Origin of the sequence: Burkholderia sp. MSh2 (assembly GCF_000731655.1) — a bacterium.
Lineage (GTDB): Bacteria > Pseudomonadota > Gammaproteobacteria > Burkholderiales > Burkholderiaceae > Burkholderia > Burkholderia paludis.
The window spans coordinates 1-50,559 of record NZ_JPGM01000074.1 but is presented as its reverse complement, the minus strand read 5'-3'; the positions used below and the strand labels follow the sequence as shown (position 1 = coordinate 50,559).

Below are 50,559 nucleotides of genomic sequence, written 5' to 3'. Positions count from 1 at the left end.
CGGGCGAGTTCGCGGGAAACCGTCGAGGCACTTCGCTCGAGCCGTCGTGCGATGGCTCTCGTGCTGCTACCGTTTCGATGTTCAATCATGATGACCGCGCGTTCTTCCGCGCTCAGATGCTTGTACTTCCTCATCGCAACACCTTACTCGATTCAAGGCGTTGCACTTGAAGCTAGAGACTATAGACTGCAGCCAACTCTTCCAATTCCGGAGAGTCTGATGTGATTGAAAAGATGGCGGGATCGGTTTTGGTTGCTGAAATCTCGACACAAGGGGCGTTGCTTTCCCTGTCACGTATGTACAAGCGCGTCCAGAGTCTGCTGTTGACCGGATACGAGTTCCCATCCGTGTCTACATTTCGATCGCGACCGTACAGGAGATCGATGAAACATCGAAAATCCGGGCGATTTCGGACAATATTGACGGTATGCATCAGGCCTTGGTTTTCCCGCTTCACGGTAGATGGTTGGACGCGGTGATTCTGAAATCACGATATCACGAATGCATCGTCGGATGCGCCTACGGCAACGATGCAAATCGTCGACGATCCAGGCGATCGAGTCGATTGGCCGACTGCCGCCCGATGTGGTGGACCGCAGTCGACCCGAAGCGGTCTGTCAGTGTTCCGAGCCGACGCCGACTCATGCTGGGTCCGATGAGACATTCGTGAGAGTACTGAAGTGCCGGAAAATTCAACGCAGGTGGCTGTAATCACTTAGCCAATTCGCCAGCCTCCATTGACGGAAATCACAGCACCGGTCACGAAACTCGCAGCTTCCGATGCTAGCCAGAGCACCGCAGCGGCAACATCGTCCGGCGTGCCGGGCCGGCCAACAGGCGTCTCAGCGACGATGGCAGCGACGCGCTCTTCGGGCCACGACCCGGTGAATCCGGTCCCCGCGATGAAGCCAGGAGCGATCGCGTTGGCCGTGCAGCCGTGCGGTGCCAATTCTCGCGCGAGCGCAAACGTCAGGCCGTGCAAACCGGCCTTCGCTGCAGCGTAGGCTAGCCCCCCCGGGCGGCTACCGCCTGTTTGCGCGCCGATCGAACTGATGTTGACGATCCGCCCACCCGGACGAGGCAGCCGTCGCGCGACACTGTGCGCCATTAAAAAACTACCCTTGAGGTTAGTCTCGATCACGGCGTCCCACTCCACTTCTGCTTGGTCGAGCGCGCTGTCTAGGCTTACGGGACGTATAAACCCTGCTGCATTAACCAGCAGATCTACGCAGCCAACGCCAGCAAGCGCGGTCTCGACATCCGAGCGCTTTGCAATGTCGGCACGTTGGTAGGTCGCAGTGGGCCCCAGCGTCGCGATGGCTTCTTGAAGCCGTTGGACGTTTCGCCCGATGATCGTCACACGATAGCCAGCGCTGACGCATGCGCGCGCGATGCCCAAGCCTATGCCACTCGCACCGCCTGTCACGATTGCATGTTTTTGCTCCGCCATTTTTTGCCTCCGTTCGATTCCGTACAAATTAAAGCTGGAAGCGCGATACGTCCAATACGATTGAATGTGTCCTCTGATACTCTTGTCGTATGGCTATCCTCACCCTTCGACAACTCGAACAGTTCCTGGCAGTCGCGGAGACTATGAATTATCGGCTCGCCGCCGAGCGACTCAACATGGCCCAGCCACCACTGACGGCGGCAATCAGGCAAATGGAATCACTATTGGGCGCACGTTTGCTGGAACGCGGCAATCGTGTAACGTCGTTGACTGCGGCAGGCGAGGTTTTCCGTGACGAGGCGCGCAGAACGCTGGAGCAGGCACAGCGAACCGTCGAGCTCACGCGGCGGGCGGCGCATGGGCTTATCGGTTCCATCAGGATCGGTTTCGTGGCGAGCGCTACGCGGCACGTGCTGCCGCCCTTGATTTCGCGCTTTCGACAGACGCATCCCAGTGTGGCACTTGATCTGACTGAGGCGACTACCAGACAGCAGTTGACTGCGCTCGACGAAGATCGCCTCGACGCCGGGATCGTGGTGCTACCTCTTGGCTCGGAGTTTGGACTGCGGATTGCACAGCGCAAGCTGTTGAAGAGTCGCATGGTTGCCGTCATATCTACGGAACACTCTCTGGCCAAGCCGTCTGGACGCCCCATATCACTCGCGTCGCTTGCACGCGAGCCATGGATACTTTTTCCTCCCACGGAGGGGCCTGGCTTGTACGCAACGATCCTCAACGCGTGCGCTATAGCCGGATTCACTCCGCGCGTTGTACAACGTGCGATGCAAATGGACACGATTATCGGGCTCGCGGCGGCGAAGCTCGGTGTTGGGCTTGTGCCGGAGCCGCTCGCGACAGCGGAGGCGGGTGGCGTGAGTTTCAGGCGACTCGTCGGCAGCGGGACGCCGGTGCCATACGACGTCTCATTGGTGTGGCGGAAGGCAGACCACAATCCTACTGTGGCTGCGCTAGTCAATTCATGCTTAGGTTAAGACCCCTGGTCGATCATTGCGACTGCAATGGAACGAGATGATGTTCCTGTCATATAGCGGGTACGCGTTGCTTATCTATTGTCCGCTATGGGTCCCGGAGGTGACATGCAACTGCCGATTCAACAGAAGGTGCGAGTGACGCTTCCTGGCCGATCTCTGCCGGTCGCGGCATTGCTTGCGACCCACAAAGGATGGTCGTGTTTTCGCAAAACGGACGTTCAAAGCATTCGCCACGAACGTTGCACTGTATAGCGGGCCTATCCCAGTGTTAGCGCGTTAAAGCTTCCATGGTTTGAACAATACGGCCGAATTTGTCATTGCCCTCAAAGGCCGCACAGGTTTGGGCGTATACCTGTTCCTTCCCGTTACTCTTGGAAAAAAATGCCTCCGCGCAATCACAGCGTAAGGTTGCCACCTTTGTGTGAGTCCGAGTATCGCGTAACGTCGCGACCCAGCAACTATCGGCACATCCACAGCTACCGTAGGAAAGTACTTGATGGCTTCGGTGCCAAGGCAACGTCTCGGTCCTCACGCCTTGCGCTCCAACCTTTGGCAAGAATAAGAGCGCGAGCAAACACACGGCCGTGCGCGTTCTATTGCAGTTTATGTTTATAACCGTCGAAATTTGGTTTTACCAGTAGCTTGGAGTGCCGGAGCCAGCTTTTAACGACACCGAACTCCAGTGTATTTTCGACTTCGGCGTCAACCTAACAATACCCGAACAGCCTTCAAATCGCTTACGCAGAACACCAATCAATGTGAGTACCCCGGTGGAAACTTGCCGTTCCAATTGAAGGGGTCAAAGCTGTTTTTCGTCCCGCAGGTGTTGCTCATGCGCGTGGCAAAACTCTCGCTGCCAAACTGACTATATGTGCGGTCGGCGTACGCAAGATGAATCAGCCGCTTAAGCCGGCCCCAATCAACTTCATCCTCGTCTTCGCCGCCCTGCCACGTTGGAGAAAGTTGCTCGAATGCCTGGTCGGGCGTCATTCCGTTCCCATGGTCGATATTCGCAAGAAACAGAACGGTCACGTCCCCTTTGCAATCCCGGCCCGCATCCGCAGCGTAGCTGGACGTCACAAACCGAAACATCGCAAAGCCCGTAATCAGTACGCGAACAAGCAGCTTCAATTTTCCATCAATAATCATGGTCAATTCTTTTGTCAGTTGGGCGGTGCAAGGCAACAGCGATTGCGGCGGTTTCGGAGCGCTCCTAGATCTTACGCGACTACCTCAAAGCGATTGTCAAATCTGGTGTGCGCGGACTGGTTCGCATGATCAGGCGGCCAGCGGTTGAGGAGCTGGCGTGCTCTCGATCACAGGGATTCCGTCTTTGAAGGGCGCGCCCTTCAGGAGCAGCTCGATCCTGTCGGCACTGAGAATTTTCCGCCACGACTGTTCAGTTGCTTCGATCAGCATGATCGGCACGCCAAGGAACGTCGCGCGCGACAGGCAGTTGCGCGTGCGCGACGTGCTGTGACGTACCGTCGCGAACGTCGACTCGATCGGGTTCGTGGTCCGCACGTGCTGCCAATGCTCGGCCCGGAAGTCGTAGAACGCGAGCAGTGAGGCACGACCCTTTGCCAGCTTCTCGATGGCCCTCGGATATTTGGCCGCATAGGTGTCGACGACCTGGTTAAATGCGATGATCGCGTCCGCGCGCGTCGCCGCGTTCCAGATCTCTGCGAGCGCTGCCTTGGCATGCTGCGATTTCGGCATGACGTTGAGCACGTTGCCGATCTTGTGGAACCAGCAACGCTGATGACGGACCTGCGGGAACACCTTGTCGAGCGCCACCCACAAATCCATCGCGCCGTCGCCAACAGGGGCGGTGCCAGTGTCTGTGTCGAACGGCCGCATCTGGCCGAACCCGGAAGTTCGGCCGACGCCCATTAGCCGCCTGCCCGATCTCGACGCGAACTTCCCTTGTCGACCCGATTGCGTCATTGACGGTCCCGCAAAACAGCCGTTCAAATACGCAACTCTGCCGTGAATGCAGTCACAAATAATGTGAGTCAGTCTGCACGACTTGCGCCACACGCGGCACAAAAGCTCGCGATAGGCGTGCGAAGCGGTTTACCGCAAGCAGTGCATGCAGGACCGTATAGCTTAAGGCGGTGATGCATCAATGCGTTTGCATTGCTCTCACGGAATCCTGTAATGTGTTCGTAGGCCACCAGAGCCGGAAGACCCGTGTTGTTCCGATAGGCCTCCGCTAAAGATGCCCCCGTCTCTCTTCGATATTGCTTTATCTGCTCAAGCAACGCTTCCGGATTAGCCAACTGCCACTCGTCTTCGGTGAGCATCGGTACATCCATTTTGCAGCGCCAACAGTAGATCGTTTGTGGCATCTTTTTATCGTCGCTCCTCGAACCAAGGTTGGTTGCCGATACGATCAAAACGTGCCAGATATTGTCGACGATTTTGCTCAACGTGTCGAAGGGCCGATATTGGCCGATCGCAGCCGGCCGCCACTCTGAGACGCGCGTCGCGTCTGAGGCGGACAAGCTGTGAACCCGCACGATCGCCACTGATATCGAGCCGAGCGACTGGGACTGCTCGATCGTCGAGACGCAGTTGAACCGGAAAGCAGGAGCAACCAATGAAGCTACCGGAACAGTCGCTCACTTCCACCGGCGGCTCACGCAGCAATGGCTCGTACCCGGATGCGGCCCGAATTTTGTGGCGCACTTTCAATGCCGCTAACTCCCATTAGCGGCATTGCACTTCTACCAGGTGCTGCGGCGCTGGGGCGACGACCAATACGGCTTTTGAGTGCGTCGTCACCGAATCTCTACATGCAAGCAGAGAGACCTATGACGAATCCGACCTACGAACAAATCACGAAACGTGCCGAGCGCGAAATCCACCACGTTTCTCCTCAGCGCGGAGCGGACCATACATTTTTGATGCAACGTCCTGCAAGATGGCCTTGTCCAAGCTCAGTTCGGCGACCAGCCTCTTCAGCCGCGCGTTCTCTTCCTGCAACTGCTTAAGTTCGCGCACTTGATCAGACTGCATCCCGGCGTATTGCTTCTTCCACCGATAGAACGTCTGTTCCGAAATACCGACCTGCCGAATCACATCCGCCACCGGCATGCCCAGTTCGGCTTGCTTCAGTACCGCCACAATCTGTTTGATCGAAAAGCGTTTCCGTTTCATGACAAACCACCTCCTGGTTCAGGGTCAAGTTTGCCGCAAAACTCGCGCTCGGATCGGTCCAGAATTCCTAAAGCGGATCACGTCGACTCCGCCGTGCCGGAATGTGCCAAGTGCAAAAAAGCCCGATGTTCAATCATGACGGAGTTCGGCTCGAGTGAGCCGGGTGCGGATTGGCGAGCGTCAAAGACCGCGTCCACCGCACCCGGGCCACACTCAGATCTGCTGCTGGCCGCCATCGACAAACAATTCGATGCCGTTCACGAAGCTCGCGTCGTCCGAGGCCAGGAACAGCGCCGCGCTTGCGATCTCGCCGGGCTCGCCGAGGCGTCCCATCGGGATCTGAGCTGCCAGGTAATCGGCAAGCCCCTGGCGCTGGGCAGCATCGTCACCGGCAAGATCGAGCAGGCCGGGCGTGCGGGTCGCGCCCGGGCTGATCGTGTTCACGCGGATCTGGCGATCCTTGAGGTCGAGAATCCAGTTGCGTGCGAACGAGCGCACCGCAGCCTTGGACGCCGAGTACACGCTGAACGCCGCCGTGCCCGCGCTGCCTGCCGTCGAACCCGTGAGAATCACCGACGCGCCCTTGGCCAGCAGCGGCAGTGCCTTTTGCACCGTGAACAGCACGCCCTTCACGTTGCGGTTGAAGGTGTCGTCGAAGTGTTCTTCGGTGATGTTGCCGAACGGCAGCATCGAACCGCCGCCTGCGTTGGCGAACAGCACATCGAGGCGCCCCTGTTCTTCCTTGATCTGCGCATACAGCGCGTCGAGCTCGTTCAGCTTCGTCGAATCGACGCGTACGCCGGTCGCCTCGCCGCCCGCTTCGCGGATGCTCTTCACGGCGGCGTCGAGTTCGGCCTGACGACGGCCCGTGAGGTAGACGTGCGCGCCTTCGGCGGCGAAGCGCTGGGCGGTGGCGAGGCCGATGCCGCTGGTTGCGCCGGTAACGAGTGCGATCTTGTTGTCGAGTTTGCGTGTCATGGTAGTGCTCCTTTCGTTTCGTTCGGTAGAAGTGGGCGTTGGCTGGTTCGGTGTTGCGTGCTGCGATGTGAGAAGAATATCGACGGCCCAATCCTTTCGAAATAGAATTGATTGCAATCCAACGTTGCATAAATGAAAAGATGAGGGGACATGCCGAGACTGCCGGATTTCGAAGGACTCGCGATGTTCGCGAAGGTCGCCGAGGAGGGATCGTTCGCGGCGGCGGCGCGTGCGATGGGGGTGTCGGTGGCGACGGTCTCGCGCGGCGTGGCCCGTCTGGAGGACCGGCTGGGCGCGCGGCTGTTCAACCGCACGTCGCGGCAGCTTTCGCTGACCGAGTTCGGCCGCTCGATCTGCGAGAAGGCCGGCGAGATCTACCGCCAGGCGGAAGAAACGGAGAACTCGGCGCGCGAAATGTCGGTGCAGCCGCGCGGGCTGGTGCGCCTGGCGGTGCCGATGTCGTTCGGGCTGCGCTGGGTCGCGCCGCTGCTGCCGGGGTTCTTTCGCGCGTATCCGGAGGTGTCGATCGACCTGCATCTATCGGATGCATCGGTCGATCTGGTCGCCGATGGCTTCGACGCCGCGCTGCGCATTGCCGCATTGCCCGATTCGTCGCTGGTGGCGCGGCGGCTGTGCCCGGTGACGCAATATGTGGTGGCGTCGCCGGAATATCTGGAGCGCGAGGGGCGGCCCGCTCACCCGCGCGAACTGGCGGACCGGCCCTGCCTTTCGTACGCGTATCGGGCGCGTAGCGATGTCTGGCGCTTCACGAACGACGCGGGCGAGGAGGAACCGGTGATGCCGACCGGCCCACTGCGCGTGACGAATTCCGATGCGTTGGTGCCCACGTTGCTGGAGGGCCTGGCGATCGCCGAACTGCCCGAATTCATCGCGGGCGAGTATCTGGCCGATGGCCGCCTCGAAGCGATCCTCACGGACTGGTCGCTGACAAAGGGCGGTCTGTACTTCGTCACGCCGTCGGCGCGTGCACGGCCTGCGAAGGTGGCGGCGCTATCCGATTACTTCGCCGAGCATCTTTCCGATCCCGCGTGGCGATGGTCAAAGCCGCAATGAAGCGGCCACCCATCATTGCAATTGTGCAATGGTGGGTTTCGAACACTTCCAATTCGTAAATATCTCCCTGTTCGTATTCTCCTTTCCATCGGCTGCACGACATCACGTCGCAAGCCGCTCAACCACCCGGAAAGGAGAAGCACGGCGACCATGCAAGCCCACCTGAACACGCCCGCCCGCAGTCCGTCCGCATCGACATCGAGTGAGACATGAACAAAGGCACCACTGCGTCCTCGTGCCTGATTTATGCGACAGCGCCGTGCAAAAGACACGATGTAAACACGTTTCATCGAATGTAGGCAGGCCTTGGGAATAGGCGATTTGGCATGGTGACGGAGATTCGATAGCCGGGAGTAGAAGATTTTATGCAAAATAGAACGTGCGATAATTAACAAAACCAAATGCAACCATCGATCATCGATTTGGATAATTGTTCGATTATTGGAAATGACATCGAGCATTGCATCTCGTCTTTCTCGAATGTTGCCTTATGTCCCTACGTAAATCACTGATTCTGCCCCAATCTATCGGGCGGATTTGATGGTGAGCAAGTAGGTCCCACGGCCGCGCCGGAATGCTGCCAATGGTGGCAGCAAAATTGCTCGCCTTCGAAACTTCGCGTACGCAGTGGTTTTGTGCATACCCGCTCCGCAGCCTGGTGTTGTCAGGCTTGTGCGAGAGCGCACGCCAACTTCCAGTCCGTGACACTCAATTGCTGCCGGTAACTCTATAGAAGCTTTGAGAGCGCAAACCGCGTCGATCAGCCCCTAAAATAGTGGTTCACCGGTTTAATCAAAAATCACTGGATTTCATCAGTGTCACGCTTGACTATCTGGATTCAAAATCACACAGTGTGAGTGCTTTTAGTGTCATCGCGTCACAAAAACGTATCAGATTGTCCGGGCAACATTTCCTGTAAATAATGAAGTCGATACCATATCAATGGTAAACAATAAGGATGACGAATCATGAGGAAATATTTATCCAGTCTGTCGGGGCGTAAGGAGTCGAGCGTATGAGGCACGAAGCGCTAGCACGTCATTTGCAGTTGCCCGCGGGCCTTCATAAAGCGTCCGGAGCCATTCTGACTCTTGCCGAATGCCGGCGGGATCCGAGCGCCGTACTGCCCCCTGCGCAGTTGTCAGTCGCCCAGAAGATTTCCCTCGTAAAAGCCCGTTGGCTTGCGGGGGAATGGAGCGACATCGTTTACGGAACCGAGGGCACCGTCGATCGCGACAAAGCGATTCGAGAGCTGGAAGCCCAAAGCGATATTGGCCGGCATCTCATGGAAGTTGAGTTGCGCGCCATTGAGATGACTCACGAAGAAGCCGCACAGCAAGGGAACCCATAACATGTATCGTGCACACCTCGTGGCCGGCGCCTCTCTTCAGACTGCGCCGAGCGAAGCTTTCAATTTTGGAACCGGTGACTTCACCGTCATGACCATGATCAGCTCGGTCAAAGGCGGAACGGCTGTCGCGCGGAAGGGCGCCGCGGGTGGTTCGGGCAACGGCGGGTTCCTGCTTGTCGTCAATCCGGACGGCTCGGTGAAGTTTGCGACCGACAACGGCTTCGGCTATTACCAGGTCGTTTCCGCTCCGTCGTCGATTCTGGATGGAGACTGCCATACGATCGCAGGGATCCGAACCGGTGCGCAGCTTTCCATATTCATCGATGGAGTCGCCGTTTCGGTGACGGCCTCCGGCAATGCAGCGCCGCCGTTGAACGTCAACAACAACCTGCCGCTCACAATCGGTTGTACTCAGCAGTATCAGGAGCCGCACAATCAGTTCCTGGGGAATTTGATGAACGTGAGCGTTTGGAATACCGCGCTAAGGGGCGACCTGCTTGTTAGCGCCGCATTTGCCCGGATTACCGGCTCGGAGGCAAATCTTCAGGGTTACTGGACACTCGATGACACGACGGCCGACCTGTCACCCCATCGGAATCCGGCTCGCAGTGTGGGTGCTGTCACCTATGAGTATTGCCTGCACTGCATGTGGGTAGCGGGGGACAATGCCTATACGTTCTGCTCCATCGCAAATATGCCGGACCAGAACACGCCGGACATGACGGTGACGCTTGCTCGTGATGTATCAGTGCCAACGGGCTCGCGTTCCTTCGGCATGTCGATTCTGGCAAACCAGGACGTTCCCGCCTTTCCCGTTGGGGCGCAGGTGGTCCTCACCGATCCGCTCGGGAATGCCTACAACCAGGACGCGAACACGGACGGCCTGTTTGTCCTGACCCGCAACGGCCAACCTTGGGCCGTCATGGTTACGAACCCTATAGCCGGAAAATGGACTGTGCGGGTAACCGCTCCGTCCAAGACGGCATTTCATCTTTTCACGCAAACGGTCCCGACCTCCCGTGTGGTGCAAACGTGTGAGCAGACGCTTGCGCCGTTGTTCCAGGGCGTGAGTGGACATGGGTACGCGGTAACGGATGGGATGACTGCGCGGGCGCAACTTTCGTGGAGTTTGTGGGATACGATCGCTGCGGTCGCCGTGGGCGTTATCACTGGTGCCGTCGTGGCCGGTGTGATCGTAGCCTCCGGTGGTGCTGCCATACCTGCCGTATTAGCCGGCCTCGTGGCCTTTACGGGCGTTGAGGCCAGTCTTGCAAATCAGGCTCTCACCGTGTTCGATACAGGCAATCTTCCTGTTGCCACTGCACAGACCGCCGGGATGGCCGGCTTCGTGGTCGCCGCGGGCAAGTTGCTGCTGATGGACGCCAACGTTGAAGCCGATCGGGCAACGCAACTCATATACAAGCAACGCAAGAAGAAGCTTTACCCGGTGGTTACCGCGAGCACCTTCAACAAGGTTCAGCAGCAGTTGGTGGGCGAACAGATGAAACGCGCCAAAGTCGCCGACGCGATGTCGGGCTTTGCCCAGGGGTACGTAAGTGGCGCCGGGCACGGCAAGCCGACCTACCTGATGGGCTGGTATGTGAGCGGGAACGATGGTCCGCTTGAGGAGGTACTTGCGACGTTCGGTGCGGCGAAATTCTCCGCACAGGAAGTCAGCGGGAGAATCATCCACTTCTTCGCCTGCAATACCGGCGCTGCGGGAACAGATTCGTCTCCCGGCCTGGGAAGGGCAATGGTGACTGCAGGTGCCGTGGCATTTTTTGGGTACAACTTGCCGTTTATCATCAACGTAGAGGAATCACCGGCGTTCTGTAGCTGCGACATCGCGATTGACCTGGCCATGATCGCCGGAAAGACCTGCGAGTTAGCCTATAACGAGTCCATCGCGCTTTACGACTCCACGATCAAAAGGCTGAAGGCTGATGGGAACACGCAGGCTGCCGCACAATTGGAAAGCAATCGCAATGCGTTGGTGTCACCGGTGACGAGTTCCATGTACGGGAACAAAGACGCGTATCTCACGATCAGTGGATGACGCTGTACCGGTGATGCGACGGACGGGCCACGGCAAGTGGCCCGTCACCGAAGTCATCGCCAGGGATCAGCCGAGCCGGTGGCAACTTCCGACCATGTATGACTATTCGACGTTCTCGTCAGTGGACATACACGGCAGGCTTGGTCCGATCCGAGTCATTTGCAATGTGAGCGCCCTAGTCATATTTCTCCAGGCAATGGAACTCCTCCGTCCGGATCTCGAAGCACGCTCGACTCTGAATCTGCGAAGTCAGGCGAAATCCACATTTTTCGGCTACGCGAACAGAGGCTTGATTCTCGACCGAGCACCAGGCTGTCATCCTCGTGATTCCACCTGCACCAAACGCAAGCATGAGTAGCTCACGAACTGCCTGCACCGCATGGCCTTTTCCCCAATAGGCCGGTAACAAGAACCATCCACAATCAGCCGCATCCGAACCGCGAAGCGTATGCCCAACACTTCCAATCATCTCGTTCTCGTACGGACATTCAACGGCGTAGAAGAACCTTGCACGCTTCACGGATTGTTGCTGCGCTATTGCGTCGGCCAGAGCCTTCTTGCATTCCTATCTTGCTCGCGGAAGCCATGACACATAGCGTGCTACCAGAAAATTCATCTGAAATTCGCAAAACCGGTCAACATCAGTCTGTAAGTGCTCACGAAGTCGAAGGCAGCATGAATTCATGTCGATATGCTAGTCGCTCAAGAAACCACATTGTTCACGCTTCGAGTCCTGTCGCCTAATTACGGCTGCGGGTGTGCGGCGAGAATCCGCGACTTCTGAATAGACGCTCCGAAGCTACATTGCCGTTGGTAATCATTGCACTGCATTCCGAATGGCCGAGCGCGGATAGTTTTGCCAATGCGGCGTCAAGCAACGCTCCGGCTGCGCCCAACCTCTGGCTGCCGGGGGCGCTGGCTATGACAGCGATAACCGGACATCCATAAGCCTGATAGTCGCAGACAAGGCATGCCGACTGAAGGCCACCCGTCTGCTCAACGGTCCACGATGCCTCGGAGATCCATTGGCCGTACTGTCCCGCAAGGATCGCCGTGGCCTTTGACGCATACTGAGCTTCCGTCTGCCCGATATCGTCGATCGTGCCGTGAAACGCCGTAAAGAAAAGCAGCCCAAGCGCCGATGCGTCACCATGCTGTATGTGGCGCAAATCGGCCGACTGGGCGATAGCCCGGTGGGCGCAGTCGGACAGCGCGAGCTTCCAAAGCTGCGCACTACGTTCGCGGGTCGCGCTTGACATCCCTGGATCCTTTCGTCTGAGCGGTTGCGTTGACGACTCCCGGATTGTCGACGATGTGGCAGATGTCGTCGATTGTCTCTTCATGGCCGGGCTGCGTCCGTGCGCCGTTAGCAGCTCTGGTCGATGGACTTCATGCACGACCAACCGCCGACGGACGCCGTATCCGGCTGTTCAACATGATCGACGACTTCAACCGCGAGGTGCTCGGCATCGAGATGGACCTCATTGCCACCGGGACGCGTGATCGGTGCGCTGCGGCAGATCGTTGGATGGCGCGGCTGACCAAAAGCGATTCGGTGCGGTAACGGGCCTGAGTACCTGAGCGCGGCGATCATCGAATGGGTCCGGCAGTACTGCATCAGGTTCGAATACATCCAGTCGGGCAAGCCCCAGCAGAACGCGTATGTCGAGTGAGCTAACCGGACCGTGCGGTACAAATCGCTATCGCAGCCCCACCGGGAAGAGTTGAACCACGTCCTGCGCTTCGCGACGGATTGGATGCGGACTTACTCACGAGCGCCCGGACATGGTCTTGGGCGGATGTACGCCAACGCAGCGGTTGGCCATGGCCGTTTGGTTTCTACTTCCGAACCTCGCGGAAAACCGGCGGGACACCGTCAAGCATGGCCGACCGGTTACCCATCAGGCCTGGCGGATGGGGAATGTTGTTTCAAAACAAAACGACTCAAAGTGCTGGTCAATTATCAACAAATAAAACATAAAAATCTTATTTTCATAAAATTATTTTATTTTGATATTCGGGTATTACGATACTTTTTCGAAGTAATACAAATAACCTTCATTAATCTTTCGCTCCGAAAGACAAATTGTTAAATTGTGTTAGATGTGAATTAATTCATGTTTACATCAATGATCTGCGGTTACATTCTGAAACATATGCGCTTGGGTCGATTTGCTGGTTTGATAGTTTAAATAGAAAGAAATTACTCGGTGGTGTATTTGTAGTACGAAATGTAGAGATTGGGTTGTAATAAAAAATCTCACATACATCGAATTGGGGGCTTGGGTGAATCCGGATATCGCTTTACATATGCTCGGGGAAACTTTCTGGACCGGGTTGCTGGTTTGCGCGCCGGTGTTGGGGAGCGTATTGCTGGTTGGGCTGATCGTCAGTGTTTTTCAGGTCGTCACACAAATCCAAGACATGTCTTTGACATTCATTCCGAAACTCGTCACGGCGATGCTGGTCCTTACGACGATTGGGGCATGGATGTTGCGGGAGATGGCCCAGTTTTCGTCGCGCCTTTGGATAAGTATTCCCAGTCTCTTCTGAGCGCGGACGATAATCATGTCGAATACCCTGTCCGCCTGGGGGCTGAGTAGCGATTGGCTCGTCACAGTGACGTTACTGTCGATTCGCATCGGCGCCGCATTTCTGTTTACGCCTTTGTTGACCGTAGTCAACGTGCCGGGGCCGGCACGTCTGCTGATTGTGATCGGTCTGGCCACGGGATTGACTTCTGCCTCACCGGGTGTGGGTGCGCTCACGCCAAGCGGTTCCTCGGCAGCCGACGCTATTCGTGGCGATATTGTATTCGGCTGGATTCTTTCGGAAATGGCATTTGGGGCGACATTGGCCGTTGCCGTCCACCTGGCGTTCGCCGTATTTTCTCTTGCCGGCCGGATTCTGGACATTCAGATCGGCTTCGGTCTTGCACAAGTCTTTGATCCAAGCACCAATGCAGTCGTGCCGGTGCTGACGACGATATTCAATCAGGCTGCAGTCATCGTTTTTTTTCTCGTAGACGGTCATCACATGCTGTTGAGGGGTATTGCCTACAGCGTGCGTCGATTTCCACTCGGGGCGCCGTGGCCGCTGGATGCGGCTGTGACTCCCATTCTGGCCCAGGCGGCCGAAATACTGGGTCTTGCCTTTTCGCTGGTCTCTCCGATCGTTTTTTGCATGCTGATTATCGAGTTCGCGCTTGCGTTGTTGTCGCGCAGCGTTCCGCAGATGCACATGCTGTCGATGGGGTTGCCCGTGAAGATCCTGATCGGGCTGGCTGTCCTGTCGTTCTGGATCGTGGGAAACGGCGCAGCGATGTTGCGTATTTACGGGACGCTTTATCACACGTGGGACGAATGGTTTGGCGCCGTAAGCGTTGATGGGGGCTTACATGGCCGACGCTGAACAAAATCGCAGCGAAGCCGCGACGCCTCATAAGCTGAAGAAGGCGCGTGAGCAAGGACAGGTTGCGAAGAGTCGCGACCTGTCGCTGGCAATCGTGCTGATTGCGACAATGCTGTATGCATCGTCGCAGGCTTGGCCAGTTTGGCGCCAGGTGTTCGCATTTGCCCGGGGACTGATGGTCGAGGCCGGTTCCGGCGGGCTGGATCCGGCATTGCTCGTGACACTCCTGGAGCGGATGATTCGCATGTGTATGGTTGCCGCGACCCCGTTTCTGGCTGTCGTGGTGATTGCCGCGATCATCGGCAACCTGTTGCAGGTTGGGCCGCTGGTTGCGCCAGCGACCATCGAACCGAATTTCGAACGGTTGAATCCGGTCGAGGGCATCAAGCGCTTGTTCTCCCTCCAGTCGATCTACCAGGCACTCAGACTGCTGCTGAAGCTCGTGTTGTTGGCGATCGCGGTTTATTTCGCTATCAAGAAACTGTTGCCGCAGTTTTATCTGCTGATGGGCCAGGGCGCCATGCGCCAAACGAAGACACTGCTCGACGACATTTCTTCGCTTGGTCTGAAGGTCGGTGCGGTGTTTTTCCTGCTTGCGATGTTCGACTGGCTGTTGGCGCGCCGGCGTTTCGCGAAGCGGATGAGAATGAGCCGCCGTGAGGTCAAGGACGAAGTGAAGCAACGCGAAGGCGATCCGCGTATCCGCGGACGCTTGCGCGAACTTCGACGTGACGTGCTGAAGCGCAGTCTCGCCGTCAGTCATACACGCAGTGCCGACGTGGTCATCACTAATCCTGTCCACCTGGCCGTTGCGTTGCGTTATGTCGAGGGTGAAATGTCGGCCCCGCAATTGGTCGCGAAGGGACGCGGTTTGATGGCGGCGGTGATGCGAAGCATCGCGTCCCGTCATGGTATCCCGATTGTCCCGAATCCCCCGCTTGCTCGCGCGCTATATCGTGAAACGGAGATCGATCAACACATTCCTCCGGCGATGTACGCAACCGTAGCCCGGATCATCGTCTGGGTATTCGCGCGGCGGCGAGCCGCGCACGAAACCGGCGTCATGCAGGCGCCACTGCGGAGCAGCCGATGAACGCGTTGAAGCGCATCCTCGGCGGACATGCCGACGTCGTGATGGTCCTGCTTGTCCTCGGCGTGCTGGTGGTGTTGTTCGCCCCGATTCCAGCGGGCGTGCTGGATTTCCTGATCCTCACGAATGTCAGCTTTGCTCTACTGGTCTTGCTTCTGACCTTTTACATGGAGCGGCCGGTCGAGTTTTCGACGTTCCCGTCGTTGTTGCTGATAGCAACGCTGTTCCGCTTGTCGCTCAACGTGGCGGCGACGCGTCTGATTCTGTCGTCGGGAAACGCGGGCAAGGTGATATCGGCGATCGGCGCGTTTGTCGTTGGCGGCAACTATGTCATCGGGTTGATCGTCTTCCTGATCCTTATTGTTGTGCAGTACGTGGTCGTGACCAACGGTGCGCAGCGCGTTTCCGAAGTTGCCGCACGTTTCACGCTGGACAGCATGCCCGGGCAGCAGATGAGCATCGACGCGGACCTGAACATGGGGTTTATCGATCAGGCGGAAGCACAGCGCCGGCGCAAGAACCTCGAGAAGGAAGCGGCCTTCTACGGCGCGATGGACGGGGCGAGCAAGTTCGTGAAGGGCGACGCGATTGCCGGTATTCTCATCATGCTGATCAACATCGTCGGCGGGCTCGTGATCGGCGTGATGCAGCAGGGCATGCCGTGGGGCGAGGCCCTGCAGACATATACGCTGCTCACGATCGGGGACGGGATTGTCACGCAGGTTCCGGCGCTCGTGATCGCAGTGGGGACCGGCATTATCGTGACGCGCTCCGCAAGCGATGCGAACCTGAGCGCCGAAGTCGCGCGACAGATCACGTCGTTTCCGAAGACGCTGTTACTCGTGGCGGGCGCGTTGGGCGGGCTGATTCTGTTGCCCGGCATCCCGCCGCTTCCGGCTGCGGTGCTCTCCGGCCTTGCGTTGACCGTAGCGGTGCTGCTCTATCGAGCGGCGCGCCGGCGTGAAGCGTCATTGCCGCCCGAATCCGCGGACCAGCCGGGCGACATGCGCGATGCTCGCGGTACCGAGACCGATCCCTATGCCCAGCTCGCGGTCGAACCGATCGAAGTTCATCTCGGCGCGTATTGGGCCAGGCAGGCCGATCAGGCGGACAGCTTTCTGAACGAGCGAATTGCGGCATTCCGCAATCAACATGCATTCGAATTGGGTCAGGTGTTGCCGCCCGTTCGATTCAAGGCGAATGGCAAGCTCGCTCCCGATCGTTACGAGATTCTGGTGGACGGCGTCCCTCGCGCGAGGGGAGAGGCGCGTGTCGAGCGCTTGCTCGCCATTCATCCGTCGGGCGACGTGCGATCGGTACCCGGTGAGCCGACGCGGGACCCCACATATGGCCTGCCTGCGATCTGGATCGAGGAAAGGCAGCGCGAGGTCGCGCTTGCCGCGAAGTTCACACTCGTGGACGGCGGCACGGTTCTGATTACCCACCTGTGCGAAATACTGCGCCGCGAATCCGCGACCTTGCTTACCCGCGGCGAGACCGAGCGTTTGCTGTCACGTGTCCGAAGTGCGCAGCCCGGCCTTGTCGAAGAACTGGTGCCGACGGTCCTGGCGCTGAGCGACATTCAGAAAGTACTGCAGAGCTTGTTGCGCGAGAAGGTACCGATTCGAAATATCGAAGCGATCGTCGAGACGCTCGCCGATGCGGCGCGTTACAGCAAGGACGTGGGTCAACTGACAGAACTGGTGCGACGCAGGTTAAGTCACGCGATTTGTCATGGACTGGTCGGTGACACCAACGCACTTCATGTGCTGACACTCGATCCCGCGATCGAGGGCGAGATTCTGAGTGGCTTTCAGGCAGTGCGTGAGGCGCCGGATGGGACGCCGCAGCCGTTTGCGATCGATCCGCGCCTCTCGGAGCAACTCATGACGCGTCTTGTGCAGCAGGCCGAACGCATGATGAAAGGAAACCTGCAGCCGGTGCTGCTTTGCGCTCCCGATCTACGACGCCATCTCCGTGCTCTGTCCGAACGCGTCGTGCCGCATTTGCGTGTGCTGTCGATGGCCGAGATTCCGCAGTCCGTCGAGCTGAAATCGTGGGGAATCGTGAAGCTGTAGTGCTGTAGCGACAAAGACTTGACTGAAAAGCGTCGCAGTACCCCTTGTTTTGAAAAAAAGGCCAAACACGGACATGGACGACATATTTGCGATTGGATTGATTGGCATGCAGCAGGATCTGGCCAAGGTGGATCGAGTCGCGGCGAATATCGCGAACGTATCGACACCCGGCTATCGACGCGAAGTGCTTGGCGCAGCGCCGTTCGCTGACGTCGCGCGGCTGGCAGCCGGCGACCGCCCGGGCCCGGCGTCTTCCGCGGTGGGAGCGGGGTTCGAGCAGGCAAACATGCGTGTTCTGCTCGATACGCGTCCCGGCACACTCAAGGTGACGGGCGAGCCGCTGGACGTGGCCCTTACTTCCGATGGATTTTTCGAAGTAGAAACGGCCAATGGAACGGCTTATACGCGGCAAGGCAACTTCAGTGTGGATAGCCGCGGCAGGCTCGTCACCGCTCAGGGCGATCCGGTGATGGGGCGTGGCGGGGAGATCCATCTGAACACGACGACACCTGTGATCGATCGGCAGGGGAATGTCACAGAGCCGGCGTCGTCCAGCGCGTCCGCAGCGGCATCGCGTTCGCCGGTGGCACAGTTGAAGATCGTCACGTTTGACGATCCGCAGTCGTTGACGAAGATCGGCGACGGCCTGTACGCCGCCGGGAACGGTATGAAAGTGATAACGGACGGAACGGAGGTGCGGCAGGGCGCACTCGAGAATTCGAACGTAAACGCGATGCGGGAAATGATGCAGCTCATGCAGACGACGCGCCATTTCGAGTCGATGCAGAAAATCGTTCAGAACTACGACGGGTTACTGGACACGGCCATTCACAAGCTCGGCGATCTGTCGTAACGCCATGACCGGAACAGGGAACAGCAAATCATGCTAGACGCTCTTTATGTCGCGGCAACCGGCATGCAGGCCCAGCAGCTTGATGTCGACACCATTGCGAACAACCTCGCCAATCTCAACACGACGGCATTCAAGAAATCGAGGATCAGCTTTACCGACCTCGTCACGCTGGAGCGCGTCCGGCAAACGCACGTGGTGGGAAACGGACGAGGTGGCGGCATTGACGAAGCCGGGCCGCTCGCCGCCGTGCCGCGCATGGGAGCGGGTGTCGGTATCGCCAGCGTGGCCAAGCTGTTCGATGCAGGGGTGATTTCGCAGACCAACTCGCAGTGGGACGTCGCGATCAACGGTGATGGCTTCCTGTCCGTGTCGATGCCGGACGGGTCGACTGCATATACCCGGGGCGGCACGCTGATCGTCAATGGTGACGGACTGCTTGCGACTCAAAGCGGGCAACCGCTCAAGCCCGGTCTTGCCGTACCGGCGAATTCGACCGGGATGACGATCGGCAGCGACGGCAGCGTGTCGGTCACGGTTCCTGGCCAGAGCGGACCGGTGAAACTCGGTCAATTGCAACTCGTGAGGTTTTCCAACCCGGCTGCCTTGCTCGCACAAGGCGACGGACTCTACAGCGAAAGCGACGGTTCGGGCGAGCCGATCTCGGGCGATGCGGGACAGGACGGCATCGGAACCCTGCAGCAGGGCGCACTGGAGGGATCGAATGTGCAGATGGTCGACGAGATGGTCAACCTGATGGTCGCGCAGCGAGCCTACGAGGCGAGCGTGAAGGTCGCTCAGGCATCCGACGAACTGCTTGGCCTGGTCAATAACCTGCGCAAGTGAACCGACATGATGCTTGACAGCGTTCGAGTGGGTCCGCATACGTCGAAGTCCGTGCACCGGAGTGCGCTGACGCTCCTGGCTGTGCTGTCGTTCAATGCTCACGCAGGACAGGACGATGTGGTCCGGATCGACTTGCGCGGCGACGTTGAAGTGACTCACCGCAATGTCTCGCTGGGCGACATAGCCGTCGTTCGCGACAGCGATGACACGAGAAGTCGTCGCCTTGCCGCATTGCCTATCGGGTCGGTACCGCAGTCAGGCGTGTCCGTCGTCGTGCCTCGTGTCGTACTGGGCGCGTGGATCGAGAAGCGCCTGGGGCTTCGAGCCGGACAGATCGAATGGAGCGGAGAGGCGTCGAGCCGTGTGCATCTTGCCGTGTCGAGGGTGCGAGGCGACCTGATTGGTCAACGGGCCGAGGCCGCGCTGCGGGCCGAGCTCGAGACGCGCGGGATGCATTGCATGATTTCGCTCGCACGTACGCCGGTCGACGTCGACGTTCCGGCAGGCGCGCTGACGATGGACGTACGTCAGATCGCGCCCCCGGCGATCCAGGATACGGCGGGAGACCGCTTCGTTTCGAAACATCAGTCAGCATGGGTGGATCTTCGCGTCGACGGGATTTTCGTGCGAACGGTACCGGTGGATTTCGACGTGAGTGTTTTTGCGCCGACCTATGTTGCTGCACGGGATCTGCGCGTCGGTCAGATCCTCGATCCGATGCGGCCCGATCCGGCCCAGGTGAAGATCGAGGAACGAGAGTGGAGCGGTCGACCGACGCCGCCGCTCCGTGTGGCGACGGCGCTCGATCCGGCACGGAAAGTCGAGCCGGTTGATGCCGGGGACGATTCGATGATGCGCGTGCGTCGCCCGGTCCAGGCGGGGCGCGTCCTGTCGAAGGCCGATGTCGAGCCGCTGCCCAAGGTGGTGCGTGGTGACTATGCGACTTTGCGCGAAGTTGACGGTCCGATCGCGCTGGAAAGCCGCGTAGAGGTGATGGAGGACGGTCAGGTAGGCGATGCCGTGCGCGTCAGGCAGACCGGTGCGTCGGATACGGTCGTGGCGCGCGTGACCGGGCCGCATGCGGTGGAGGTACAGCGATGAACCTGCTCCGCCTGCCCGCTTCCGCCGTGCTCGGCATGCTGATCGCCGTCGCTTCGCAATGCGCTTCGGCCGAAAGCCTGTATCGCGAAGAGACCTATCGCGCCCTGACGAGCGATCAAAAGGCCTATCGAGCCGGTGACCTGCTCACCGTCAAGGTTTACGAGCAATCGTCGGCGACGACGAGCACCGACACGTCGACGCAGCGGACGAACGGCCTCAACGGTTCGATTTCCATCTTGCCGAGCGGCCGGCAACTCGGCGGATCGCTTGCTCAGGGTGGTACGTTCGACGGAGGTGGTACGACCCAGCGTGCGAACAAGCTGCTTGCGACGCTTAGCGTGAACGTCAAGGATGTGCTGCCCAACGGCGATCTCGTTGTGGCGGGAGAGCAGACCTTGACCGTCAACAACGAACAGCACAAGGTCAATCTGACCGGTCGGGTCAGACCGCAGGACATATCGAGCGACAACGTCGTCTTATCGACGCGCCTTGCCGATGCGCATATCGACTACGTCGGCGAAGGCGATCTGTCGGATCGCCAGAAGCGCGGCTGGTGGCGCAAGGTGCTGGATTGGCTGGGGCTATGATGAATCGAGCATCGTATCTGAGCGCCGGGACGGCATACGCCGTCGCATGCGGCACCCGTATCCTCGCCGCCGTTGCTTTGGGCGTTGCGCTGGCCGCGACTGCATGCGCGGCCGAAGGCACGACGCGTGTGAAGGATCTGGGCAAGCTGCGTGGTTGGCGCGACAACGCGCTGGTCGGCTACGGCATCGTCACGGGCCTGGCAGGAACGGGAGATTCGCCTACCAATGCGACGACGCGGCAGGCGCTGTCGAACGTATTTGCGCAATTCAATCTGACCATCCCCGCGTCGCAAGTCCAGAGTCGCAACGTCGCGGTCGTAATGGTGTCGGCCGAGATGCCGCCGTTCGCGCGCGCCGGCGATGCGCTGGACGTGACGGTGTCCTCGACCGGCGACGCACGGAGCCTGGTCGGCGGCACGCTGCTTGTCGCGCCGCTCAAGGCAGCCAACGGACGCACGTATGCCCTGGCAGAGGGCGCGGTCGACGTCGGAGGATACCGCTACGACGCCAACGGTAACGTGGTGCAGAAAAATCACCCGACAGTGGGATCGATTCCGAACGGCGCGAAAGTCGAAGTGGGCGTGACGGCGCAAATGGTTGCTCCCGATCAGACCATCACGTTCGACCTCACCGATCCCGACTACACGACGGCGAGCCGGATTGCCGCGGCCATCAACGCGAGACTCGGTGCGGGCGTGGCGCGTGCGCGCGACGCAGAGGGTGTCGAAATATCGGTTCCGAACGATCAACGCGACCAGCTCGTATCGTTCGTGTCGCGCATCGAGGCGGTTGGTGTCGAGCCGGATCGCCGCGCACGCGTCGTGATCAATGAACGCACGGGTACGGTCGTATCGGGCGGCGATGTCCGCATCTCGCCGGTGGCGATTTCGCAAGGCGATCTGAAGATCTCGATCTCCAGCTACAACAGCGTATCGCAACCGATCGGCATTTGGGGCGGCCATTCCGGCGCGCGTACGGCGCTTGTCACTAATTCGACGATCGACGTGGACGAGCAGCTCGGTCCCGGCTATGTCGGACCGCGGAGCAATACGGTTGCGGATCTCGTGCAGTCGCTGGCGCGACTCAAGACGAATACCCGCGACATGATCTCGATTTTGCAGGCAATCAAGGCGGCAGGCGCGCTGCATGCCGAGCTCGTGGTGCAGTGAACGATCAACAGGAGAACGCAGTGACGGAAGGAATGGAGGCGATCACAAGCGCAACACTGGGGCTGGCGCTGGATGCCGCGAGCCTGCGGCAGCAGGCGATTGCCGCGAACATCGCGAATGCGCAGACCGATGGGTATGTTCCGCTGGGTGTCGATTTCGAGCGGCAATTGACAGACGCACGACAGAAGTGGGCCAGTTCCGGCAGTGTCGATGCCGAGTCTTTGCGCGGCGTGGCGCCGCGTCTCGTGCGTGTCGTGTCGCAAGACGGCATGCAGTCGGGACTCGACATGCAGGTTGCGGCACTGGCGCAGAACGGCGTGCATTTTCAGACGTTGCTGAAAGCGTTGTCGAAACACTATGCGTTGCTTGAAGAAGCGGTCAGCGACGGCAAGAAGTGATTCCTTGAGGAGATGTCCGATGGACTATCAGCAGGTGTTTGCGATCAGTTCGGCCGGCATGACGGTCGAGCGCACGCGCGTGGACGTTGCGGCACTGAACCTGGCCAACGCCAACACGATGCAGGGCAGCGGCGGTGTGCGCTACCAGCCGTTGCGGGTCGTCGCGACGAGCGTGCCGGCATCGTATGCGACAGGGACCTTTGGCGCGCGATTCGATGCCGAGATGGCGCGAGCGCAAATCAACGGAACGTCAACCTTCAGCATGCCGACCGCGGTCGTCGTGCCGGGTGAATCGTCACCCCGTCGCGTCTATGAGCCTGACAATCCGTTCGCCGACGACAAGGGGTTCATCGAATATCCCGGCGTCAATCCGGCGCAGGAGATGGTCGGAATGATGGGGGCGATGCGCGCATATGAGGCCAACGTCGCGGCGATGAACATGGAAAAGACGCTGGTATTGCGCACGCTCGATATCGGTGGGGCGCAATCATGAGCGGCATCGATGCAATCACGGCCGCCGCGTCGGCTGCCACTGCCCAGGTACCGATTCCCGGCCCGGAGACAGGCGCCGTCCCGGACGCCGGTGCGCAACCGTCCGCGTCGTTCGGCCAGTTCGTCGGTGACGGGGTGGAACAGGTGAATCAGGCGCTTCTCGCGTCGCAAAGCGATTTGCAGTCCCTCGCGCTGGGGAATGCGCAGAATCTGCATCAGATCATGATGCGCCTCGAGGAAACCCGCCTGTCGTTCGAGCTGATGATGCAGGTGCGTTCCCGCGTGCTCGAGGCGTATCAGGATGTGATGAAGATGCAGATCTAGTCGAGGATTCGATGCGCGGATATGAAGCGGCGGTCCGGTACGACCGCGACGTACGAGATACCAGTAGGAGTGCGACCTGATGTGGCAATGGTGGAACAAACTGGGTGAATCGGTCGGAGGCGCTGCGCGCGCCGGCCTGATGGGGGTTGTCGTCGTCGTTGCCCTGTTTATGGGCGGAAGCGCCTATTGGTTGCTGCGGTCGACGCCCCAGGTTCTGTTCGGCGACCTTTCCCCGCAGGATACGGCCGCGATGACGGCGGAGCTGGACAGGATGAAGGTGCCCTATACGCTCGCGGAGTCCGGTGGCGATGGCGGCACCAAGATTCTCGTGGACGGGGTAGACGTCTACAAAACGCGCATCAAGCTGATGGGCAAGGACATTCCACTTCACGGCGCGGTAGGCTTCGAGCTGTTCAACGGCAGCGACTTCGGCATGACCGAGTTTGCGCAGAAGATCAACTATCAGCGTGCATTGCAAGGCGAACTGACACGCACCATTCTTTCGCTGGCGGAAGTGCGCGACGCACGTGTGCTGCTCGCATTCCCGGAGCAGAGCGTGTTTCGTCAGCCGACCGGTAGCGCAAAGGCGTCCGTGACGCTGACGCTCAAGCCGGGCCGGGAGCTCGGCGCCGATCAGGTGGCCGGTATTCAGCGACTCGTCGCCGCTTCGGTTCCGGGCATCGTTGCGCAGAATGTGACGATTGTCGACCAGAGCGGGGTTGCGTTGACGCGGTCGCCGGTCGATGCCGACGCAGGCGCTTCCGGATCAGCCGTGCTCGAACTGAAGAAGGACGCCGACCGCTATTTTTCCCGCAAGGTCAATGACGTGCTTACCCAGGCACTTGGCGCCGGGCGCGCGCTCGCAAGCGTTGACGTGACGCTCGATATGGAGCGCATGCAGAGCAGCCTGGACGAACCCGTGTCGCCAGTCGGCCGCACCGGCGTGCCGACGGGGGTAGTCGTGCGCGAACATGAGACGAACAGGGGCGTGCCGCTGCCTGACAGTAGTCATGCTGGCGGAGAGGGTGCGGATACCGGTGGAAGCGATCAGCGCGACGTCGAATACGCGATCGGGCATCGCGTCGAACAAGTAGTCAGCCAGCCAGGATCGATCCGGCGCATCCAGGTCGCGGTAGTAGTCAATTCGCCGCTTGCCGCCGATCAGGCCGATCACTTGCAGAAAGTGATCGCGGCGAGCGTCGGTGCGTCGGCCGAACGCGGAGATGTCGTCGTCATTCAGACGCTGGACGCTTCTCAGTCCCCGGCGTCTTCGGCGGGCATCGCGACGCCAGGCGGACCCGAAGCCGCCCCGGTTGCCGATCGCCGCGCGACGGATCCGGCGCGTGCGCCACGCGGCATGGAGCATGTATCGATCATCGAAGCGGTCGTGGCGGGTCTCGCAGTCGCGGTTGTCGCTGCGTTGCTGTTCGGGATCGCACGTCAACGCGGAACTCGCGCCGAGCTCCCGCGATATGGCAAGCCGCTGACCGATGAACAGCGCGTGGCTGCGCTCGCGCAATTGCACGGCTGGCTGCGTGGCGGCGGGCCGGATCTTCAACCCGCAGCGGCACTGCAGGGCCAAAGCGGCGTGGCGGGCGGCCTGCTGCAGCCTCACGCGAAAGGAGACGGCGGTGCGGGAGTCCGGCATGGATGATGACCTGCTGATCGGGGCGGTTCCTGCAGCCGACGACGATATCCGGAAAGCGGCGTTGTTGCTGCACACGCTGTCAGGAGCGGATCGTGACTGGATGCTTGCCAGGCTCCCGGCGGAATACCGTCGGCAATTGCTCGATCTGGTCGAAGAACTGCGTGAACTGGGGATCCCCCCGGTCCGCTCGATGCTTGATGCGATGAAGGACGGTACCGCTGCTCGCCGCGCGTCGGCATCGACACCGGCCGACGACAGTTGGGAGGCGTGGTGTGCTGAAATCGATCGCGCCAGCCCGTCCATGGTATGGCCGATCCTGCGGGCGGAGCCGGAGCAATTGATTGCGCGTGTGCTGTCGTTGCATGACTGGCGCTGGGCCGCCGGAATTTCGCAATGGCTCGATCCCATGCGGCGTACCACGGTGCGGGTACTGCTCGAGCGGAACAGCGAGTCGCGGCATGAGGACGCGCGGGCGCTTGACGCGTATCTGCTATCGGGGTTGGGCACGCGTATTCGCGCATTGCCGGCGGAGGTTCACCCGTCGGAGCGGCTGGCCGAGCAGGATGAACCGGTATCGCGGCGAGCGGTCTGGCAGTGGCCGATTTTTGGCCGTCAACGGGAGCGAGGTCGATGAACCGGATCAGACCAGGCGTGCTGCGCGGCGTCACCGTTGTGCACGACGCCCATGTGTTGCTTCGACCCGGCGCGGCAATGCAGCGGCGCGGCGAGACTACGCCGGCCGGAGAGGCCGCGGGCTGTTCGTTGCCGGTGTTGCCGGACAGCGTCGGGACATCGCACGGGCGTGAACGGGAGGACGAACGGGCAAGCGGAATCGCGGACGGCTACCGGGAAGGGTTCCGGCAAGGACATGATGAAGGTCGGACAGCGGGGCTGCTTCAGGGGATGGAAGAAGGCCGGGCGGAAGCATTGACCCACGCCAGGCGGGAAGCGGAAGCGCGTGAGCAGGTCGAGCGCATCGCACATGCCGAGCAGGTCGATCGGTTCGGTATGTGGCTGGGAGAAATCGCCACCGGCCTGGCGCACCGATTGAGCGAATACGCACGCCGGTCCGAGGAAGACATGATCGCGCTTTGTCATCGCGCGCTGTGCCGGGTGTTCGGTGAAACCGTCACCCATCCGGACAGTACCGCGTCGATCGTCAGACAGGCAGTCGCGGAATACTGCGCTGTCGAGGTGGCCAGTACGCTGGCGACGCTGTTGACGGTGCGGGTGCATCCTGCGGACGCCGAACGCCTGGAGGCGGACGTCGATCTGGCATCGGCGATACGGCGTCACGGTGTGCAGCGTGTGGCGTGGATCGGCGATGAACAGGTCGGGCCGGGAGGCTGCATGATCGACGCCGATCACGGCAGGCTCGATGCGCGACTCGAAACGCAGTTGATCGCGCTGACTGCATTGCTGTCGCGCAGCGCACCTGCTGCTGCTGCTGCGGAGGATGCATGAATCGCGACCGCATGAATCGGGTCATGGAGAACGGGGGGAGCACCGGCTCGTCCATTGCACGCGCGGTCGCGGAGCTTCGCGGTGCATCGCTCACGATGCGTGTGGGTATCGTGCGGGGCATTCAGGGACTCGCGGTCGAAGCCTCCGGACCGCGTGCGCGCATCGGTGAGCTGTGCGCGATCGTGCCGCCGGGTGTCGCGCCGCAACTCGACGTCGGGATGCTGCTGGTCGATCGGTCCGGGGAGGCTGACCCGGGTGCGGCCTCGCGCATGCCGATCCTTGCCGAGGTCATCGGCATTCAGCCATCGCACGTCATGTTGATGCCGTATTGCGACGTTCGCGCGGTGACGGTCGGTAGCACCGTTGTCGCCCTCGGGGATCGCTCGGAGATCGGTGTCGGCGACGAACTGCTGGGCCGGGTGATCGACGGCTTCGGCCGCCCGCTGGACGGACTTCCGGCACCCGTCACGCGGGCTTCCCGCGCAGTGCAGGGAACGCCGACGAATCCGATGGAGCGCCCGGGCATAGACACAGTGCTGGAAACCGGGGTGCGCGTGATCGACGGCTTGCTGACGATGGGCCGCGGCCAGCGTGTCGGCATCTTCGCGGGGAGCGGCGTCGGCAAGAGCACGTTGCTCGGCATGATCGCGCGCCATGTGCGCGCCGACGTCAACGTCATCGCCCTGATCGGCGAGCGAGGTCGCGAGGTGCGCGATTTCATCGAACGGCAACTGGGGGCAGAGGGCTTACGCCGATCGGTCGTCGTCGTTGCGACCGCCGATCAGCCGGCGCTCGGTCGGATTCGGGCGGCGCATGCCGCATTTGCGCTCGCCGAATCGTTTCGAGACGCTGGCCGGCAGGTCGTACTGACGGTCGATTCGATCACGCGTCTCGCGATGGCACGCCGCGAGGTGGGGTTGTCCGCCGGAGAACCGCCGACGGCGCGTGGCTATCCGCCGTCGGTATTCGCGGAATTGCCGAGGCTGTGCGAACGATGCGGAACCGCGTCGTCCGGCGGGGCGATCACCGCGTTGCTGACCGTACTGGTCGAGGGCGACGACTTCAACGAACCGATCGCGGATACGCTGCGTGCGGTACTCGATGGCCATATCGTTTTGTCCCGCGATCTCGCAAATGCAGGCCGTTATCCGGCCATCGACGTGCTCAAGAGTGCGAGCCGGTTGCTGACCGAGTTGACGGGGCCTGCCGAGCGGGAACTGATTCGTGAAGCGGTGCGGGTGCTGGAACTGCTCGAACGCAATCGCCAAATGGTGGAACTGGGCGCCTACGAACGGGGCACGAATCCGGTGCTCGACGCGGCGTTGGGCGTGCAGACGGAGCTTGAAGGCTGGCTGCGCCAGCACGACGGAGGCGAGTCGAGACGACAGGCGCTCGAAGCATTGCGCGCGATTCTCACGCCGCAAGATGTCGATGCGCCGGTTTCGGAGAAAGGCAGTCGCGCGTTTTCGATACGTGGCGCGGCGTCCCACGCGAGGATCGTGTCATGAGCGTGGATCTCAGGGGGTTCCGATATCGACTGGAGCCTGCCCGCAGGCTCGCCGACTGGCGACTTGCAGCGGCAATTGCCCGCCTCGGCGAAGTGCAGCGGGCCCTCGACGAGGTGACGCGGCAAATCGGCGATCTCGACGCCGCGTGCGAGACGCAGGCGCAGCGACTCGCAAGCCGGATGGTGGCCGGATGTGATCCGTCGGGCTACGCGTCGGGCCTGGCATGGATTGCCGGACTGCACCGTGAACGCAATGCTGCCTGGGCCGTGAAGGATGAATGGCTGGAGCGCCGTCGTGGGGTTCGAAGTGAACTCGCGATGCTGCAGGCCAGGGTGGATGCGTTCGGTGCACATCGGGACGTCTGCGAAACGGCTTACGCGAGTGAGGAAGCCTTGCGCGAGGCCGCGGAGGCTGACAAGGACTGGCTTGCGCGTACGGCAATGCGGGCGCGAAACCTCGCGCGGGGAGGGTCATATGGAAAATGATCGCGTGCTGCTGTCGCTTCCTCTGCGCATCGCGCAGGCGGCAAGTGCCGACGCGCGTCGGCAGACTGATGTACCGACCGGTGATCAGACGCTGGCGTGGCAACGTGAGTTGGCGCAGGCGCAGGCCGACGGATTTGCATCGTGGTTTTCGCCGGTCGCCGCGTCGGCGCATGTGCCGGTTGCCCCGCTGTCGCATGGTGTACCGGATACCGGAATGCCGGCCGATCATGCGCAGGGCGCGAAATACACCGGGTCGCCAGGATCCGCGCCGATTGCGGGGGCGGGCCGGAATATCCGGTCCGTGCAAGCTTCCAGGGAACGCGTCGATCTCGAGAACCGTTCCGTACCTCGGCTCGACGCGTTTGCAACGTTGCCGGTCACGGGAAGCGTGCCCGCAACGCTTGTCCCGTCGCTATCGCCGCCCCCTGACCCGGTCACCATATCGACGGCAGGGCTGCCATCGACGCCCTCTTCGTTGCAGGCGTGGTTGACGGCATCCCTCGGGACACCGGTCGAGCGAGTCGATGCGCCGTCCGAGACGCTACGCGCGGTAGTGCATGCGGCACCTGACGACGATGGCACGGAAGCAGACCCGGACCCGGAACCGCTTCAGTCGACGGAGCCCCAGCGCGGCGCGCCGAGGCCGCCGGATCCGATGCGCGTTTATGCCGAATGGAGCGAGGACGGCGTGCGCGTCTGGCTTGGTGCCGATACCGAACGACTGGCGGACGTTGCTCGGGTCGCACGCATCTTGCGCGATCAACTCAGGCAGCAGGGAGTCCGTCTGCACGCCGTCGTCTGCAACGGTACCGACATTTCCCTATGCGACGGAACCGCGGCGGAGACAACCGCCGGATTTTCCCCATTGACCGATTCGTCTCGTTTTTGAACAGGAGGAGCTATGACAATCACCGCAACGAGTGGCGTGAGTAGCGCAGGCTCGAACAGTACGCTGTCCTTGCAAGACTTTCTGCAAGTCCTGATGACGCAACTGACGTATCAGGACCCGCTGAATCCGATGGACAACGAGCAGTTCATGGCGCAAATCGCGCAGTTTACTTCGCTCGAGGAGACGCAGCAGATGAACACGAGCATCCAGACGCTCGTCAGCAACCAGGCTGCACAGCAGTCGGTCGGGCTGATCGGCCATACCGTCAACTTCACCACGCAGTCGGGACCGTTGTCGGGGACGGTGCAGAGCATCGATCTGTCGGGCTCGACGCCGCAGCTCAGTATCAATACGAGCAGCGGTGTCGTGAGCGGCGTGAGCATCAGCCAGTTGACGTCCATCCAGTGAGGTCGGCGCGATGATCGATTCCATTACGATTGCCGAATCCGGCCTGCTCGGTTTCGAGGCAGGGCTTCGCACCATTTCGAACAATACGGCGAACCTGAACACTCCGGGCTTCAAGGGTTCTTCGACCCAGTTCGCCGACCTTTTCTATTCAGACAGCAGTCTTGAAAGCGACGGGTCGCCGGGCGTCGGGGAGTTCGGGTACGGACTGAATACGCTCGGCACCACGCTGAACTTCACGCCAGGACAGCAGTCGAGCACCGGCGACCCGCTTGACGTTGCGGAGAACGGTCAGGGCTACTTCGTGCTGAAGAACGCCAACGGCGAGCTGCACTACACGAAGGACGGTGAATTCAAGTTCGATTCCAGCGGCACGCTTGTGTCGGCGACGACGGGCGAGACGGTCATGGGGGTCGACGCCAACGGCAATCTCGTTCCCATTACGCTGACGAACATGGGGACCAACGCGCCGAAGGCGACGACGACCGTGACGTTCAGCGGCAATCTGTCATCGACGACCACGTCCGATACGGTCAATAACGTGACGGTGATCGATGCCGCCGGGACAACGCATACGTTGAGCGTCGCGTTGACGGCGGTTAGCGGTCAGACCGGCACGTGGAACGTGGCATTGATGGACGGAACGACTCAGGTCGGCAATGGCACGATCTCGTTCAGCGGCGGCAACGTCGTGTCGGGCAGCAGCAAGGTCGCACTGACCTACACGCCGACGGGCGGGCAATCGATGCCGTTGACCCTCGATTTTTCCAGCAACGTGACGTCGTTCGACTCAGGCACCAGTTCGACGCTGGCGTTTGCCCAGCAGGACGGCTATGCGTCGAGCAGCCTGACCGGCGAATCGTTCGATTCGACCGGGACACTGATTCTTGCGTATGCGAACGGCCAGACTGCCAAAGGGCCGCAACTCGCGCTGGCGCAGTTCAGCTCGCCGGATCAGGTGCAGTCGATCGGTGGCAACGAATTCGCCGCGCAGGGTTCGAGCGGCTGGACGATCGGCACGGCGGGAGCCGGCCAGTTCGGCACCGTGGCGGACGGCGAGGTCGAGGGATCGAACGTCGATCTGTCGACGGAATTCAGCAACCTCGTCGTGATGCAGCGCGGCTATCAGGCATGTTCGCAGGTCATATCGACAGCGAGCGACATGTTGAGCACGTTGTTCGGCATCTGGGGGAAATAGAGTGAACGAGACCGATACGCAAACGCCGGGCCGGAGAAGCGGCGCCGCGCCGCGTCGCGGAGAACTCGTGCCGGTCGAGCGTGCACGACGCGATGCGCATCCTGTACGGGCCCTGCGCGATGCCGCGCGCGTGAGCCTCGCCATGACTGCTGACACATTGCTGGCCCGTTGGTGTCGTGACTGGGGCGTGTCTGAGGATGCGCGACCCGTTTCTGTCCAGTGTGTTCCGGCCTGGGATGCCCCTTCGGAATCGGCAATGCGGAATGCCGTGTGGCGTCGGCTGGCCGTCGAAGAGTCGGCCATGTCGATCTGGTGGCGCTGGCAGGCAGGCAACGCGAGGCAGGCCGTGCCGGCGGACGCGACCGGCCCGCTCGGCATTGTGCAGACACTGTTGTTCGGTGGCCGCGGTGCGGTGGGGGGGCTGGCGGCAGACACGGCCGCCGCCGCGTGGAGCGACTGGTGTCTGAGAATCGCACGGCAATGCGGTGCGACCCACGTTGCGCACCGGGATGTTTTCTCGTGCGACGAGGGGCAAACGCTACCGGAACTCTTTTCACGGCACTGGACAGGTGCGGTGTTGCTGCGCTGGACCGTCGGCGAACAGATCCTGTGGCTCGCTCTCGACGCGACGGCCGCCGAGGGCTGGCTGCGTACCGATGGATTCGAAATGGCCGCGCCGGTTGCCTGTCGCGCTGCGCCACTCGCCGCGCTCCCGGTTGCGCTTCGCGACGCGACGGTCAACGTGAATATCGAACTGCGGCCGGTCGAGGTTGCCCTTGGCGATTTGATGGCGCTTGCGCAAGGCGACGTCATTCACACACAGCACGCAGTCGACGCGCCGCTGCAGATTCTGGTGAGCACGGTCGACGGTGCGTCGACCGCGCCGCTTTGTCACGCTTACCTCGGGATGCGCGACGGCGCGCGTGCGGTCGTGCTGGCGAAACCCGCCGGTTGAGCCGGTACCGTTCCCGGGATTTCCCGTCACCTTTTCGATTCAGATGAAACATGCTTAACCAGCCAACCAGTTTGATGAACGAACCGTCGCTTGACGTGGCCGATTCGACCGATCAACCCGCTCGCGCAAATCTCGTGCAACTTGTGGAATTGCCGTTGGGCGGCCACGATGGCGCGCCGTTGCCTTTCGATGCCGGCAAGGGCGGCGCGACCGCCAATCCCCTGATGCAGGTCAGGGCGGCCGTGACGGTACGCGTCGGAACCGCGGAGTTGACCGTCGGCGAATTGATGAGCGTGCGCGAGGAACAGGTGCTACGTCTCGACCAGTCGGTCGAGAGTCCGGTTGACCTGCTGGTCGGTGGCGAGGTCATCGCACGCGGCACGCTGGTCGTCATAGACGGCTGCTTCGGGGTACGTCTGACCGAATTGCCGCGTCCGCTGCAACCATGACCCGGCACAATCTTGCATCGCGAGGCCGGCGAGCGGCATGCATGGTGTGGCTGGCCGGGTGGTTGATGGCGGCGCCGGGGGCGAGGGCCGCCGAGTACGCCATACCGGCTGGCGGAGCGTGGCGGCAAGACACCGATCTGCCGGACCGGTCGCATGTCGTTCGCGCGGCTGCCGCCGTCGTACTGACGCTTGCGGTCGGAACCGTCTGGTTCGTCTCGAGACAGCGCCGTGGCCGAACGACAGGCCCTGGCTGGGCGCGCTTCACGTCGCGCATGACCCGCGCCGGTGGCGGGAGCGATGGTGTGGTCGTCAGGCAGTCGTTCAGGCTGGGCGGCGCGGCGACCCTGCACGTGGTGACCTGGGGCGAGCGCGAGTGGCTGATCGGTTGTTCGGCGGCCGGGTTGACGGTGGTTGCCGAGCAGCCCGTGCCGAGCGACGCCGGCGCAGTGCCTTCCGGGGAGGCGCAACGATGAGAGTCGATTGCCTGTCGGTTGCGCGCGAGCTGGTGTTGGCCCTGTTCGCCGTACTGATGCTTGTCTTGACCTGTTCGCCAGCTGCTCGGGCCGAATCGCAGCATGTAGGGCCTGCAGGGGCATGGAGCGCTATCGATGGAATGACCCGGCCGTCCGCTGCCGGCACAACGGGCACGCGCACCGGGACGCAGGCGCCGGCACCGGAGGCGACTGCCCAGCCGATTCGCATCGTGCTCGGCCTGACGATACTGGCAATCCTGCCGGCGCTGCTGATATGCACGACGTCGTTCCTGCGCATCATCATCGTGTTGTCGATGTTGCGCCATGCGCTGGGCATGCAGGAAACGCCGCCGAACAGTGCGCTGATCGGGTTGGCGCTCTTCCTGACGTTGTTCACGATGTCGCCCGTGGTGCAGGAGGTCGACCGTGCCGCGTTCCAGCCGTTCATGCGGGGAACGTTGTCGATGGAGGACGCTTACAGGAAGGGCGTGACGCCCGTACGAGCGTACATGATCCGTCAGACGCGCGAGCAGGATGTCGCCTTGATGATCGAGTTGTCGAAGGCGCCGCAGCCGTCCTCGATCGACGACGTCGGCAATGTGCAACTTGTGCCCGCGTACATGCTGTCTGAACTGCGCGCGGCATTCCAGATCGGATTCGTCATCTTTTTGCCGTTTGTGCTGATCGATCTCGTCGTAGCGTGCATCCTGATGGCTCTCGGCATGATGATGATGCCGCCGACGACGATCAGCCTGCCGCTCAAGATCCTGATGTTCGTGCTGATAGATGGCTGGAGCTTGCTGTTGAAGGCGCTCATCGGGTCATTTCACTGAGTCGGCCGGAATGAGTTCGCGTGAATTTTCCCCGTACGGTGCGTCGGAACTCGGCGGCCTGGCCGCGAGGGCAGGTCGCGGTACGCCGCGGGCGTACGATCGGAACGAACTGGCGGTGGCGGAGTTGTGGCGACAGCATGTCGAGGCACGCGACGCCGGCGCCCGCGAAGCGCTGATCATGATGCACCTGCCTTATGCGCGGGCGGTCGCCGCAGGGTTGTACGGCAAACATGTCAATCACGAGGCCGAGTTCGACGAGTACATGCAGTGGGCTACCCTCGGCCTCATCGAGGCGCTGGATCGTTACGATCCGGGGCGCGGCGCACAGTTCACGACGTATGCCTTCGTGCGGATACAGGGCGCTATTCGCGATGGCCTCGAGCATATCAGCGACAGGCAGGAGCAGTTGAGTCTGCATCGCAGGCTGATGGCCGAACGGGCAGCCGCGGTGGAGCGGAGCGTCGCAACGGAGCTCGGAACCGATGGCGAGGCGTTCGATCGGCTCGCGAGGGTTAGCGTGGGCTTGATGCTGACTTTCTTTCTCGACGGAACCGGCATGATTCATGACGAGGACGGCGCGTTGCCGGATGCCTGTTATGGCACGCTGGTGTTGAAGCAATCGCGCAAGCAGGTGCGGGAGCTGATCAGCTACCTCACGCCACGCGAACAGTCGGTGGTGAAGCTGCATTACCTTCAGGGGCTGACCTATAGCGAGATCGGAAGCGTGCTGAACATCACGCGGGGACGGATTTCGCAATTGCACGAGCAGGCCCTGACCCGGCTGAGACGGCTGTTCGCGGGGCGTGAGACGATTGCCGCGAATGCGCCGACGAGCCCGGATTCTTCCCCGGGTCCGGACAACCATGAATGACCTGACGACTGAAGAGGATCCTATGCTGCCTGACGTCGATGCGGAGCGACTTGAGCGGTTGATGTCCTACCTGTCCGACGATTCCGACAATGAATCGTTGCGACGCGACGCCTTTGATCTCGCATTGTCGTGTGGCCGCCGCGACGTGGCGGACGAGCAGCTTCGCTGGGCGTCGGCACATCATCCCTCCAGCGCGCCATGGCGGCATCGCCAGGCTCTGCTGGAGCTTGCCCGGGGGCAGTGGGCCGCGGCAGAGATGCTGCTGCGCGAATTGATCGACGAAGGATATTCGGCGCCGGCCGTTGTGTTCAATCTCGCAGTTGCACAGTTCCGGCAAGACAGGTTCGATGTGGCGGTCGAACGGACGCACCAACTTCTCGATCCGGCGGGGCCATTGTTTCGTGATGCGTTGCAGCTGACACTGGGGTGCATGCACCGGCAGCATCTGCTGGATGGCGCGATCGAACTGCTCGATCGCTTCGAATCGAACGATCCCGGCGCGGGAAGCCTCGGTGCAGGCAGCCTCATTGCTCTGGACCTGGGCGATCTGGGACGGGTCGAGCGATGGGCTGGTCGGGCGTTGGCGGTCGATCCCAACCAGCATGAGGCGCTGGTTGCGCTTGGCAGCCTGCTGGTGGCGCGTCGGCAGGTCGACGGTGCGCTGCACTGCCTCGGGCTGGCGGTGCAGCGTCATCCTGACGATGGCCGGACGCTCTCCGCGTTGGGAATGGCGCAGTTGTTGACAGAAAATCTCGGCGCGGCGCGCGATACGTTCCTGCGGGCTGCACATTTCATGCCTGGCCATATCGGAACCTGGCACGGGCTCGCGTGGGCGTGCGTACTCCAGCAGGATCTGCAAGATGCGCGCAATGCATTCGAACGAGCGCTGGCGCTGAATCGCGGCTTCGGGGAGAGTCATGGCGGGCTTGCGGTCGTCGAGGCGCTGGCTGGGGAGCGCCACGCGGCACAAATGTCGGTGGAACGGGCGCTTCGTCTCGACCCGCTTTGCTTGTCAGCACGTTACGCCGAGGCGGTGTTGAACGGCGACGCCGGTGACCCGGAACGCTTTGCCAGACTGGCCCGACGCGTGCTGAGTGCGAGACGTGATGTCGAGGGGCGAGCGTTGTCGGATGTGGTTCTTGTACGCGAATCTGGTGGATCTTCGGCGCAGTGACGAGCGAAGGGTGTAATTGAACGGGAGTCGTGGATCTACCGAACCATGGTCCGGAGCTCATCAGGATCGAAGTGGCCAGACAAGGTCTGAAATACGGCTGGCGATGCTTCGTCACCTGGACCGAAGAAACCATCGACGCCAGACTCACCGATTTACTTGTCGGATACGACGTTAGATTTGAAAATAATTTAAAGCGAACGCTGATGAATTCTGACCTCGTTTCATTTCACTCCATCCTGTTGATGCACCCGGCCGATGCCGTGCTCAACAATCATCGCGCTTACTGCGCTCGCCATGGGTATATTCATACGGCGCACGCTATCGGCAGCCCGGGAAACAGCGATCGCGTTCGCCTTCTGTACAAGTACAGTCTCGCCAGGAAAATAGTGGTAGAGGCTCCTGCCGAAAGCCTATTGATTATAGCTGACGAGTCGGCGGTGGTGTACGAGCCGCTTGCTGCCGACTGCGTGATCGGCGACGCACCGAGCTGGATTGCGCAATGTGCGATCCATAATCGTCCGGATGGATGTTTTTTCATGCTTAGGGCAGGCCCGGCGGCATTGCAGTGGCTCGACAGGGTTCTCAATACGCTGCGCGACCACGATATTGATTCATGCGTGAGTCGCTGGAGTCATTTCGAGCTGGAGGGTATTCCAGCGACACCGTATGACCAATCTCTGGAGGGTGCTGAATGTTGTAGTCTCCTCTTTACCCCATTCGGTCACAATCTTCCTGAACACTCGGCCTTCGTATTGTCTCTTAATCCCACGGTACACAAGAACGTCCATGATGATCGAGTCGCGAGCCGGTTTGTCGAGTATCTTAATTCAGTCCAGGCACGTGCCGGTCGTCTGTATGACGATATCGATTTAACACCGATTGTCGGAGAGTCTTTCGAAGTCGTAAATCCAGGCCGGCCGGTTGCGCTGATTACGAGCTACACGCCGAATATTGCAGCATATGCAGCTTTTTCAGAGCGCAATGTCTCAGCATACTGCCGACGTCATGATTATACGCACTACATTTACCGAGATACACCGGCACATTTGAACCGCAACATAACGGGGAACTGGAACAAGGCCGAATTGCTACTTCAGCATTTCGGTTCTCATGCATACGTGGGATGGATTGACGCAGATATACTGATTCATTCTCAACAACGTCCACTTCACGAAAGTGTATTTCAGCAGCCGTTCACGCTGGTGCGCGATATTGCAAATCATCGATTGAACAGCGGCTTCATGATTTTTTCTGATGCGCCGGAATGCCGGAAATTTCTTGAGCAGGTCCAGAACATCATTGATGCTGTTCCGGACAAGTTTGGTATCTACGCTTCAGGCGGAGATCAGACGGCATTTGTGTCAACATGGGATTCATTTGGTGGGGAAATCGCGATCCCGCTTTCCGATTGCGTATCCTTGAACTCGCATCCATCTCTCTACGATGCGGATAGTTTCATGATTCATTATATGGGTTATCCGGAGCGATTTCGGGCAATAGTGATGCGGGCTGACTCGCTTGAGATCGATCGACGAAATGCGTCGTAAGTCAATTTGATGACGTTGAATTTTTAGACATGATTGACTGTCAGGAAGAGCGAGGAAAATGGACCACTCTCGGTATTTCAATCAAAGTTCGATTCAAGCCGCAAATCTTCGTCTGCACTATCTGACACAGTTGCTGCGTGAGCAGACGGGCTCGATTGTCCAGTACGGCATACTTCGCGGGTTTTCAATCGGCATCGGCGACTGGGCGGAGGTCGGGGTCGGCAGGCTTCCTGCTTGGCACCTACGAAATCGCCGTCTGCGCCATTCTTGAGGCGCTTGGGTCTCCCCAAAAGACACGGGTTGATCTGGGAGCCGCAGACGGGAATTTTGGCATCGGGCTGGTCCGTAACACTGTCTTTGGTCGCAGCCTGTGTTTCGAAATGGACGAGAAGCGCCGCAGGATTATCGAGCACCGAGCTGCGGAGATGGGGCTGGCGGATCGGAGCGGTCGACGTCGATTGCGTGCGCAAAATAGCGGAGATTGGGGAACTCGGATGCGGGGAACCCGCGTCGAGCTACTGCCGACGCATGGTTGTGAATCCCGGCGTGCGTTTCCAGCACGCCGCCTTCACGGATCTGCGCTGCGGTTCTCGTCGCCGAAGGGCGCACTACGGCGACATGCCCTTCGGCATGCCCGGCAGCGCTTTTCGGCCGGAAGTAGCCGAAGATCACCAGGTAACCCCGATTAGCCAGCGCTTGAGCCTGGGCCGGAGTGTCCACCCTGAACCACCCGGCCTCGCGGCCCGCGCGCGACTCGAAGAAATCCAGCTGTGTGTGCGACAGGAAGTTCTGACTGTCGCGCGGCGGGCGGGGCAAATAGATGCCGACGGCGTTGCCGACTGCTGCCGTGAAAAGCGAGCAGTGCGTATCGGGCCCGAGAACCGGCGAAGACGGATCGCCGACCGGTTCGCCTGTATCCCAGCGTACCTCGCGATTGGCCGGCCAGTGATGCTCGACGTCGAGCCTGTCCAGTGCGCGGAGCAACTGCTGCCCCTGAGCGGTCACAGGACCGCAACACGGACCGTCGCCAGCAATTGGAAGCGGTGCAATGGTCTGCAACGGTGAGTCGGTCGGCGTCATACATGCCGACAGCGCAGCCACAACGGCAATCGTCGCGATCTTTGCGACCGGTTTCGCGGCTTTCATCTGATATCGGGATGCGGTGGATGGAAGACCCGACGCGCACGGTGTCGCGACAAGACGTGTCGTGAAGCTTCCGCGGGTGTGGGGATTCATGTCGTTGTCGGTAGGAATTCTTGTAGCAGTGGGCGCATGCCGCGCTATCGTGCGACGAGCGGGTAATCGCCTGAATTCCTGATTTCCTCGGCGTCGATGACTTTCATGTCCGAATCACGGGGAAAGCCGATCATGTTGAACGCCGAAATACCGGGGTACCGATTGTTGGTATTGCTGCGGAAGTTGTCAGGATTGAACAGTGGTGTGATATGCCACCAGAGCCGATAATCGAGTTCCCAAAGATACTCGATGAGTGCACGCGAATTGTCGGCACGGTCGTTCTCGATATAAATGGCTGGCCTGCTTCGCATGATCGTCTGGCGTGCGCCCGCCAAAACGTGAAGTTCGAAACCTTCGACGTCGATTTTCATGAGCTGAACCTCCTTCTTGCTCAGCATGTCGTCGAGACGAATACACGGGACTTCGACTCTCGTCGCTGAAACCCCGGGTTGCATTGATACGGCCCCGAAATTCCCGGCGCGGTGATAGTCCGGGAGAGTGAATCCGAGTGTGCCGGGTTCCGATCCACACGCCATCGGCCAAGCGGTGACATTGGAGATGGCATTCAGAGCCAGATTCGCACACAGATTCTGGAACACGAAAGGCTGCGGCTCCAGCGCTACGACGTCGGCGCCGACTGCTTTTGCCGCAGCAGCCAACGGAACGGTCTGGCTGCCGATGTTCGCGCCCACCTCCACGATCGTGCCGGGCCTCCTGATCAGTTGAAGCAGGAACTGCGTCTCCAGCTCCGAGTATTCGCCGTAGTCGATCAGCGCGTTGCCGATATAAATATCGTGCCGATTGACGAGCATGGGGCCGTGACGCGTTTCGACGAGTAGATAAGGTTCGGCTAGCTGAATGATCATTTCGTTGAATGTGTTTACAGGTAGCAGCGGATGGCGATATTCGTCTTGCCGCCAGTTTCGAATGTCCGATGGCAACCCGGATGCGCCTGTGTCAGGCCCGCTCGAATGCGTCGAGCAGCGTCGCAAGAGAACGACCGCCAGACGTGTGCTCGAACAGGGCGTCTATGGCAGTATCCACGTCCGTTTGAAGTGAGGGTATCTGTTCAATGCTCGTGATGATTTGATCGATCAAGATCGGGAAGTTCGCATCGCTTCCCGCTTCTTCGCCAAGACGGCTGATCAGGCCGTATTCGATGTATAGCCGGAACGCTTGACGTCGCCTTTGCGGATGATCCGGGTCGATCGCCTGGATACGCTGGGCGAGGCGCGCCGCCAGCCCATCGCGCTTTTGCGCGCTGGCATCGCCGATTGATTCCTTGCGTGAACCCGAGGTAGCCGCGGTAGCGGTCTTTACTTGGCCGACCGGAGCGGACTGGCTCTGTATCGTCTGGAAGAGCCGGTCGAGCGGCGAGATGGGGCTCATTGTCTAGCGCTGTATGTATGACGCAATCAGAAGATGCGTCGATGGCTCCGGCTCGACAGGTGCATCTCCTTGCGCCGGGCCGGATTCTTGGTCTGGTCGGTCGGCATCAGCACCGCCTGTGTCGAGCAGGGAGAGTTTCTCCAGCAGCGCGACCATGTCCGCGTTCAGCGGCGCATTTTCGCGGCTAACCTGCAGGCCTTGCCGGATCCAGGCCTCGGCATCGACCCGGTCACCGTGCAGGATCGCGAGCATCGCTCGTGCGAAACACGAGAGCGGATGCCGTGTCGTCAATAGCGGCGCCCACACTGAACGCGCCGCATCCGGGCGTCCGGTTGTCATATAGAGCAGGCCGAACTGGAAACGTGCGATGGCGAGGTGCGGTGCGAGCGAGAGGCAGGCCAGAAATTCAGCTTCGGCAGCTTGGACATCACCCATCGCGGCGAGATTCGCCGCGCGCAGATAGTGCGGCTCCGGCGCTTCCGGACGGAGTTCGGCGGCCGCGGTCAATAATGTCGACGCTTCCGACCATTGCGCATCCTGGCTTAGCGTCACGGCCTGTTCCAGCAGGGCATCAAATGGCATGTGCATGTCGAACGTCTCTCCGTATCAATCAAGGTTGTTGCCGGACGGGGAACCCCTGGCGCTCGAGAAATTCCGATACCACTGGCTCCCAGACGTCGACGCCGTGCGCAAACAGCATATGCCCGTTTTTCTCGAATGGCGGAAGCAGCCGATAGTCTGCGTTGCCGCCAGCGCGAACGAATGCATCGTGCCAGGCGCCACTGTATGTCGGACTGAAGTACTGGTCATTTTCCGTATATATCCAGAGCATCGGAACGCGAGCCGTTTTGCCGAATCGTGAATACATGGCTTCCAGTCGTTCGCCCTGGCACGGCACACCGGGATGCTCGACCGGATCGCCACCGGAACCACCCGCGAAGTTGATTGCTGCGACCACGCCGTCCGGATTCTCAGCCGCCATCGCCGTCGTGACGAAGCCACCGACCGATTGGCCGGCGATGACGATTCGATGCGAATCGACATGAGGCTGCCGCCTCGCGTAGTCCAGTACGGCGAGATCTTCGGTGCGCGCCGCATCGATCATCGGGGCATAGTCCTTCTGACGACATGTGCCGCTATATTCCGGATCGAATTGCGTGCCGAGTTGACCATAACCGATGCGCGTCGGCTCAAATACGGCAAAGCCGCGTTTCAGGAAAAAGGCGACCTGCCGGGTGAAGCGGAAACGTGGCGGCGTCCCGCGATCCGTGGGGCTGCGTCCGTGATTGAGAATCAGGATCGGGAATGGTCCGTCACCGTCTGGAAAGAACTGCGTGATCACCACCTTGCCCGCTTGTGCCGTCCCGTAAAAATCCTTGACCGTCACGTCGATGGTCGAAACGGACTCGTGCAGATCCGACCTGAGTTGTTCGGCACGAACATCGGAGATCGGGAGCAGGAGCGGGAGGCAAATCGAAAGCAGACGTGCGGCTGTTGTCAAAGTGAACGGCATGTCGAGGGTACCGATGGATTAGGTAGGGCGTCAACGTGGAAATGGCGCGACCATGCAGGGAGGCGGTGCCACATGAGCGAAGATCAGAACTGCCCGGTGCGCGCTTCGTCTCCACGCATCGATTTCGCCAGAGAATCCAGTTCGAGCCCGATCTCGCGGACGTCCGATAGTGTCTTGATCGCTTCTATCCGGGCGAGCAAGCGGTCTTTTCGCACCTCGGTGCCAATCAGAACCTGCTGCGCTTCTTCCGCAGCACCGAGCATCAGGCGCGCGGCGTCCTCGAGACTGAGGTTGCGGGCTGCCGCGTAGCTTTCAATGAGCTGTAAATCTTGCCCCGCCGCACCGGCACCGCCGTTCAGTATCTGATTGGCTAGCGTTGTTTTGTACTGCGTCAGCAGATCGTTGCCGGCATAGTGGCCGAGTACGCGTGCACGCCGCTCGTTGACGATCTGCCGAAGCTGGCCCTGCAGTCGCACGATTTCGTTTGCGCGTTGTACGGCCCCCAATGGCGTGTGCCAATCGGCCGGATTCATCGGCGGCGACACTGGCGTAGTCATGATCGGAGTCTGCCAGCGCTCGCTCAGAAGGTTGCGGCGCAACCGGATCAGTTCGTCCTGATTTGTCGCGTTTCGAATGGCCTGTGAATAGTGCTCGCGGATCTGTTCGCTGTGCGTGAGAGACTGGAGCATTTCACGATCGAGGCGCAGGATCAGATCGGCCGCCTCGTCCAGCGTGACCCCGTGCGCAACGGCGACCGAACGCAAAAGGTCGAAATCGTCGTCCCGTTCAACCGATTCCGGTTTCGATGCCGCGGCGCGGTAGCGTCGCGCTTCCTCCAGCTTTCGTTGACGCAGCATGCCGCCCATCGAACAGGTCGGTGCCCAGCGCGCGCGCGTCTGATCGACCTTCTGCCGCAACAGAGTGAATAGTGCGCGACGATTGCTTTCCAGCAGTGCCTCGTGCGGTTCCCTGGCGACAGGCTCGCGAGCGTCCGTGAACTTGCCGCCGTTGAAACGCCAGCCCCAACAGTTCGCGAGCGTCATGCCCTCGGGCATTTCACCCAGGTAATGCGTGACGAAATACCAGTCTCCATCGGACGCAGGGGTGTAGTCGGGATCGTCGGTGAAGTAGACGATGCGATTGCACTTGACCTGGGTCACGATGAACCAGCCGGATGCAATCACGCCTGCCTGATCGACCGTGGGTTGACTGCGCGCTGATTGAAGAAGGGAGTTCATGACGGAGCGGAATCGTAATAGGGATGGATGCGGAATACCTTGAAACCGGCATTGTTGCTGGCGCACGCCAGCAACGGGATACCGTTGGCGTAGCCCGCCGCCGGCGCCTGGCGAAACGTACCGCCGATCTGGCCTTCCCAGAGTTTGATTTCCCGAGTCGGATCGAATACGGCGAGATGCCCATTGCGGGACAGAACGATCAAATATTTGCCGAATGCCAGCGGGCCCCACACGCCCGGACTACGTAATCGGCTCATCCATCGAATCTGGAACGTATCGATGTCGAATGCCGTCAGATGCCAGCGATTGTCTAGTGCGTAGACGACGCCGTCGGCGACGTGCAGAAATTGATGAAGCAGGCCGGGACCGTGCCGGCGGGTCAGCAGGCAGGCGCCGGTTTCGATGTCGAAACTCTGGAGCTGTCCTTCTTCCGTCGCGACGAAGACCCGCCCGCGATGCACGGCCGGCTTACCTCGAACCATGCCGGTCGTTGATGCCTTCCACCGCAAGTGTCCGGTATCCGCATCGACGCAGACAAGCGACTGGTCGTTGCAGGTCGCAACGACGGCATTGGCTTCCTCGCTGTAGTGAGGAGAGGCGGGCGGCCAATAACCGTGCTCGTATCGCCAGATCACGCGGCCGCTTTTCCAGTCCAGCGAGTACAGGTGACCGATCGGGGCGCCTGCGTTGTATTGCTCGGTATTGACGAAGAGTCGCTCATGCCGGAGGTCGACCTGTGGCGTTGCATGGACGTGCGAGTCGGGACGCCAGCGCCAGATGATCTCGCCGTCGTCCGCGTCGAGCCGAGTCACGGTCCCGTCGTAGCAGCCGAATACGACGCTGCGGTCGACCACCTGCAATTGCTGGACGATGCCCTTGTATGGCTGTTGCAGGCTGGCACGAGTCCAGACCGTCTCACCCGTCGTGGCGTCGAAGCGCCATATCCTCGCGCGGTCGTCTGCGCCGAATATGCCGTTTTCGGCAACCGCCGGACTGGACTTGAAGGGTGGCGTCACACCGTGGTTGAACTCGAAGCGCCACCACAGCGGCTGATCCACGAAAGGCGGCGCGCTGCCTTTCATCTCCGGAGGTCGGGCGTCGTAACTATCCCGCGACAGACCGATATCGTGGCGTCTGAAAACCGAGACGACCGGAAAGCGGCTGACGGACAGTTGCCGCGAACCCGTCGGGCTCCAGCAATCGAACAGTGCCGCGAGGCCGCACACGTGCAGGTCGCGCTTGTCCGCCCGCAAGGCCTCATCGACGAGTTGAACTGCGGTGCCCTTTCCGAGAAAGTCGTCCACGATCACCGCGCGGGCGCCCGGCGGACATGGCGCGCCCTCAACCCAGCGCTTGCGATAGTACGTCTTGCGCTGGTCTCGCACCATCAGCAATGTGAGATCCAACCCGTCCGCCTGCAGGGCGGCGAGCGCGACCGCATACAGCAGCGGTGCGCCCCCGAAACCCGGCCCGATCAGAACCTCCGGGCGCATAGGGCGAATTCGTTCCCACAGCAACCGGCCTGCGACACGAGCCTGTCCCGCATGCGACAGCAAGTCCTTGAAGTCGAATGTGACGTCCTTGCCTAGCAGGATGACCTGACTGTAGATAGCGCGCCGCAGTTGTTCCCGCTCGGCGTCCAGGGAATCGGTGGGCGGATGCGCGATTTCAGCTGCGAGCATGATCAACCGCCGTCGCCGCCGCCGTCACCACCGCCGTCGCCACCCTCTCCGCCTTCACCTTCGCCTTCGCCTTCGCCTTCTCCATCGCCTTCACTATCGCCTTCACTATCGCCTTCGCTTTCGCTTTCACTGGATTCCGCGGCGCCTTCGCTGGAGTCGCCGTCGCCGCCAGATCCGCCGAAGTGGTAGATCGTCTTCGCTACGACGGATTGGTCGACCGATGGTGCGCTGATTGGCGCAACAGGAAAAAGTGGTGCCGCGTGGATGAACAGCCTCGGGAAGGCGACATCGTCGAAATCCGTATCTGGCATGGTGTTCCTCTCGATTGAGAAAATTAGTCGGCGCTTTGAGGTGCCGGTTGACGTACTGTTGAAGACGACCGACTCGTCGGTTCAGCACCGAGATTGGCGACGAGAGCGGGATAGGCCAAAGGATGCACGGCCGGGTGACTGTTCATTTCCAGCCACCAAAAGTGTTGCCCGTCATAGATTGCGTCCGCCGTGAATAACGTATCGCGACGCGATTCCGTCGGAATGGCTGAATACAGTACCGGTCCCGCCGCGCGGAGCTCGTCCCAGCGAGGATTCACATTGGTGCGCATGTCCAGCAGGAGTCGGCCGCGCGGGTGCATGAGCGGTGAGCCGTAGCGAAATTCCACGAGTTGGCGGGCGCCACGATCGGGAACGTCATCGAGAGCGTGACCAAAAAAGCGCAGCGTGACCGCGCAGCGATCGATCTGGTGAGAAAGTTCGGATGGTTCGATCTTCTGCATCAGGTTGGCGCGTTCCTCGATCAGCTTGCGAAAGGTCGCTCGCCCGTTGCCGGTCACGCGCGGCATCGTGTCGCGTTCAGCGCAGACGGGCGCGTCATTCCAGAACCAGACCTTGAATATTTCGCCGTCGACGAACCGTTCGTAGTATTCACTGCGGGACGGCTCGATCGGGTATTGCGACGAAGAGCGGAACGGCCCTTCGATCTGTGCGCCGAATGACGACGCCGCTTGCTTCACCACCACGTTTGCCATGTCGTCCGAGGTCGAGCTTCCGTAAGCCGGAACCCTCAATCCGGCTTGCTGCGCCCATTGCTTGAACGCCAGCTTGTCGCTTGCGGCGGGCCAGCGCTTGCTTCGGTCTGGCAGCCAGCCGGCAAAGTGCGTGACTTCGTCGATCAGGGCAGGCGTGTATTGCGCAATGCCGTTCACCTTGGCGAGGAACCGCGGTTGCAGAGTCCAGTACCGTTCGCCGCGGCGCAGCAGCGCCTGCAGGCTCTCGCCGGCGATGATGAGTTCGAATCCTGCATCCAGCGCCGCCTGACGCAACCACCTGACGTGATCGAAGAAATTGTTTTTGGATGCGGCCAAGAAGACTCCTGATCGTGATGGGCGACGCTTCTTTGCCGAAGTCGTCGCAATGAATGCAGGCACACGGCGCAAGCTCATGGGGTTCGACGAACTGTCGGCATCGCGACTCGACGAACGCTGCAGGTCGACGCATGACAAGTCTTCGCCTGCCGATGCCAAAATGTTTAGAGGTGCGGCGAATTTTTTACATGGGAGACCGACCGTGCCGGATTGTCGGCCCAGCGACGAGCTGCGGCATGGAACGCGCTCGATGTCGCCGATTTTGGAGTCGCCGTCGGGGTGGGCCGGTCTCCTACCGTACGCCTGGTACTTCTCCCCGATTTCCGCAGACTGCTGGCGTACCTTTTGCCCACATGTTCGATGATAGCGAGAACGATGTTGAGCGCACGTGATGAAACCATCCGGCGGGCAGATACAGCATTTCCCCGGCTTTGAGCATGCATTGGCAGCCACTGGCAGCTTGTGCAAGCGGAAACTTGGAGAAATCAGGTGCTTCCGGATTGAATCTGGAGCCGAACAGGACGGGGTTGGACTCCCACAAGTAGAGGTTCTCGGCATAGTGCGGCGGGAACAGCAGAATGCGCTTCGTTCCCCAAACTTGCGCCAGCATATTGTCGTCGTAGTCGCAATGGAGCGGCGTGACCGTGTCCGACGGACCGATCCAGATCTTCAGATCCTTGAAGTGCGTGAAATAGTGCGGCCACCGGCAAAGGGCATCGAGTTCAGGGAGTTTCTGATTGCCGAGATAGGGTGGCAAGCCAGGCGTGCCGTGTTTCAGCAGGGAGAAATACTCCGCCAGCGACATTTCCTTGCTTTCGCGTTTCTTCGAGAATGCGGCGCTCACGTAGTCGCCGATCCTGGCACGTACACGCAAGCCGGAGAAGCGCTCGACCAGCCCGTCAGGCGTCAGCGCGTGGAGTGGCCAGGTGGACACGATGCCTACGATGATGAACGGCAGGCCCGCGGCCGCGAATGCGCTGAAGACGTTCGGCTCGAGCGGACTGACGCGCGGTACGGAGGATATGTCGCCGACCAGACGGCTCGCCGCCATGATCCGTTGACGAATGTTTTCCATTGCCAGATGGATGAGTAAGCGCTGCAGGCGGAGCGCGCCGGTTTCCTTGTAGACGGCTGCGAGGTGACTCGTACACGCCGCAGCCGGGCCCGGACGATCCACGGATAAACAAGTTATCGCGCTTCGACATCAAACTGTTTAGGGGGAGCGCCGAAAAAAACTTCGACATCGCTCCCGGTCCCGAGGGGGGCACGCCTGGATCTTCAACAAGCCTGATTTTTTCGAGGCCGCGCTGGTGGCACATAAAAATTATTTCGCAACCACCCTAAACAAATCGCGTTTCCGATCGGATGACTTGAGCAACTACGCAACGATTCCAGGCTAGGGAGTGTCTCCCGCTGGGAAGTTGGTGACGGACAACACATCCAAACGGAACACGACATGGTCGCGATCGTCAGCGGAAACAATCTGGGCCTCAATCTCGGTTCACTCGCGGTTCTGGGCTCGAATGGCAAGATCGGAAACGCCGTGCAGGGGCGGAGCGGCGAAAGCGCGTACGTAAATGTCTCGAACGGCAATCTCGTACTCCAGGATAACGACGCGCTGTTGATGGGCCTGGGGCTCGACATCAGTGATCTGCGAACCTACAACAGCCAGGGGTCGGCCAACTTCACGAATGGTGACGGCTGGCAAACGGGACTCTACAAATCGGTTGTCCGCCAGAGCGACGGTACGCTCGAGCGTACCGACAGCGACGGCTCGACTTCGATTTACGCCTGGGATGCGACTAGTCAGTGTTACGTCGAGACGACCAGTGCCGGTTCCGCCCTGAGCACGATCAGCGTCAACGCGGATGGCACGTTGACGTGGACGAACGGCAGCACCGGAACGACGGAAACCTATGAGGGCAGCGGCGCGGGCCTGTTGTTGTCGTCGACGGATACCGATGGCAATACGCTGGCTTACAGCTACGACAGCAACAACCTGCTTACGCAAGTAACCGATGCGAGCGGCGAGGCCCTGAATTTCACGTACGCCGGACAAAACCTGGTCCAGTTGAGTACGACGCTCGCGTCGGGTCAGACGATCAACGAAATTTCCTACGGCTATGACGCGCAGAACCGGCTTACGTCTGTTTCGGTAAATCTCGATCCGACAGGCACGGTTCCCACCGGGGCCGATGCGCAGGCGAGCTACGTCACCACCTATAGCTATGACGGTTCGAGTGATCGTATTGCGGGCGTCCAGCAAAGCGACGGGACCAGCCTTGCATTTACCTATGTTCTCTCCGACGGGCAGTACAAGGTCGCCTCGGTAACGGACGGGCTCGGCAATACGACATCGTTTTCCTACGATAGCGATTCGGGCACGACGAGCGTTACCGATCCGCTCGATTGCACGTCGGTTTACCGTTACGACGCCAACGGGCAACTGATTCAGGCGAGCAGCGGGGTGACGGCGGCCAATGCCGAAGGTCTGACGCAGGCTTACTACACGTACAACGACCTGGGCGATGTGACCGGCATCACGGACGGTGCGGGTCACACGGTGAGCATGCAATACGACGATCGCGGCAATCTGGTGAGCCAGGTCGATGCCGCGGGCGACACGCGGACACTGACCTACAATTCCGCCAATCAGATCCTGACGAGCACTTCGTATGCGAATGCGGCATCGGGGCTGGAGGCTGCGAGCGATCCCCAGACGACGCGCTACGTCTATTCGGCGACGCAACCCACCCAGTTGCGATTCGTGATCGCGCCGCAAGGCAATGTCACCGAATACCGTTACAGCACGAACGGCCTGCGAACCTCGACGATCGCCTATACCGGGTCCACTTACGATGTCAGTGCGTTCGGGCAGACGCAGGTTCCCACCGAAAGTCAACTGGAACAGTGGCAGGCGGCTCAGGATCTGACGCAGACGGAGCGTACCGACTATACGTACGATTTCCGGGGGCAACTGCAGACCAGCACGACATACGCAAATATCGGATCGAACGGCGTGGGCGTGGCGAGTGGCGAACAGGCCACGCACTATGTCTACGACCAGTCCGGGCGCCTGTTGCAGACCGTTTCGCCTGCCGGAAGCGTCACGCAGTATGTTTACGACGGGCTGGGGCGCGTCGTGAGCACGAGCGCGCCGTCACTTGACGGCACTACGCCGAACGTTACGTTGACCCGCTACGACGATGCCAGCGGCACAACGACGGTGACCCTTGCCAACGGGCTGTCGACTGTCTCGAGTTACGATCGCGCAGGCCATCTGGTGAGCGTCACGCAGCTCTCGGCGACCTCATCCGCGTTGGGGACGACCCGCTACTGGTATGACGACGATGGACGTCTCGTCATGACGCAGGATCCGACGGGGGCGCGTCAATGGACGATGTACGACGAAGCGGGCCGCAAGATTGCCGACATCGATCCGACTGGCGCGTTGACCGAGTACACCTACAACGCCAGCGGACTGCTCGCCCAGAGCATTGCATACGATACGCCCGTGGATACGTCGGCGCTGGTCGATGCGAGCGGGGCGCCGCTGACCGCTTGGACCACGGATGCGAACTGGCCGACTGGTGGCCCGGCAGCTGAACTCGCCGCGATTCGCCCTGCTGCGACGTCGCAGGACCAGCATACCTGGTACTTCTACGACGATGCCGATCGGCTGACGTGGGAGGTCGATCCGCAGGGGCGGGTGACGCAGACCACCTACGACGGTGAGTCACATGTGCTGTCAGTCACGCAATTGGCCAATCCCATCGACGTCTCGCAACTGGCCGACGCTGCCGACGTGTCCTTTGCATCGCAAACCGCGCCGTGGCTGACAGTCACGACGAGCGGTTCGTCGGCGCTGGGCGAACCGGTGACGCTGCAGGCGAACGTGAGCGGAGGCGACGGCGGGGAAGTGACGTTCTTCAACGGCAGCACGGTCCTGGGCAGCGCCGTGATGACGAACGGGACGGCGAGCTTCACGACGAGCGCGCTGCCGGTGGGCGTGAACGACATCAGTGTGGTGTATTCGGGCGATGCATCGCATCCGAGCGGGGTGTCGGCGGTCGCGCAGGCGACCGTTACCGGTGCGGCGACGAACATTGCGTTGAATGTGCAAAGCCAGGGGGCAAGCCGGTACAGCGAAGCGGTCTGGGGCAACCCGGTGACGCTGTCGGCTGCGGTGACGGACCAGGGGCAGGGTCTGCCGGTGGCGAGCGGTCAGGTGACGTTCTACAACGGTACGACGATGCTGGGCACGGCCACGCTCGTCAATGGGCTGGCACTGCTGACGGTCTCGAGCCTGCCGGTGGGGACGGTGGACATCGAGGCGGTCTACGCAGGCGATGCGACGCATGTGGGATCGAACACCGAGCAGATGGTGCCGATCGCTGCACAGCCGACGACGACCACGCTGCAGGTGTCCGGGACGGGCAGCACGCTGAACCTTCAGGCTTCGGTGAGTGCGCCGGCGGGCTCGCCCGCGATGCCGGGCGGGACGGTGACGTTCTATAACGGCAGCACGGTGCTGGGCACGGCCACGCTGGTCAATGGCGCGGCGAGCCTTGCGTATGACGGCACGGTGGCGGCGGCGCCCCTGAGTGCGGTCTACGGCGGGGATACCAATAGCGCGACGAGCAGCAGTGCCGTTACGGGTTCATCGAGTCAACCCGCTACGCAATCGCCGACTTCGACGACGCTGACGGCATCGGCCACGAACGTGACGCAGGGTACGGCGGTGACGCTGACGGCGAACGTGGCGGGGGCGGCGCCCAGCGGGCTGGTGACGTTCTTCAGCGGTATGACGCTGCTGGGCACGGCTACCGTGGT

General features: G+C 60.7%; 49 protein-coding genes and 3 pseudogenes. 33 read left to right on the top strand and 19 right to left on the bottom strand.

What is annotated here, in order from left to right:
• Both GQ57_RS40735 and GQ57_RS32950 read right to left on the bottom strand, forming a co-directional pair.
• On the bottom strand, positions 1-134 hold a 134-nt coding region (locus tag GQ57_RS40735), incomplete at its 3' end, for a helix-turn-helix domain-containing protein (RefSeq protein ID WP_152603419.1).
• A 581-nt stretch (positions 135-715) separates the two neighbouring features.
• On the bottom strand, positions 716-1,450 hold the full coding sequence (locus GQ57_RS32950) for an SDR family NAD(P)-dependent oxidoreductase (RefSeq protein ID WP_031398176.1): 735 nt from the start codon (positions 1,448-1,450) through the stop codon (positions 716-718).
• 89 nt (positions 1,451-1,539) lie between these two features.
• Between GQ57_RS32950 and GQ57_RS32945 the strand changes: the two genes are divergently transcribed.
• Complete coding sequence (locus tag GQ57_RS32945) at positions 1,540-2,442, top strand: LysR family transcriptional regulator (protein WP_235215169.1); 903 nt, start codon at positions 1,540-1,542, stop codon at positions 2,440-2,442.
• A gap of 753 nt (positions 2,443-3,195) precedes the next feature.
• Here the strand turns inward: GQ57_RS32945 and GQ57_RS32940 are convergent.
• From GQ57_RS32940 to GQ57_RS32925, 5 genes and pseudogenes are all read right to left on the bottom strand, one after another.
• Positions 3,196-3,591: a hypothetical protein gene (locus GQ57_RS32940; RefSeq protein WP_034200054.1), complete on the bottom strand. Its 396-nt coding sequence runs from the start codon at positions 3,589-3,591 to the stop codon at positions 3,196-3,198.
• A 129-nt stretch (positions 3,592-3,720) separates the two neighbouring features.
• Positions 3,721-4,266: pseudogene (locus tag GQ57_RS32935) on the bottom strand (IS256 family transposase); the annotation flags it as partial.
• Between the two features lie 191 nt (positions 4,267-4,457).
• Entirely contained in the window at positions 4,458-5,045 is a 588-nt protein-coding gene (locus GQ57_RS43475; protein ID WP_200880677.1) for a hypothetical protein, read from the bottom strand.
• 301 nt (positions 5,046-5,346) lie between these two features.
• Positions 5,347-5,604 (bottom strand): annotated as a pseudogene (locus GQ57_RS32930) (transposase); the annotation flags it as partial.
• A 213-nt stretch (positions 5,605-5,817) separates the two neighbouring features.
• Entirely contained in the window at positions 5,818-6,582 is a 765-nt protein-coding gene (locus GQ57_RS32925) for an SDR family NAD(P)-dependent oxidoreductase (RefSeq protein ID WP_031398181.1), read from the bottom strand.
• 150 nt (positions 6,583-6,732) lie between these two features.
• On the opposite strand from GQ57_RS32925, the gene GQ57_RS32920 reads away from it, so the two are divergent.
• The 3 genes from GQ57_RS32920 to GQ57_RS32910 all read left to right on the top strand — a co-directional run bounded on the left by GQ57_RS32920 (position 6,733) and on the right by GQ57_RS32910 (position 11,063).
• On the top strand, positions 6,733-7,656 hold the full coding sequence (locus GQ57_RS32920; protein WP_031398182.1) for a LysR family transcriptional regulator: 924 nt from the start codon (positions 6,733-6,735) through the stop codon (positions 7,654-7,656).
• Between the two features lie 1,015 nt (positions 7,657-8,671).
• A complete protein-coding gene (locus GQ57_RS32915) occupies positions 8,672-9,007 on the top strand; it encodes a hypothetical protein (RefSeq protein ID WP_034200053.1) in 336 nt (111 codons plus the stop codon).
• Position 9,008: 1 nt separating this feature from the next.
• The gene (locus GQ57_RS32910; protein ID WP_081896829.1) at positions 9,009-11,063 is read left to right on the top strand and encodes a LamG domain-containing protein; all 2,055 of its coding nucleotides are present in this window, start codon (positions 9,009-9,011) and stop codon (positions 11,061-11,063) included.
• 175 nt (positions 11,064-11,238) lie between these two features.
• Here the strand turns inward: GQ57_RS32910 and GQ57_RS44475 are convergent, their stop codons facing one another.
• The gene (locus tag GQ57_RS44475) at positions 11,239-11,601 is read right to left on the bottom strand and encodes a GNAT family N-acetyltransferase (RefSeq protein ID WP_425322018.1); all 363 of its coding nucleotides are present in this window, start codon (positions 11,599-11,601) and stop codon (positions 11,239-11,241) included.
• Between the two features lie 202 nt (positions 11,602-11,803).
• Entirely contained in the window at positions 11,804-12,322 is a 519-nt protein-coding gene (locus tag GQ57_RS32905) for a GNAT family N-acetyltransferase (RefSeq protein ID WP_034200051.1), read from the bottom strand.
• 111 nt (positions 12,323-12,433) lie between these two features.
• On the opposite strand from GQ57_RS32905, the pseudogene GQ57_RS43975 reads away from it, so the two are divergent.
• The 28 genes and pseudogenes from GQ57_RS43975 to GQ57_RS40715 form a co-directional block, all read left to right on the top strand.
• A pseudogene (locus GQ57_RS43975) lies at positions 12,434-12,893 on the top strand (DDE-type integrase/transposase/recombinase); the annotation flags it as partial.
• Between the two features lie 456 nt (positions 12,894-13,349).
• Positions 13,350-13,616 (top strand): flagellar biosynthetic protein FliQ, encoded by a 267-nt coding sequence (locus GQ57_RS32900; protein ID WP_031398184.1) that lies wholly within the window; start codon positions 13,350-13,352, stop codon positions 13,614-13,616.
• A gap of 15 nt (positions 13,617-13,631) precedes the next feature.
• Positions 13,632-14,474, top strand: a complete 843-nt coding sequence (locus tag GQ57_RS32895) for a flagellar biosynthetic protein FliR (protein ID WP_063934616.1) — start codon at positions 13,632-13,634, stop codon at positions 14,472-14,474.
• Complete coding sequence (flhB, locus tag GQ57_RS32890; RefSeq protein ID WP_052001565.1) at positions 14,461-15,567, top strand: flagellar biosynthesis protein FlhB; 1,107 nt, start codon at positions 14,461-14,463, stop codon at positions 15,565-15,567. Before GQ57_RS32895 ends, flhB begins: the two co-directional genes overlap by 14 nt.
• Positions 15,564-17,642: a flagellar biosynthesis protein FlhA gene (locus GQ57_RS32885; protein ID WP_031398187.1), complete on the top strand. Its 2,079-nt coding sequence runs from the start codon at positions 15,564-15,566 to the stop codon at positions 17,640-17,642. The genes flhB and GQ57_RS32885 overlap by 4 nt, the downstream gene beginning before the upstream one ends.
• Positions 17,643-17,715: 73 nt before the next feature.
• Positions 17,716-18,495: a flagellar hook-basal body protein gene (locus GQ57_RS32880; protein WP_031398188.1), complete on the top strand. Its 780-nt coding sequence runs from the start codon at positions 17,716-17,718 to the stop codon at positions 18,493-18,495.
• A 30-nt stretch (positions 18,496-18,525) separates the two neighbouring features.
• A complete protein-coding gene (gene flgG / locus GQ57_RS32875) occupies positions 18,526-19,338 on the top strand; it encodes a flagellar basal-body rod protein FlgG (RefSeq protein ID WP_034200050.1) in 813 nt (270 codons plus the stop codon).
• Positions 19,339-19,344: 6 nt separating this feature from the next.
• Complete coding sequence (locus GQ57_RS32870) at positions 19,345-20,439, top strand: flagella basal body P-ring formation protein FlgA (protein ID WP_034200049.1); 1,095 nt, start codon at positions 19,345-19,347, stop codon at positions 20,437-20,439.
• On the top strand, positions 20,436-21,026 hold the full coding sequence (locus GQ57_RS32865) for a flagellar basal body L-ring protein FlgH (protein ID WP_081896827.1): 591 nt from the start codon (positions 20,436-20,438) through the stop codon (positions 21,024-21,026). The genes GQ57_RS32870 and GQ57_RS32865 overlap by 4 nt, the downstream gene beginning before the upstream one ends.
• Positions 21,023-22,195 carry a flagellar basal body P-ring protein FlgI gene (locus tag GQ57_RS32860; RefSeq protein WP_052001561.1) on the top strand — a complete coding sequence of 391 codons (1,173 nt, stop codon included), beginning with the start codon at positions 21,023-21,025 and terminating at the stop codon, positions 22,193-22,195. Before GQ57_RS32865 ends, GQ57_RS32860 begins: the two co-directional genes overlap by 4 nt.
• Positions 22,192-22,593 carry a flagellar basal body protein gene (locus GQ57_RS32855; protein WP_235215168.1) on the top strand — a complete coding sequence of 134 codons (402 nt, stop codon included), beginning with the start codon at positions 22,192-22,194 and terminating at the stop codon, positions 22,591-22,593. The genes GQ57_RS32860 and GQ57_RS32855 overlap by 4 nt, the downstream gene beginning before the upstream one ends.
• Positions 22,594-22,612: 19 nt before the next feature.
• Positions 22,613-23,086: a flagellar basal body rod protein FlgC gene (gene flgC / locus GQ57_RS32850; RefSeq protein WP_031398194.1), complete on the top strand. Its 474-nt coding sequence runs from the start codon at positions 22,613-22,615 to the stop codon at positions 23,084-23,086.
• On the top strand, positions 23,083-23,409 hold the full coding sequence (fliE, locus tag GQ57_RS32845; RefSeq protein WP_063934615.1) for a flagellar hook-basal body complex protein FliE: 327 nt from the start codon (positions 23,083-23,085) through the stop codon (positions 23,407-23,409). Before flgC ends, fliE begins: the two co-directional genes overlap by 4 nt.
• A 79-nt stretch (positions 23,410-23,488) precedes the next feature.
• Entirely contained in the window at positions 23,489-25,063 is a 1,575-nt protein-coding gene (gene fliF, locus GQ57_RS32840) for a flagellar basal-body MS-ring/collar protein FliF (protein ID WP_152603417.1), read from the top strand.
• On the top strand, positions 25,056-25,691 hold the full coding sequence (locus GQ57_RS32835; protein WP_031398197.1) for a hypothetical protein: 636 nt from the start codon (positions 25,056-25,058) through the stop codon (positions 25,689-25,691). Before fliF ends, GQ57_RS32835 begins: the two co-directional genes overlap by 8 nt.
• Positions 25,688-26,521 carry a FliH/SctL family protein gene (locus GQ57_RS32830; RefSeq protein ID WP_081896825.1) on the top strand — a complete coding sequence of 278 codons (834 nt, stop codon included), beginning with the start codon at positions 25,688-25,690 and terminating at the stop codon, positions 26,519-26,521. The genes GQ57_RS32835 and GQ57_RS32830 overlap by 4 nt, the downstream gene beginning before the upstream one ends.
• Entirely contained in the window at positions 26,518-28,029 is a 1,512-nt protein-coding gene (locus GQ57_RS32825) for a FliI/YscN family ATPase (RefSeq protein WP_235215167.1), read from the top strand. Before GQ57_RS32830 ends, GQ57_RS32825 begins: the two co-directional genes overlap by 4 nt.
• Complete coding sequence (locus GQ57_RS32820; protein ID WP_034200046.1) at positions 28,026-28,514, top strand: hypothetical protein; 489 nt, start codon at positions 28,026-28,028, stop codon at positions 28,512-28,514. The genes GQ57_RS32825 and GQ57_RS32820 overlap by 4 nt, the downstream gene beginning before the upstream one ends.
• Positions 28,504-29,403, top strand: a complete 900-nt coding sequence (locus GQ57_RS42460) for a hypothetical protein (RefSeq protein WP_152603416.1) — start codon at positions 28,504-28,506, stop codon at positions 29,401-29,403. Before GQ57_RS32820 ends, GQ57_RS42460 begins: the two co-directional genes overlap by 11 nt.
• Before the next feature lie 12 nt (positions 29,404-29,415).
• Entirely contained in the window at positions 29,416-29,811 is a 396-nt protein-coding gene (locus tag GQ57_RS32810) for a flagellar hook capping FlgD N-terminal domain-containing protein (protein ID WP_031398202.1), read from the top strand.
• A 10-nt stretch (positions 29,812-29,821) separates the two neighbouring features.
• Complete coding sequence (locus GQ57_RS32805) at positions 29,822-31,006, top strand: flagellar hook protein FlgE (protein ID WP_034200045.1); 1,185 nt, start codon at positions 29,822-29,824, stop codon at positions 31,004-31,006.
• 1 nt (position 31,007) lies between these two features.
• Positions 31,008-31,961 (top strand): FliM/FliN family flagellar motor switch protein, encoded by a 954-nt coding sequence (locus GQ57_RS32800; RefSeq protein ID WP_152603415.1) that lies wholly within the window; start codon positions 31,008-31,010, stop codon positions 31,959-31,961.
• Between the two features lie 50 nt (positions 31,962-32,011).
• On the top strand, positions 32,012-32,410 hold the full coding sequence (locus tag GQ57_RS38385) for a FliM/FliN family flagellar motor switch protein (protein WP_081894864.1): 399 nt from the start codon (positions 32,012-32,014) through the stop codon (positions 32,408-32,410).
• Positions 32,411-32,451: 41 nt separating this feature from the next.
• Positions 32,452-32,883 carry a hypothetical protein gene (locus GQ57_RS32790; protein ID WP_034200044.1) on the top strand — a complete coding sequence of 144 codons (432 nt, stop codon included), beginning with the start codon at positions 32,452-32,454 and terminating at the stop codon, positions 32,881-32,883.
• The gene (gene fliP, locus GQ57_RS32785) at positions 32,880-33,716 is read left to right on the top strand and encodes a flagellar type III secretion system pore protein FliP (protein ID WP_235215166.1); all 837 of its coding nucleotides are present in this window, start codon (positions 32,880-32,882) and stop codon (positions 33,714-33,716) included. The genes GQ57_RS32790 and fliP overlap by 4 nt, the downstream gene beginning before the upstream one ends.
• A 10-nt stretch (positions 33,717-33,726) precedes the next feature.
• Positions 33,727-34,587, top strand: coding sequence for a sigma-70 family RNA polymerase sigma factor (locus GQ57_RS32780; RefSeq protein ID WP_031398208.1), 861 nt, complete (start codon positions 33,727-33,729; stop codon positions 34,585-34,587).
• Positions 34,580-35,761, top strand: coding sequence for a tetratricopeptide repeat protein (locus GQ57_RS38380; RefSeq protein ID WP_052001558.1), 1,182 nt, complete (start codon positions 34,580-34,582; stop codon positions 35,759-35,761). The genes GQ57_RS32780 and GQ57_RS38380 overlap by 8 nt, the downstream gene beginning before the upstream one ends.
• A gap of 29 nt (positions 35,762-35,790) precedes the next feature.
• Positions 35,791-37,308, top strand: coding sequence for a hypothetical protein (locus GQ57_RS40715; RefSeq protein ID WP_081896822.1), 1,518 nt, complete (start codon positions 35,791-35,793; stop codon positions 37,306-37,308).
• Between the two features lie 402 nt (positions 37,309-37,710).
• Here GQ57_RS40715 and GQ57_RS43190 read toward each other — a convergent pair whose 3' ends face one another.
• The 10 genes from GQ57_RS43190 to GQ57_RS32730 form a co-directional block, all read right to left on the bottom strand.
• A complete protein-coding gene (locus GQ57_RS43190) occupies positions 37,711-38,544 on the bottom strand; it encodes a hypothetical protein (RefSeq protein WP_160257579.1) in 834 nt (277 codons plus the stop codon).
• Positions 38,545-38,588: 44 nt separating this feature from the next.
• Entirely contained in the window at positions 38,589-39,485 is an 897-nt protein-coding gene (locus GQ57_RS32765) for an FkbM family methyltransferase (protein WP_235215165.1), read from the bottom strand.
• Between the two features lie 16 nt (positions 39,486-39,501).
• On the bottom strand, positions 39,502-39,933 hold the full coding sequence (locus GQ57_RS32760) for a hypothetical protein (RefSeq protein ID WP_031398212.1): 432 nt from the start codon (positions 39,931-39,933) through the stop codon (positions 39,502-39,504).
• 3 nt (positions 39,934-39,936) lie between these two features.
• On the bottom strand, positions 39,937-40,521 hold the full coding sequence (locus GQ57_RS38375; protein WP_052001555.1) for a hypothetical protein: 585 nt from the start codon (positions 40,519-40,521) through the stop codon (positions 39,937-39,939).
• A gap of 22 nt (positions 40,522-40,543) precedes the next feature.
• Positions 40,544-41,446 (bottom strand): alpha/beta hydrolase family protein, encoded by a 903-nt coding sequence (locus tag GQ57_RS32750; RefSeq protein ID WP_052001554.1) that lies wholly within the window; start codon positions 41,444-41,446, stop codon positions 40,544-40,546.
• An 83-nt stretch (positions 41,447-41,529) separates the two neighbouring features.
• The gene (locus GQ57_RS32745; RefSeq protein WP_152603413.1) at positions 41,530-42,684 is read right to left on the bottom strand and encodes a hypothetical protein; all 1,155 of its coding nucleotides are present in this window, start codon (positions 42,682-42,684) and stop codon (positions 41,530-41,532) included.
• Positions 42,681-44,366, bottom strand: a complete 1,686-nt coding sequence (locus tag GQ57_RS32740; protein WP_034200041.1) for an outer membrane protein assembly factor BamB family protein — start codon at positions 44,364-44,366, stop codon at positions 42,681-42,683. The genes GQ57_RS32745 and GQ57_RS32740 overlap by 4 nt, the downstream gene beginning before the upstream one ends.
• Before the next feature lie 2 nt (positions 44,367-44,368).
• Positions 44,369-44,677: a hypothetical protein gene (locus tag GQ57_RS43185; RefSeq protein ID WP_160257578.1), complete on the bottom strand. Its 309-nt coding sequence runs from the start codon at positions 44,675-44,677 to the stop codon at positions 44,369-44,371.
• 23 nt (positions 44,678-44,700) lie between these two features.
• Positions 44,701-45,726, bottom strand: a complete 1,026-nt coding sequence (locus GQ57_RS32735; RefSeq protein ID WP_152601698.1) for a hypothetical protein — start codon at positions 45,724-45,726, stop codon at positions 44,701-44,703.
• Between the two features lie 292 nt (positions 45,727-46,018).
• Positions 46,019-46,801, bottom strand: coding sequence for a cupin-like domain-containing protein (locus GQ57_RS32730; RefSeq protein ID WP_052001553.1), 783 nt, complete (start codon positions 46,799-46,801; stop codon positions 46,019-46,021).
• A gap of 381 nt (positions 46,802-47,182) precedes the next feature.
• On the opposite strand from GQ57_RS32730, the gene GQ57_RS32725 reads away from it, so the two are divergent.
• A partial coding sequence (locus tag GQ57_RS32725) for an Ig-like domain repeat protein (protein ID WP_034200040.1) occupies positions 47,183-50,559 on the top strand: 3,377 nt, incomplete at its 3' end.

What these genes read in the sequence shown, in the direction of transcription:
- GQ57_RS32950 (WP_031398176.1), bottom strand. Translation starts at nt 1,450, where the DNA reads ATGGCGGAGCAAAAACATGCAATCGTGACAGGCGGTGCGAGTGGCATA.
- GQ57_RS32945 (WP_235215169.1), top strand. Translation starts at nt 1,540, where the DNA reads ATGGCTATCCTCACCCTTCGACAACTCGAACAGTTCCTGGCAGTCGCG.
- GQ57_RS32940 (WP_034200054.1), bottom strand. Translation starts at nt 3,591, where the DNA reads ATGATTATTGATGGAAAATTGAAGCTGCTTGTTCGCGTACTGATTACG.
- GQ57_RS32925 (WP_031398181.1), bottom strand. Translation starts at nt 6,582, where the DNA reads ATGACACGCAAACTCGACAACAAGATCGCACTCGTTACCGGCGCAACC.
- GQ57_RS32920 (WP_031398182.1), top strand. Translation starts at nt 6,733, where the DNA reads ATGCCGAGACTGCCGGATTTCGAAGGACTCGCGATGTTCGCGAAGGTC.
- GQ57_RS32915 (WP_034200053.1), top strand. Translation starts at nt 8,672, where the DNA reads ATGAGGCACGAAGCGCTAGCACGTCATTTGCAGTTGCCCGCGGGCCTT.
- GQ57_RS32910 (WP_081896829.1), top strand. Translation starts at nt 9,009, where the DNA reads ATGTATCGTGCACACCTCGTGGCCGGCGCCTCTCTTCAGACTGCGCCG.
- GQ57_RS32905 (WP_034200051.1), bottom strand. Translation starts at nt 12,322, where the DNA reads ATGTCAAGCGCGACCCGCGAACGTAGTGCGCAGCTTTGGAAGCTCGCG.
- GQ57_RS32895 (WP_063934616.1), top strand. Translation starts at nt 13,632, where the DNA reads ATGTCGAATACCCTGTCCGCCTGGGGGCTGAGTAGCGATTGGCTCGTC.
- flhB (WP_052001565.1), top strand. Translation starts at nt 14,461, where the DNA reads ATGGCCGACGCTGAACAAAATCGCAGCGAAGCCGCGACGCCTCATAAG.
- GQ57_RS32885 (WP_031398187.1), top strand. Translation starts at nt 15,564, where the DNA reads ATGAACGCGTTGAAGCGCATCCTCGGCGGACATGCCGACGTCGTGATG.
- GQ57_RS32880 (WP_031398188.1), top strand. Translation starts at nt 17,716, where the DNA reads ATGGACGACATATTTGCGATTGGATTGATTGGCATGCAGCAGGATCTG.
- flgG (WP_034200050.1), top strand. Translation starts at nt 18,526, where the DNA reads ATGCTAGACGCTCTTTATGTCGCGGCAACCGGCATGCAGGCCCAGCAG.
- GQ57_RS32870 (WP_034200049.1), top strand. Translation starts at nt 19,345, where the DNA reads ATGATGCTTGACAGCGTTCGAGTGGGTCCGCATACGTCGAAGTCCGTG.
- GQ57_RS32865 (WP_081896827.1), top strand. Translation starts at nt 20,436, where the DNA reads ATGAACCTGCTCCGCCTGCCCGCTTCCGCCGTGCTCGGCATGCTGATC.
- GQ57_RS32860 (WP_052001561.1), top strand. Translation starts at nt 21,023, where the DNA reads ATGATGAATCGAGCATCGTATCTGAGCGCCGGGACGGCATACGCCGTC.
- flgC (WP_031398194.1), top strand. Translation starts at nt 22,613, where the DNA reads ATGGACTATCAGCAGGTGTTTGCGATCAGTTCGGCCGGCATGACGGTC.
- fliE (WP_063934615.1), top strand. Translation starts at nt 23,083, where the DNA reads ATGAGCGGCATCGATGCAATCACGGCCGCCGCGTCGGCTGCCACTGCC.
- fliF (WP_152603417.1), top strand. Translation starts at nt 23,489, where the DNA reads ATGTGGCAATGGTGGAACAAACTGGGTGAATCGGTCGGAGGCGCTGCG.
- GQ57_RS32835 (WP_031398197.1), top strand. Translation starts at nt 25,056, where the DNA reads ATGGATGATGACCTGCTGATCGGGGCGGTTCCTGCAGCCGACGACGAT.
- GQ57_RS32830 (WP_081896825.1), top strand. Translation starts at nt 25,688, where the DNA reads ATGAACCGGATCAGACCAGGCGTGCTGCGCGGCGTCACCGTTGTGCAC.
- GQ57_RS32825 (WP_235215167.1), top strand. Translation starts at nt 26,518, where the DNA reads ATGAATCGCGACCGCATGAATCGGGTCATGGAGAACGGGGGGAGCACC.
- GQ57_RS32820 (WP_034200046.1), top strand. Translation starts at nt 28,026, where the DNA reads ATGAGCGTGGATCTCAGGGGGTTCCGATATCGACTGGAGCCTGCCCGC.
- GQ57_RS42460 (WP_152603416.1), top strand. Translation starts at nt 28,504, where the DNA reads ATGGAAAATGATCGCGTGCTGCTGTCGCTTCCTCTGCGCATCGCGCAG.
- GQ57_RS32810 (WP_031398202.1), top strand. Translation starts at nt 29,416, where the DNA reads ATGACAATCACCGCAACGAGTGGCGTGAGTAGCGCAGGCTCGAACAGT.
- GQ57_RS32805 (WP_034200045.1), top strand. Translation starts at nt 29,822, where the DNA reads ATGATCGATTCCATTACGATTGCCGAATCCGGCCTGCTCGGTTTCGAG.
- GQ57_RS38385 (WP_081894864.1), top strand. Translation starts at nt 32,012, where the DNA reads ATGCTTAACCAGCCAACCAGTTTGATGAACGAACCGTCGCTTGACGTG.
- GQ57_RS32790 (WP_034200044.1), top strand. Translation starts at nt 32,452, where the DNA reads ATGGTGTGGCTGGCCGGGTGGTTGATGGCGGCGCCGGGGGCGAGGGCC.
- fliP (WP_235215166.1), top strand. Translation starts at nt 32,880, where the DNA reads ATGAGAGTCGATTGCCTGTCGGTTGCGCGCGAGCTGGTGTTGGCCCTG.
- GQ57_RS32780 (WP_031398208.1), top strand. Translation starts at nt 33,727, where the DNA reads ATGAGTTCGCGTGAATTTTCCCCGTACGGTGCGTCGGAACTCGGCGGC.
- GQ57_RS38380 (WP_052001558.1), top strand. Translation starts at nt 34,580, where the DNA reads ATGAATGACCTGACGACTGAAGAGGATCCTATGCTGCCTGACGTCGAT.
- GQ57_RS43190 (WP_160257579.1), bottom strand. Translation starts at nt 38,544, where the DNA reads ATGAATCCCCACACCCGCGGAAGCTTCACGACACGTCTTGTCGCGACA.
- GQ57_RS32760 (WP_031398212.1), bottom strand. Translation starts at nt 39,933, where the DNA reads ATGAGCCCCATCTCGCCGCTCGACCGGCTCTTCCAGACGATACAGAGC.
- GQ57_RS38375 (WP_052001555.1), bottom strand. Translation starts at nt 40,521, where the DNA reads ATGCACATGCCATTTGATGCCCTGCTGGAACAGGCCGTGACGCTAAGC.
- GQ57_RS32750 (WP_052001554.1), bottom strand. Translation starts at nt 41,446, where the DNA reads ATGCCGTTCACTTTGACAACAGCCGCACGTCTGCTTTCGATTTGCCTC.
- GQ57_RS32745 (WP_152603413.1), bottom strand. Translation starts at nt 42,684, where the DNA reads ATGAACTCCCTTCTTCAATCAGCGCGCAGTCAACCCACGGTCGATCAG.
- GQ57_RS32740 (WP_034200041.1), bottom strand. Translation starts at nt 44,366, where the DNA reads ATGCTCGCAGCTGAAATCGCGCATCCGCCCACCGATTCCCTGGACGCC.
- GQ57_RS43185 (WP_160257578.1), bottom strand. Translation starts at nt 44,677, where the DNA reads ATGCCAGATACGGATTTCGACGATGTCGCCTTCCCGAGGCTGTTCATC.
- GQ57_RS32730 (WP_052001553.1), bottom strand. Translation starts at nt 46,801, where the DNA reads ATGGAAAACATTCGTCAACGGATCATGGCGGCGAGCCGTCTGGTCGGC.